Here is a 41045-nt window from a genome sequence, read left to right on the forward strand (position 1 = left end):
TTGCTGCATGACGTCTCGGCACTACGGGCGCTGGTCGACAAGAAGGAATAGCGAAGGCTGTCGCTGCGGCGGGGGGCGACACCGCACATTTCATGCGACAGGCCTGACGCGTACCCGCGGACCTGCTGTGCCAACCAAAAACAGACCGCAACCCGTTCCGGGGATGAATTGGTGAGCGACTTGCGAAGCTCAAATTTCAAGACCTTTGCCTTAAACCACTCGGCCACCGGGCAAAACATTTTTTTAGGTCGAGAAAGCGTCTGGCGGTGCCCCGGCGGTGCCCAGAGAGCCTGCAAGGGAAGATGGCCCGAAGGGCTGGAGGTTAACTAGTTAAAAACACTGTGGAACTTTTGGTGGAGCCAATCGGGATCGAACCGACGACCTCTTGAATGCCATTCAAGCGCTCTCCCAACTGAGCTATGGCCCCACTCCGGCAGTCTACCGGCGCCGTTACCGGCGAAGAGATCCGGCGCGGGTTGAGACCGCGCCGTTAGTGCAGGCGGCTTCTAACCCCGCCTTCCGTCAATATCAAGCCTTTAAGAGCCGCTTTTTATCAAGACCCCACGAAAGTCGGCGGGCACTGTGTGAGAGGCCGGATCAGACTTCGTCGTCGTCGTCGCCGACGCCGATCATGTCGGCGACATCGTCGTCCTCTTCCTCTTCGTCGGCGAGGAAGGTATCGTCGTCGTCGCCGAGGTCCACATCGTCCTCGTCATCGCCGAGATCGGGAAGATCGTCGGGTTTCGCATCCTCGTCCGCCTCTTCGAGCGAGACGACCTCGACGCCCTCTTCCTCCTCGGCGTCGACTTCCTTCTCGGCAACTTCCTCTTCCTCCTCAGGGGCGGCAGTCTTGCCTTCCTCGAAATAAGAGCGGGGATAGTTCTTGCCGGTATAGGGCGAGACGATCGGATCCTTGTTCAGGTCATAGAATTTTTGACCCGTCTCGGGGTCGATGCGTTTGGTGCCAAGTTCGGGTTTTGCCACAGCAAGCCTCGTCGATGAAAGTTTGGTCCCCATAACCACAGTTTACGGCGCTGTCAAAGCCTAAAGCCAAGGTCACAAATCCGCGCGTTGAGCGACCTCTTGCAAGGGGATGACCATTTCCGTCCGCCGTGATACGAGACCGCGCAAACCACAAGAAAAAGGCCGGCCACCGGCGTTTTTCACCCAAGGAAAACCCATGTCGCATACTGCCGCCCCGAAACCGGCCACCGCCCGCAAATCGCCAGCGCTTTCAGGCACAGCACGGGTACCCGGCGACAAATCGATCTCGCACCGCTCGTTCATGTTCGGCGGCCTCGCCTCCGGCGAAACCCGCATCACCGGCCTGCTGGAGGGCGCGGACGTGATGCGCACGGGCGCGGCGATGAAGGCGATGGGCGCGCATATAGAGAAGCGCGGCACTGAATGGGTGATCCGCGGCACCGGCAACGGCGCGCTGCTGCAGCCGGAAGGCCCGCTCGATTTCGGCAATGCCGGCACCGGCTCGCGTCTCACCATGGGCCTGGTCGGCACCTATGACATGGAGACGACCTTCATCGGCGACGCCTCGCTGTCCGGCCGGCCGATGGGCCGCGTGCTCGAACCGCTGCGCCAGATGGGCGTGCAGGTGCTGAAGGCGACGCCCGGCGATCGCATGCCGATCACGCTGCACGGGCCCAAGCACGCCGCACCCATCACCTACCGCGTGCCGATGGCCTCGGCGCAGGTGAAGTCGGCGGTGCTGCTCGCCGGGCTGAACACGCCCGGCGTCACCACCGTCATCGAGCCGGTGATGACGCGCGACCACACCGAAAAGATGCTGAAGGGATTCGGCGCGAATCTGTCGGTCGAGACCGACGAGCGCGGCGTGCGTCACATTTTCATCGAGGGCCAGGGCAAGCTCACCGGCCAGACGATCGCTGTGCCGGGCGACCCGTCCTCGGCCGGATTCCCGCTGGTGGCGGCGCTGATCGTGCCGGGCTCGGACATCACGATCGAAAACGTGCTGATGAACCCGACCCGCACCGGTCTTCTTTTGACGCTGCAGGAAATGGGCGCCAGGATCGACATTGTCGACCCGCGCAATGAAGGCGGCGAAGATGTCGCCGATCTGCGCGTGCGCTATTCCGAGCTGAAAGGCGTCACCGTGCCGCCCGAACGGGCGCCGACGATGATCGACGAATATCCGGTGCTTGCCGTCGCCGCCAGCTTCGCCGAGGGTGAGACGTTAATGCAGGGGCTGGAAGAGTTGCGGGTGAAAGAATCCGACCGGCTGTCGGCAGTAGCCGAAGGGCTGAAGCTCAACGGCGTCGACTGCACTGAGGGCGAGGCCTCGCTGGCGGTGCGTGGAAAACCAGGCGGCAAGGGGCTCGGCCAGCACCCGAACGGAAAGAGCACCATCGTCCAGACCCATCTCGACCATCGCATTGCCATGAGCTTTCTGGTCATGGGACTGGCAACGGAAAAGCCTGTCACCATCGACGACCAGGCGATGATCGCGACCAGCTTTCCGGAGTTCATGGGCCTTATGAGGGGGCTGGGGGCGGAGATCGATTAGCCGATGTTGCAGGATTGGCCAATCCTAGCAGCTTGCCTGGGAGCTGCGCTGATCCCGTATCTGATCGAACGCCTCGTTTTTAAAGAACGATTTGGCGTTTTCGCTTTTCTTTTCTGGCTTTTGGCCCTTCAATTCACGACCATCTACCTGTCATTTTATGCAGCCACATTTCTTGGGAATAACGACTGGATCTTTCTTGCGGGGCTTTTCAAAGCGTTTGGTGCAATGGCCTTTATGACAATCGGCGTAATACCTTTAATTGCGTTGCCATTATCGGTTTTGATCGCCTTGGCGGTACTGGCGTTCCGTCTGTTTAGGCACGCTAGATGAGTCCAACCTTCACCATCGCGATCGACGGCCCCGCAGGCGCGGGCAAAGGCACGCTGGCGCGGCGTCTGGCCGACCATTACCGGCTGAACCTGCTCGATACCGGCCTCACCTATCGCGCGGTGGCCCATGCGCTGCTTCGGCTCGGCCTGCCGCTCGACAATGTCTCGGCCGCCGAGACCGCTGCCCGCCAGGTCGACCTGGCCAAGCTCGATCGGTCGGTGCTGTCGGCGCATGCGGTCGGCGAAGCGGCCTCGAAAGTGGCAGTGTTCCCTTCGGTGCGGCGCATACTGGTCGAAAAGCAGCGCGAATTCGCCAAGGCGCCGCCGGGCGCCGTGCTCGACGGCCGCGACATCGGCACCGTCGTCTGTCCCGACGCCGACATAAAACTCTATGTGACGGCGAGCGCCGAGGTGCGGGCACAACGCAGGTTGGCCGAGATCGAGAGCATCGGCGGCACCGCCGATTTCAACGAAATCCTCGCCGATATCCTGCGCCGCGACGAGCGCGACATGGGTCGCGCCGACTCGCCGCTGAAGCCGGCCGCCGACGCGCACTTGCTCGACACGTCGGAAATGGCTATAGAAGCCGCGTTCCTGGCGGCCAAAGCGATCATCGACGACGTTCTGGCCAAGAGAAACAAAGCCTGAGCCGGGTTTCCTGCCGTTGTCGATTGCCGGCGGCGAAAAGATACCCATATCGGGCACGAACCAGCCTGCCAGCATTCTTCATGCGCCGGAATTGCCGCTTAGGCGGCCAAGGGCTTTTTTGAAGCCCGGAACGCCGGCAGGCCAACGCAACGCTAACCCACGGCGCCCGCCCCCGCTTGAGATGCGGGGCATTCCAGGAGAAACTATGTCAGTTGCAAATCCCACTCGCGATGATTTCGCGAGCCTGCTCGAAGAATCTTTTTCCGCCGGCCATTCCGGCGAAGGCCAAGTCGTCAAGGGCACGATCACTGCGATCGAAAAAGACATGGCAATCATCGACGTCGGCCTCAAGGTCGAAGGTCGCGTGCCGCTGAAGGAATTCGGCGTCAAGGGCAAGGATTCGACGCTCAAGGTCGGCGACACGGTCGAGGTCTATGTCGAGCGCATCGAGAACGCGCTTGGCGAAGCGATGCTGTCGCGTGAGAAGGCGCGCCGCGAAGAGAGCTGGGTCCGTCTCGAAGAGAAGTTCACCAAGGGCGAGCGCGTCGAAGGCGTCATCTTCAACCAGGTCAAGGGCGGCTTCACCGTCGATCTCGACGGCGCCGTGGCCTTCCTGCCGCGCAGCCAGGTCGACATCCGCCCGATCCGCGACGTCTCGCCGCTGATGCACAATCCGCAGCCTTTCGAGATCCTCAAGATGGATCGCCGCCGCGGCAACATCGTGGTGTCGCGCCGCACCGTGCTCGAGGAGAGCCGCGCCGAACAGCGTTCGGAAATCGTGCAGAACCTCGAAGAGGGCCAGGTGGTCGAAGGCGTGGTCAAGAACATCACCGACTATGGTGCGTTCGTCGACCTCGGCGGCATCGACGGCCTGCTGCATGTCACCGACATGGCGTGGCGCCGCGTCAACCATCCGACCGAAATCCTCAACATCGGCCAGACGGTCAAGGTGCAGATCATCCGCATCAACCAGGAAACCCACCGTATCTCGCTCGGCATGAAGCAGCTCGAGAGCGATCCGTGGTCCGAGATCGGGACGAAATTCCCGATCGGCAAGAAGATCAAGGGCACCGTCACCAACATCACCGACTACGGCGCGTTCGTCGAGCTGGAGCCGGGCATCGAGGGTCTCATCCACGTTTCGGAAATGTCGTGGACGAAAAAGAACGTGCATCCCGGCAAGATCCTGTCGACGACGCAGGAAGTCGACGTGGTGGTGCTCGAGGTCGATCCGGCCAAGCGCCGCATCTCGCTCGGCCTCAAGCAGACGCTCGAGAATCCGTGGCAGGCTTTCGCCAGCAGCCATCCGGTCGGCAGCCAGGTCGAGGGCGAGGTCAAGAACAAGACCGAGTTCGGCCTGTTCATCGGCCTCGAAGGCGATGTCGACGGCATGGTCCATCTTTCCGACCTCGACTGGACCCGTCCGGGCGAGCAGGTGATCGAGGAGTACAATCGCGGCGACATCGTCAAGGCGCAGGTGCTTGACGTCGACATCGACAAGGAGCGCATCTCGCTCGGCATCAAGCAGCTGGCCAAGGACACGGCCGGCGAGGCGGCGACTTCAGGCGAACTGCGCAAGAACGCGGTCGTCACCTGCGAGGTCACCGGCGTCAAGGATGGCGGCCTGGAAGTGCGGCTGGTCGACAGCGGCATCGAGACCTTCATCAAGCGCTCCGACCTCAGCCGTGACCGCGACGAGCAGCGCCCCGAGCGCTTCACTGTCGGCCAAAAGGTCGACGCCCGCGTCATCGCCTTCGACAAGAAGACCCGCAAGTTGCAGGTCTCGATCAAGGCGCTGGAGATCGCCGAAGAGAAGGAAGCGGTTGCCCAATACGGCTCGACCGACTCCGGCGCTTCGCTGGGCGACATCCTGGGTGCCGCGCTGAAGAAGCAGGGCAGCTAACTCTACAACGCCACGCCTCGCGCGCGGCCTGTAGACAAACCCCGTCGGAGCGATCCGGCGGGGTTTTTGTTTTGACCGTGGTCATAGGGATCGGACCCAAAAACCTGTCCTCGGGCCTGACCCATGAGTGGGAACCGATTGTGGGTCCGCTCTAAAACAAAGAGATAAATCAGGCCCTGCCGTAAAGCGGCACCAGTGTGCCGCTCATCGCCAGATTGGCCGGCGAAGCGAGGTAGGCAATGGCCTCCGCCGCCGCTTCGAGGCTAACCCATTTGCCGAAATCGGCGGCCGGCATGTCAGCCCGGGTGGCCGGCGTGTCGAGGGTCGAAGGCGCGACCGCGTTGACCAGAATGCCTTTGCCCTTGAGTTCTTCCGCCATCGCCACCGTCATTGCGGCGACCGCCGCCTTGCTGGCGGCATAGGCGACCATGCCGGAACCGCGCCGCAGGTCGAGCCCGGCGCGCGCCGTGACATTGACGATGCGGCCCGACACGGAAGATTTCAGCATCGAGCGGATCGCCGCGCGGCAGCACAGGAAGGTGGTGCGGGCGTTGGTGTCCATCATTTCGGCAAAGGACGCGGGCTCGATCTTCTCGACCGGCGCGGCGGTGAAGCCGCCGGCCAGATGGATCGATGCCCACAAATCGGTAACGCTGGCATAGAACGCATCGACCTTGGCGGGGTCGGCGAGATCGACATTGTGCGCCAGCCTGACGCGCTCATGTGCCGGGAAAGGAAAATGCGCGGGCGCGGCGGCATGGGCGTTGGGCACATGGCAGATCGCGCCCTGCTCCAGCAGTTTGCCGACAACCGCGCCACCGAGCGCTCCGGTGCCGCCGGTCACCACAACATGCCTGCCGTCCAGTGTATCCGTCATCTACGACCGCTCCTGTCACTCTTATGCCGCACCGCCGCCGAAGGTCGCGCCTTTCGCGCGATCACTCAACCGAAATCTTGATGACGCAGCGCCGCTTATGCGCGTCAGAACGTCGGCCATCCGACGCGGATCGAATTGCCAGGCGGACGCTGGCCACAGCACTCAATCGACGGTGATCTCGATGACATACGGCAGTCCGGTCGCCCGCGCGCGCTTGAGTGCGTCTGCCAGATGACCGATGCCGGCGAGCCGCTCGGCGGCGATGCCATAGGCCTCGGCTAGCTTGCAGAAATCCGGCGGTGCCGGTGAGACGCCGACCGGCTCGACGCCGACATCGAGCATCGAGGTTTCGATTTCGCGATAGCCGAGATTGTTCCAGACGACGAAGATCACCGGCGCCGCCGCGTCGAGCGCGGCGCCAAGCTCCGGCAGCGTGAACTGGAAACCACCGTCGCCGGTGAGACAAACCACAGGCGCATCAGGCACGGCAAGGGCTGCGCCGATCGCCGCCGGCGGACCATAGCCCAGCGCCCCGAAGCCGGTTGCGGCGTTGAACCAGCCGCCCGGACGGTCGTGATCGTAGTAGAGGTTGGCGGCATAGACCGGCTGGGTCGAATCGCCGACGATGATCGAGCCCGGCAATGCATCGCGGATCATCTCGACGGCGCGGGTTTGCGCCTGGAGAGCCGGGGCCATTTCGGCAAAGGCTGCTTGCCTTGTCGCAGTGGCGCGAGCCTGACCGTCGCCCGATGGCGGCTGGTCCGTGCCAATCTCGACAAGCAGCGCCTCGAGTGCTGCGCCGCAATCGGCATGGATCGAAATCCGGGCGGGCCGGCGGGCAAGCTGGTCGGCGCCGATGTCGATGCGGATCAGATTGGACGGCAGGACAAAGCCGCCGTCGCTATATCCGTCGTAGTCGGTCGGGCCGAATTCGGTGCCGGCGGCAATGACCAGATCGGCCTCGGCCATCAATGCACGCACCGCCTTCAGACTGGGGCTGGCCGGCACGCCGAGCGGATGGCGATACAGCAGGCCGCGGGCATTGGCCGTCTGGACAACCGGCGCTCCCAGCCTTTCGGCAAGGCGCTGTAACGGCGCTTCGGCTCTCTTGGCGCCGCCGCCGGCAAGGATCAGCGGGCGGCGGGCAGCCGCGCAAAGTTTTGCCGCCTCTGCTATCGCCGCCGGATCCGGCTCGGGCGGCGCGACATTCGTCAGCAAAGCGGCGATGCCATCGGCCGGCTTGACCATGATATCGGTCGGGATCTCGATGTGGACTGGGCCCGGACGCGACGACGAAAACAGGGCAAAAGCGCGGGCAAGAACGCCCGGCAGTTCGTCGGCGTCGGTGACACGGTGCGAAAACAGCGCGACCTTTTCCATCATGCCGCGCTGGTCGGGCAGTTCGTGCAGATGGCCAAGGCCCTTGCCCAGTGTTGGCGTGGCGTTGACGCCCGAGATCACCAGCATCGGAACCGAATCGGCACGGGCCTGGCCCATAGCGGTGATGGTGTTGGTCAGCCCCGGTCCGGTAATGACGAAGGCGATGCCGGGCTTGCCGCTGGCGCGCGCATAGCCGTCGGCCATGAACCCGGCGCCCTGTTCATGACGCGGGGTGACGTGGCGAATCTTCGAACGCGCCAAGCCGCGATAGAGTTCGACCGTATGCACACCCGGAATGCCGAAAACCGTGTCGATATCATGGGCTTCGAGCAAAGTGATGAGCGCTTCGCCGAGTGTCGTCATTGTCTGAGCACCGGACGTGTGAGGCAGGTCGGTCCGCCCTCGCAGGCGATGCACAGCGCATCCGCCTCGAAGGTTGAAACCCTGCAGCCGGCGGCCGCCATGGCCGCCGCCGTCTTCGGGAAGCCGGCAACGGCGATCACCTCGCGCGGCGCGGTCGGCAGCACATTGAGGTTGAGGCCGTTGGAGGCGAAGAATTCCCCGGCGTCGCCTTCGACCAGGCGAATGCCTCGCGCCCGCAGCATCTGGTAGAAGGCAGCCGGCAAAAGCGGTGCATAGACCAGCGCCAGATCGTCGGCGAGCGGACTGATCACCGACATCAGATGCAGGCAGGCGTCCTCGCCATGCCAGAGCGGCAGGTCGTAGCCATAGACCTGGATACCCCTGGGGGTGAGCAGGTTGGCGAGTTGCTGGATGCCGTCCTGGTTGGTGCGCACGCCGCGGCCGACGGCCAGGGTCCGTGAATCCACCCAGACGCAATCGCCGCCCTCGACCTGTCCGGGAGGCTCGATGCGGCCGAGGATAGGCACGCCCAGGCGCTTGTAGGCCGCCTCGTGCAGGCCGGGCTCGGCCCGGCGCAGCGCCTTGCCCATGGCAAGGATGATGGCGCCGTGGTCGGTCATCAGCGAAGGATCGTGTGTGAAGACCGAATCGGCAAGCCCGTCATCGGCGTCGGTCAGCCATTCGATCGCGGCGCCGGATGCCAGAACCAGCGCCGTCAGCGCCTGATGCTGGGCGGCGGCCTTTTGCGGATCGAAGCCCGCACCATAGTGCCATTCCGATGCTTTGGCGCGGTGCATGGCGCTTGCGGCGGACCGCATCAGCACGCGCTGCAGGGGCCCGGCCATGGACTGCGACCCGTATTCTTTTGCCAACAAGTGCTCCTTAAACGCCCATCCCAGCCAATAGCCACTCAGCGAGCCGTGATCAATGGTCCAAAAAGCATGGTTGACGGAGGCAAGCGGAACGGTACATCTTGAGAATGAGAAGTCTGTCTAGTGATGGTAATGGGTAAAAAAGTCCAGCAGCGACGGGTCCAGCCACTTCGTGAGGCACCGCAAAGGTGATAGCGCAAGGCACGGCCCCCGCCCTGAAGTATACGGCGCAGAACGACGCCGCCGAAGCCATCCATGTCGAGAACCTGCATAAAAGATTCGGCGAACTGCATGTGCTGAAAGGCGTTTCGCTGTCGGCGCGCGACGGCGAGGTCATCGCCATCATCGGCGGCAGCGGCTCGGGTAAATCGACACTGCTGCGCTGCATCAATTGCCTGGAGAACCCGACCAGCGGCATCGTTCGCGTCAATGGCGAGGAGATCCGGATGAAGGCCGACAGCCATGGCCACACCGTTCCCGCCGACCGCAAGCAGATCGAGCGCATCCGCTCCAAGCTCGGCATGGTCTTCCAGAATTTCAATCTGTGGAGCCACATGACGCTGATCGAGAACGTCATCGAGGTTCCGGTGCATGTTCTGGGCGTCAAGCGCGATGTTGCCATCGCCGAGGCGGAAAAGCTGCTTGCCCGCGTCGGCCTGGCCGAAAAGCGCGATGTCTATCCGGCCTATCTGTCAGGTGGCCAGCAGCAGCGTGCGGCCATCGCCCGGGCGCTGGCCATCAATCCGCGCGTCATGCTGTTCGACGAGCCGACCTCGGCGCTCGACCCGGAACTGATCGGCGAGGTGCTGAAGGTGATCGGCGATCTGGCGCGCGAAGGCCGCACCATGGTGCTGGTCACCCACGAGATGAAGTTCGCTCGCGAGGTCGCGACACATGTCGTCTACCTCTACAACGGGCTGGTCGAGGAAGAAGGGCCGCCGGAGCAGATCTTCGGCGCGCCGAAATCCGAAAGGCTGAAGCAATTCATCCGCAACATCGGTTAAGCCGAGGCGGACGAAAAAACGGGAACAACAACAAACTGGGAGTTTTTGGCATGAAGACCGTTCTGAAAACATTTGCCGCAGCACTGCTGCTCGGCGTCGCCGCGATGGGCATGGCAAAGGCCGAGCCGGTCAAGATCGGCGTCGCTGCCGAACCCTATCCGCCGTTTACCTCGCCGGATGCTTCCGGCAAATGGGTTGGCTGGGAGATCGAATTCATTGACGCGGTCTGCGCCGAGCAGAAACTCGATTGCGTCATCACCCCCGTCGCCTGGGACGGCATCATCCCGGCGCTGACGACCAAGAAGATCGACGTCATCGCCAGTTCGATGACGATCACCGACGAACGCAAGAAGACGATCGATTTCTCCGACAAATATTACAACACCCCGACCGCCATCATCGGGCCAAAGGACCAGAAGTTCGGCGCTACACCGGAAGATCTCAAGGGCAAAATCATCGGCGTCCAGGTTTCGACCGTGCATGCCGACTACGTCAAGAAGCACTTCACCGAAGCAGCGGAAATCAAGGAATACCAGACCCAGGACGAAGCCAATCAGGATCTTGCCGCCGGTCGCCTCGATGCGGTGCAGGCTGATTCCATCGCGCTCGACGCATTCCTGAAATCGGATCAGGGCAAGCAATGCTGCGACCTGAAGGGCATGGTCGCGCCGGATTTGGCCGTTCTCGGGCCCGGCATCGGCGCCGGTGTCCGCAAGGAAGATACCGAGTTGAAGGAGAAGATCAATGCCGGCATCAAGGCTATCCGGGCCAACGGCAAATATGACGAAATCAGCAAGAAATATTTCGATTTCGACATCTACGGCGACGATCCGCAGGCGAATTGACGGCATCCCTGAGGGAATAACCATGCGGCGCGGACAGCGCGCCGTGTGGCTTCGTCGAAATCCACCCAGGCAAGCTTTCTGCTGACGGCATTGCCGACGGTTTTGGCGCCAGCAATTCGGGGGCGACGCTGATCGACGCATTTCTTCCGGCCTCTGTGGCCCGCATCATCGAACTGCTTTCGCCGACGCCACCTGGCTGGGGCGGAACGCTTCTGGTCGGACTGCTCCACTCGGTCGAGATCGCTGCCGGTGCGTTCGGTCTCGGCCTCGTCATCGGCATCTGCGGTGCGTATGGCAAGCTCTATGGCGGGCCCGTGGTGCGCGATCTGCTGGCGGTCTATACGACGATCGTCCGCGCCGTGCCGGAGCTGGTGCTGATCCTGCTGCTCTATTATGCCGGCACCGATTTGATCAACCAGTTGCTGACGGCAATGGGATATCAGCGCATCGATATCAGCGGGCTGGTGGCCGGCATTGCCGTGCTCGGCTTCGTCCAGGGCGCTTATTCGACCGAGGTGATGCGCGGCGCGATCCTTGCCATTCCGCAGGGACAGATCGAAGCCGCGCGCGCCTATGGCATGTCTCCCGGCCTGCTGCTGCGGCGCATCACGCTTCCGGCGATGCTGCCTTTCGCCATACCGGGCCTTGCCAATCTCTGGCTGATCGCCACCAAGGACACCGCCTTGCTGGCGGTCGTCGGCTTCTTCGAACTGACATTGGCGACGCGGCAAGCGGCGGGCGTAACCAAAGCCTATCTTACCTTCTTCCTCGCCGCGGGCGTGATCTATCTTCTGTTGACGCTGGTCTCCAATCTGATCATCGGCCGCATCGAGGCCCGGGCTCGGCGCGGCATGCCCTCCCTCAAGGAGGCGCGTTGATGGCCGGCGAGGCGATCATCGTCAATGTTGCGCGAGCGTCGCTGTGGCTGCAACCGCACCGTGTCGTGCTGGTCCTGATAGCGCTGGCGCTGGTTTTTGCGGCCGCTCTTTTCATGCGCTGGGACTGGCTGCCGCAATATTACGAGATGGCGCTTGTCGGCCTCTGGCGCACGCTTTGGATTCTAGTAGTCACCTGCACACTCGGCTTCCTGCTCGCCGTGCCGCTCGGGCTGGCGCAAGCTGCCGGCCCGTTCTGGCTTGCGGCGCCTGCCAAGGCCTTCTGCACCATCATCAGGGGAACGCCGCTGCTGCTGCAGCTCTGGCTGCTCTATTATGGGCTCGGCTCGCTGTTTCCGCAGTACCCATGGGTACGCCAGTCCTGGATGTGGCCGTATCTCAGGCAAGCGTGGCCCTACGGCGTCCTGGCGCTGACCTTGTCCTTCGCCGGCTACGAGGGGGAAGTCATGCGGGGTGCCTTTGCCGGGGTGCCGAAAGGGCAGTTGGAAGCGGCACGTGCCTTCGGCATGAGCCGCTGGAAGATCCTGCGGCGGATCTGGCTGCCGCAAGCCTTCTACCGGGCGCTGCCGACGCTGACCGGCGAAACCGTGCTGCAGCTGAAATCGACGCCGCTGGTGGCGACCATCAGCGTGATCGACATATTCGCCGTCTCGTCAAAGGTGCGGCAGAGCACTTTCCTCACCTATGAACCCTTGCTGCTCCTGGCGCTGATCTATATGGCGATCACCGGCATCCTGGTCTTCGCCCTCGGCAAGATCGAGGCGCGGATCCCGAACAAGATTGGTTAGTGAGGAGCGATTAGGGAGTAGCGAATAGCGAGTAGCTCGCTGATCTCCTCTACTCGCTACTCCCTATTCGCTAGAGCTTCAGGGCAGCTAAAGATGCAACTCAGTCTCGAGCAGGCGACAGGGCTGTGCCGGATGGCGGCGCTCGGCGCCGGCGCCAATGAGGAAGCGGCGCAGTCGCTCGCAGCCTCCATCGTCGGGGCCGAGGCAGAAGGTCTGTCGACGGTCGGACTGTCGCATTTCATCGACTATCTCGAAGCGCTGGAGGCCGGCCGCATCGACGGCAAGGCCGAGCCGGTCATCACCAGACCGGCGTTGGCGATCTATCTCTCGGACGCGCGCGGCGGTCTGGCGCATACCGGCTTCGACCGCACCATCGACGATCTCGCCAAGGCGGCGCGCCTGTTCGGCGTCGCCATCTTTTCGCAGAAGAACGCCTATACATGCGGCGCGCTCGGCTATTTCACCGGACGGCTGGCCGCGCAGGGGCTGGTGTCCTTCGCCGCGACCAATGGACCGGCCGTGCTTGCCGGCTCCGGCTCGGTCAAGCCGGTCTATTGCACCAACCCGATGTCCTTCGCCGCGCCCGCCGCCGACGGAGCGCCGCTGGTGATCGACCAGTCATCGAGCGCCACCGCCTTCGTCAACATCCGCAAGGCGGCCGAGGACGGCACGAGAATTCCAGAAGGCTGGGCACTGGACGCGAGCGGCAACCCGACCACCGATCCCGCCGCCGCCATGAAAGGCGCGATGCTTGCCTTCGGCGGCCAGCGCGGCGCCAACATCGCACTGATGGTCGAAGTACTGGCGGCGGGCCTGTCGGGTGCCAACTGGTCGCTCGATGCGCCATGGTTCACCGACGGACCGGACAGTCCCGGAACCGGCCTCTTCGTGCTGGCCGTCGAGCCCAAGCTGCTCGATCCGAATTTCGAGAAGCGCATGAAAGATCAGCTCGACCGGTTGCGCCGCCGCTACGGCGTGCATGTGCCCGGCCGTGCCCGGGCCGAAGCGGCGGAGAAGGCAGCGGCACGGGGCATAACGGCTCCGAAAGCCGTGGTGCAGCGCATTTCCGAATTCGCCGCCCGATATCCTTCCTGAAAGCGCGGTATTCTTCCTGAAAGTTTGTCTGCGATTTTTTCGCCGCCGTTGAACCTTTTTGCGCGGTGCCCCGACCAATGCCTGTCCGGGGTGGGGTTTGCCCGGGCGGTGACATCCGGTCGAATGTCCAGGGCTGGGGCGGGCGCCTCACGCCGTCCTGATACCGTCTCAGGTCAGGCCGCCGCCTCGTCGGCCCCTGATTTCGTATATGGAAGTCACCCGGAAAACCCCGCTTCGGCGGGGTTTTCTGCGTTCTCTCGCATCTGATCAGTTAACATACCTGCTGTGGTCAACTTTTGTTCATTTGACTTTGACCGAGGTGGTCGGGTGTTTGCGCGAAGCAGCAAACGAGGAGCCCCAATGACCGCAAGCACCGACAATCCCAGCACCAATCTTTTCGTTCCGGCCCTTGCCAGCCTCTATGGGGCGCTGCACACCACCTCCGAAACCATGCTGCGCGCCGTGGCCGGCATCTTCCTCACCATCCATGGCTCTGGCAAAATCATCGACCCGCTCGGCGCCGCCGAGATGGTCGAAGGCCTCGGCTTCTATCCTGGCGCGTTCTGGTCAGTGCTGCTGGCCTGCACCGAGTTCTTCGGCGGCATCTTCATCGCCATCGGTCTCTTGACCCGCCCGGCCGCCTTCGCCGGAATGTTCGTGCTTCTGGTCACCGTCTGGTTCCACTGGGTCACCATGGGCGAGGGCTTTTCGGGTGCCGAAAAATCGCTGCTATGGGCGGCGCTCCTGTTCTTCTTCGTGATCCGCGGCGGCAACCGCCAATCGGTCGACGCGCGCATCGGCAAGGCGTTCTGAACCAGCCGACACGCCGGCAAACGGCGACAAAGGATCGCCCTTTGCCTTCGGCGCGAAACGGATTATGAACGGCTTCAGCCAACCCGCCGGAGGCAGCAATGACCGAAATCCTGCAGACCCCAAAGCTCGTCGTCGTGTTCGGCGGCTCCGGCTTTGTCGGCCGCCATGTGGTGCGGGCGCTGGCCAGGCGCGGCTATCGCATCAGGGTCGCCTGCCGCCGGCCCGATCTCGCCGGCCATCTGCAGCCGCTCGGCAATGTCGGCCAGATCCAGCCGGTGCAGGCCAATATTCGCGTGCGCTGGTCGGTCGACCGCGCCGTGCAGGGCGCCGACCATGTCGTCAATTTGGTAGCCATCCTGCATGAGAGCGGCCGGCAGAAGTTCACGCCCGTCCACGAGTTCGGCGCACGCGCGGTCGCCGAAGCGGCGCGCGCCGTCGGCGCCGGGCTCACCCATATCTCGGCGCTGGGCACCGATCTGAACGGGCAATCCGAGTATGCGCGCACCAAGGCGCTCGGTGAAAAAGCGGTCCTGGAAACGATTGAGGATGCGGTCATCTTGCGGCCCTCGATCAACTTCGGCCCCGAGGACAGTTTCTTCAACCGCTTCGCCAGCATGGCGCGCTATTCGCCGGTCCTGCCACTGATCGGCGGCGGGCTGACCAAATTCCAGCCGGTCTATGTCGGCGATGTCGCCGAAGCGGTGGCGCGCTCGGTCGACGGCAAAGTCGAGGGCGGCCGGATCTACGAGCTTGGCGGACCGCAGGTGCTCACCTTCAAGCAATGCATGCAGGAAATGCTTGCCATGATCGATCGCAAGCGGTTCCTGGTGTCGGTGCCGTGGTGGGTGGCAAACATGCAGGCTTCGATCCTCGGGCTTTTGCCCAATCCGCTGCTGACCAAGGATCAGGTCCTGCAGTTGCGCGAGGACAACATCGTGTCGGACGCGGCCATTCGGGAAAACCGGACGCTCGCCGGTCTCGATATCCAGCCACAGTCGATCGGCAGCATCCTGCCGAGCTATCTCTGGCGCTACCGGCCCGCCGGCCAGTTCCAGCGCAAGACGGCGGAATAGCCAATCAGGCAGGCTCAAAGGCGCCGCGTGACCTGCATCGGCAGGCCGCCCTGCGGTTGCGTCGTCAGTTTCTGCACCGGCCACGGTTTGGTCTCGGCGGTGGTATCGAAGCGGAAGCGCGACAGCATGATCGCCAGAGCGATGATCGCCTCCTGCATGGCAAAGCTGGCGCCGATGCAGACGCGAGGACCGGCGCCGAACGGCAAATACTGAAAACGGTCGATCTTCTCGCGATTTCCCGGATGGAAACGTTCGGGCATGAAGGCGTCGGGCCGGTCCCACAGCTTGCGATGGCGGTGGACGACCCACGGCATGACCAGCACCGCAGCACGCCTCGGTATGTAGAGGCCGTTCCAGGTTTCAGGCTCGATCGGCTCGCGGTTGATCGACGGCGCCGGCGGATAAAGCCTGAGCGCCTCGTCGAAGGCGGCGCGGGTGAACGGCATGGCGTCGAGCCACTTTGTCGGATCGGGCTCGCGCGCCAGCACGGCGTCGATCTCGCGCTCGATCCTTTCGCGCTCCCAAGGCGCCTCGGCCAGGCAATAGAGCGTCCAGCCGAGCGCACGCGCCGTGGTTTCATGGCCGGCGCCGATGAAGGTGATGATGTTGTCCTCGACCTCGGCGCGCGTCAGCCCGTCCGGTCCCTCCGCCTTGAGCAAAAGCGTGAGGAAATCCTGCGGCACCTTGTCCGGATCGTGCTTTAGCCGCTCTTCGCGCATCTTGACGGTGTCGGTGACGATCTTGCGGAAGTAGGCCATGGTTTTGCGGCCGCGGATGCGGGTCAGGCGCGGCAGCCAGTCTGGCGCCCTCAACAGATCGAGCGGATCAACCCTGCCCATGGTCTCGAACAGCCGGTCAATCTCCTTGGCGAAGCTGCCCGGCTCACCTGATATCTCACCGGAAAACAGCGTCTCGGCCAAGATATCAAAGGTAAGCAGCGTCATGTCGTGGGCAATGTCCGACGTGCCGCCGCCCTCGTAACGGGTGACGAACTCCCGCGTACGCCTCAGCATCGGCTCGGCAAAGCCGAAGATGTGGCGCGGCGTGAACACCGGCGCCATCGCCTTGCGTGAACGCCGCCAGACCTCACCCTCGGCGGTCAGCAGGCCGTCGCGCAGGATCGGCCGCAGGATCATTTGGCGCACCGTCGCCATCTTGTAGTTTTTGGCATTGTCGACCAGCACGTGGCGAATGAGACCGGGGTCGTTGGCGATGACCAGCGGCCCGCCGATGCCGGTCACCGAAATCCAAGGCTGGTTGTAGGTCGGCTCGCCCCACAGTTCGAGCGGATTGCGATAGACGATGCGGATCATCTCCAGCGTCGAAGGCGGCGACATGCGCGGCTTCGGCGCCGGCGGGACAAAGGGGGCGGGCTGACTGTCCATGGCGTGCTCCGCTGGTCATCTCAATGTAGTGGCTGGCAAGCCAAGCGTCCATGTCGCCGAACGGCAAGGGCGAAGCGCCCGCTCTCCGGAAATGTGCCGCCACTCAGTTCTCAAACCGGTTCCACATTTGGGCCCGATGTTCTGGCCGGCCAGGCGCGCTCTTCTTCCATTCGGAAATGCTTGCAAACCTTGGAAAAACCGCCTTTTGCACCTATATCTGGGCCATCAAGGACGCGCGATTCGGAGCCGATTTTTTGCGCTGGATGTGCGGCATCAATCAGACAGGTTTTCATGAGCGATCAGATCGACAACGCCAACGGCGCTGAGGCCGAGTACGGCGCCGATTCCATCAAGGTTTTGAAGGGCTTGGACGCCGTCCGCAAGCGGCCCGGCATGTATATCGGCGATACCGACGACGGCTCGGGCCTGCATCACATGGTCTATGAGGTGGTCGACAACGCCATCGACGAGGCGCTGGCCGGACATGCCGACCTCGTCACGGTGACGCTCAATCCCGACGGTTCGGTGACGGTCATCGACAATGGCCGCGGCATTCCGACCGATATCCACACCGGCGAAGGCATTTCGGCGGCCGAAGTGATCATGACGCAGCTGCATGCCGGCGGCAAGTTCGACCAGAACTCCTACAAGGTGTCCGGTGGCCTGCACGGCGTCGGCGTCTCGGTCGTCAACGCGCTGTCGGCCTGGCTGAAGCTGAAAATCCGCCGCAACGGCCAGATCTACGAGATGAGCTTCACGCACGGCAATGCCGACGGACCGCTGCGGGTCACCAGCAGCTATGAGCAGCGCAAGGTTGCCGGCACCTATGAGGGGCGCAGCGGCAGCGAGATCACTTTCTTTCCGTCGACTGAGACCTTCACCATGGTCGAGTTCGACTTCGGCACGCTGGAGCACCGGCTGCGCGAACTCGCCTTCCTGAATTCCGGCGTGCGCATCATTTTGACCGATGCCCGCCATGCCGACGTCGTGCGCCATGAGCTGCACTATGATGGCGGGCTCGAGGAGTTCGTCAGATATCTCGACCGCGTCAAGAAGCCGCTGATCGACAAGCCGATTGCCATCAAGGCCGAGCGCGACGGGATCACCGTCGAAGTCGCCATGTGGTGGAACGACAGCTACCACGAGAACGTGCTGGCCTTCACCAACAACATTCCGCAGCGCGACGGCGGCACGCATCTTGCCGGTTTCCGCGGCGCGCTGACGCGCCAGATTACCGGCTATGGCGAATCCACCGGCCTCACAAAAAAGGAGAAGGTGGCGCTAATCGGCGACGATTGCCGCGAAGGGCTGACGGCCGTGCTGTCGGTCAAGGTTCCCGACCCGAAATTCTCCTCGCAGACCAAGGACAAGCTGGTCTCGTCCGAAGTCCGTCCGGTGGTGGAAGGGCTCGTCAACGAGGCGCTCGGCACCTGGCTCGAAGAACACCCGACCGAGGGCAAGGTGGTCATCGAGAAGGTCATCCAGGCGGCAGCGGCGCGCGAAGCCGCGCGCAAGGCGCGCGACATCACCCGCAAGAGCTCGCTCGGCGTCACTTCGCTGCCCGGCAAGCTGGCCGACTGCCAGGAACGCGACCCGGCGAAGTCCGAAATCTTCATCGTCGAGGGCGACAGCGCCGGCGGCTCGGCCAAGGGCGGCCGTTCGCGCCAGAACCAGGCCATTCTTCCGCTGCGCGGCAAGATTCTCAACGTCGAGCGGGCCCGGTTCGACCGTATGCTCGGCTCCGACATGATCGGCACGCTGATCACCGCGCTCGGCACCTCGATCGGCAAGGACGAGTTCAATGCCGACAAATTGCGCTACCACAAGATCATCCTGATGACCGACGCCGACGTCGACGGCGCCCACATCCGCACCTTGCTGCTGACCTTCTTCTTCCGGCAGATGCCGGAGCTGATCGAGCGCGGGCATCTCTACATCGCCCAGCCGCCGCTCTACAAAGTGACGCGCGGCAAGAGCTCGCAATACATCAAGGACGAAAGCGCCTTCGAGGAATTCCTGATCGGCTCAGGGCTGGAAGAGGCGTCGCTTGCGCTCAGCACCGGCGAGGTGCGGGCCGGGCAGGACCTGCGCAGCGCCATCGATGATGCGCTGGCGGTGCGCCAGCTCATCAACGGGCTGCACACCCGCTATAACAGAGGCGTGGTCGAGCAGGCGGCGATCGCCGGCGCACTCAATCCGGACGTCTTCGCCGATCTCGGCCGAGCCAACGCCATGGCCGAGCGTGTCGCCCGGCGCCTCGACATCATCGCCGAGGACACCGAACGCGGCTGGACCGGCCGCATGTCGACCTCGAACGAAGGGGTCGGCGGCTATGTGTTCGAGCGCACGGTGCGCAGCGTCAAGGAGTTCGCGCATCTCGATCTCGCGCTTATCAATTCGGCCGACGCCCGCCAACTCGACCGCTATGCGCCGCGCCTCGCAGAAGTCTATGGCGAGCCGCCGGTGCTGCGCCGCAGGGATGTGTCGGAAACCATCTCGGGACCGCTGGCGCTGCTCAACGCCGTGTTTGCCACCGGCCGCAAGGGCCTGACCATGCAGCGCTACAAGGGCCTCGGCGAAATGAACGCCGAGCAGCTCTGGGAAACAACGCTCGACCCGAATGTGCGCTCGCTCTTACAGGTCAAGGTCAACGACGCGACGGACGCCGACTCGCTGTTTTCGCGGCTGATGGGCGACGAGGTCGAGCCCAGGCGCGAGTTCATCCAGGACAATGCGCTGTCGGTGGCCAATCTGGATATTTGAGGCCCAAGCAGCTGCTCAGCTTCGGAGACTTAAGGTAATTGGTAGGCTCAGGCCCACCAACGATCTCTGCTGCGTCGCAACAAAGGATCATGAGGGCCGGTCGGAACGGAAGAGCATCCAAGGCATTGTAATCGAACACAATCGCCGCAGGAGGCACTCATGGGACGTGGCATTTTGCTCTGGCTTCTCGGAGTCCCGATTCCGATCATTATTCTCATCATGCTTTTCGCACGTTAGGGGGCTGACATGCAGTCAACCCTAACGGCTGTCGACGTTTCCGCACCGACGGAATCCTCTTCTACCGCTGTCAGCTGGGGGTCAATCGTGGCGGGCGCCTTTGCTGCCTCGACGCTAACATTGATCCTGATGCTGCTCGGCTCCGGGCTCGGGCTGACGATGGTTTCGCCGTGGTCCGGCTTGAGCACCTCAGTCACAACTTTCGCGGCCTCCACGGCTGCGTGGCTGATCATCGTGCAGTGGCTGTCGTCGGCCGTAGGCGGTTATCTTGCCGGGCGCCTACGCACCAAATGGGTCGGCGTCCACACCGATGAGGTCTTTTTCCGCGATACACCGCACATGGCTTCCTCGCCTGGGCGCTTGCAACGTTACTCGTCGCCGGTGTGCTCGGCTCGGCGCTTTCCGCAGCTGTGGGAACCGGCGTCCAGGCCGCTTCGACAGTCGCGTCGGGCGCGGCAATGGGCGCTTCGGCCGGTGCTACTGCAAACGCCGGAGGCGCCGCGACCGACAAAGCAACGTCGTACTTCGTCGATGCGTTGTTCCGCCCGGCCGATGCGGCCAGGTTTGCCGCCGCCAACCCGGAGAGCGATGCGGCGGCGACGGCGCAGGCCTCGCGCATTTTGATCGCGAGCGCAGCAGCAGGCGAAGTGTCAGCCGACGACAAGACCTATCTGTCGCAGTTGGTAGCTGCCCGCACCGGGCTGTCGGACCCCGATGCCAGGACCCGTGTCGATGCCGTTCTTGCCAGGGTCGAAGAGGCGAAGGTCCAGGCCCAGCAGGCTGCCGATACCGCCAGGAAAGCCGGTGCCACCTTCGCGCTGCTTGGCGCGCTGTCCCTGGTCGTCGGCGCGTTCATCGCAAGCGCCGCGGCAGCACTTGGCGGCAGGCAGCGCGACGACGAGGAGGCGGTCTTCCTGACCAACCGTTGACCGGTGCTTGAGGGGTTCTATCGACGCCGGGACTTTCCCCGGCATCGCATCGACCGGTTGTTTTGACGACGTCCTCGGTATGGATTGCGCGCTGGTTCGCCGAAACCAGCGGGCCTATCTTCCGGCAGAAGTCGTCGGCGCGGCCTGGCTTGGCTCCAGTTTGCGGCCGAGATCGACGGCGTCACGCAGCACGCCGATATGCGAGCGCGGCGGAGTACCGGCGGCTGCCGCGATCTCGACGCCGGTCGCCTTCAGCGACCAGTAGAGCGTGTGCGTGAAGATACGGCCAAGCGAACTGCGCAGCTCGACCTGAATGTTCTCCACGCCGGGGCCGAAATTTTCCGCCATCGGTCCTGAGATCGGGTCCCCGGTCAGCCAGCCATTGCCCCTGTCGAAGATGTTGGTCCAGCGCGTCGCGGCAAACACCGCACCGTGGTGCACCGCCCGCTGCGGCTTGCCCGAACGGCTGCGCCCTTCCTGATAGAGGACGGTTCCACCGGCCGCCGTGTCGGCGATCGGCGGACATGCCGAGAACAGCCGCTCAGCGATGCCGCGCCTGAATTCGGCGAGATCGTAGGTCACCAGAAATTCGCTGTGGGTCAGAGGACTGCCGAGCGTGACGAAATCGCTGATCTTCCAAGGCAAAGGATGATCGGCGTCGCTGGCGCGGAGGTGGCGGTAGAGTTCCCACTGATTGCGGCGGAATCCGGAGAGGTCATCCAAGCTGTCCGGCCACGCGGAACCATCTGACTTGAGCGTGGACTTGTCGACGGCGCGGATCGCTTTCAGTCTCGCCTTGTCGCGGGCGGCTTCCAGCTTTCGGGGCCTGAAATCGGCCCACAATATCTGCAGCAGATCGTAGGCGATAATCGATCCCAGGCTGTGCGAGACCAGCACGATGCGGTCGTAGCCGTCGTCCAGCATGAGACGCTTCAGCAGCGTCAGGCCACGGTCACGGACAAGCGCGCGCTTCTCGACCGTCGCCGCTTCAGCCCGCACATAGGCGGCCACATCACCGAAATAAGGAAGACCGAACCGGTCCACCGACCAGACGACGAACGAGGCCAGGATCGTGACGAGCATGCCCGTGGTCCAGGAAATATGCCCTTGCAAGGCCGACGTCGCGAGCACGAACGCCGCGCCCAAGACTGTTATGACTGCCAGAAGAGTAACGACATAGAGCCCGCGGGCGTCGCGCGGAATGTCGGCGGGCTTGCGCCAGAGCAGATTTGTCACCCAGGCCGCAAGCCGGCCCCGCGTCGTGCCTTGCGTGATATCGGCCCAGTAAAGCTCGTAGAAATCAGTGCGGCGGCCATCGACGTCGTAAGGGGTGGTGATCCGGCGAAGCTCGTGCGAATTGGTCCGGCTGTCGGGCGTGATCCAGCTCTGGTTGATCTTCTCGCCGCCGGGGCTGGCCGGATCGGCGACATGGGCATAAAACGGCGCGCGGGCGGGATCATGACTCCAAACAGCCTGAACAAATTCCCTCAGCGTGTCCATCGGCCGTTGTTCGCCCATGCCATGCACAATCACCACTGCCTGGCTGAGCTTGCGCGGCGCCTTTCCGGGGGCAGGCAGGCTGGCCTTCGCGGGCGAGCCGGTCTTGGTCGGCGAAGGGACAGGCTGGGAGCCAGACAAAGGTGCCTCCGCTTGTGACAAATCCCGTCCATCGGAACGGAACTTGCCCATCGTAGTGCTGAATCCAAAGCAAGTGCAAAAAGCGTCGCATATTCAAGCGCTCGGCACACGCAGCAACTGTTAGCAGGGAAAGCGAAACGGCAGGTTGGCGGACGAATCGTCTGGCGCGGTAGGCTGGAGCTGACGATGATCGGACCGCAGGCCGACCACTGGGACATCAGTTTCATCGCGGAATATCCAGCCCCGCAGCCTGCGCGACCTACCCCGTTTGTCGCGCCGCCATGAAGCATCGGCAAGCCGCCGTTGCCGACAGCCGCCTGATCCGCTACTCCGTCCTTTCGGGCGGCACGTCGTTCCCGCAGCTCAGGCATAGCGCCTGCTTCACAGCCAGTACGAAAGAGAACACAAATGCCTCATAACCCCAACCCAACCAGCCACGCGGCTTCAAGCGCGCCGCGTATCCGCGACTGGTCGCTGTCCTGGCAGATCGGGGCGGTCGTCCTGGGAACCGTATTTCTGGCGCTGGCGTCTTACATCGAAGTGCCTATGGTTCCGGTGCCCGTGACCATGCAGACCTTTGCGGTCACCCTGATCGGCGCGGTCTATGGCTGGCGACTCGGCGCGGCCACGATCGTTGCATGGTTGGTCGAAGGCGCGATCGGGTTGCCGGTTCTATCTGGAGGCGCTGCCGGTGCGCATCACTTTGTCGGCCCGACCGCCGGATACCTCTTTGCCTTCCCCGTGGTCGGCGCGCTCACGGGATGGCTGGCGGAGCGCGGCTGGAACGGCAGCCGCCCCTGGCTGGCGTTCGTCTCCATGCTCCTGGGCAACGCGCTTTGCCTCGTGCTGGGCGCAGCATGGCTTTCCGTCGCCATTGGCATCGAACAGGCAATTGTCCACGGCGTCACGCCGTTCCTGATCGGCGGGGCGCTCAAGTCGGCATTGGCCGCGACCACGCTCAAGCTCATGACACACGCGCAAAAATGACCGTCCGGCTGCGGCCGCACCATCTCCTTTGCCTGCTGACTTACGCAGGCAAAGGTTACAGCGCTGCGTTCGTCGCCAATTTCGACGCGATCGCGGCTCGGCTCTCCGCAGGCGAACACATCCTGATCGCCTCCGGGCCTGACGATATTTGCGCGCCCCTGCTCGGTGAGGCGGAGCCGCACTGCCTTCGCGACAGCGTGACTGAGCGCGACCGTCAGGCGGCGGCCAGCGTTGGTACGCTTCTGGGGTACTCGATTGCCGAGAACATGGAACTTCAGCTCCATCCCTCGCTTCTACGAACTCTGCGCGATGCGTTCTCTTCGGGCCGCACCCGGGGTGCCTGCGGCGGGTGCGAGTGGTTTGACCTTTGCAGTTCAATCGCCGCTTCAGACTATAGAACGGTGGCACTCCGGTGAAAGGCAACGCTCGCAGCGGGACGATTCCGGAAGCTCACACCGTCTGCCCGACGGCTTCGGCCGCCTGCCGGTCGGTAGACGGTCGGGCGTGAAATCGAAAACAGCTCTGCAAGATCGCTGATCGAATACTCGCCAGTGTCGTACATGCGGCGGAGTTCCTTTTGTTGCCACTCGGAAAGCTTCGGCCTCTTGCGCGGAACCGGGTTTCTGTTTCGAGCAACTAAAGATGTATCGGGGATCAGTGGTCCATGGCCTTGACGATCTCTTCGGTCATCTTCTTGGCGTCGCCGAGCAGCATCATGGTGCCGTCCTTGTAGAACAGCGTGTTGTCGATGCCGGCATAGCCGGAGCCGAGCGAGCGCTTGACGAACAGACAGGTGCGAGCCTTGTCGACGTCGAGGATCGGCATGCCGTAGATCGGCGACGACTTGTCGTCGCGGGCGGACGGGTTGGTGACGTCGTTAGCGCCAATGACATAGGCAACGTCGGCCTGCGCGAATTCGGAGTTGATATCCTCGAGCTCGAACACTTCGTCGTAAGGCACGTTGGCTTCGGCCAGGAGCACGTTCATGTGGCCGGGCATGCGGCCGGCGACCGGATGAATGGCGTACTTCACGTCGACGCCATTGGCCTTGAGCTTGTCGGCCATCTCGCGCAGCGCATGCTGCGCCTGGGCGACCGCCATGCCGTAACCAGGCACGATGATGACCTTCTGCGCGTTCATCATCAGATAGGCGGCATCGTCGGCCGAACCCTGCTTGACCGTGCGCTCGATGCCGTCGTCGGCAGTGGCGGAAGTCTCGCCGCCGAAGCCGCCGAGGATGACCGAGATGAACGACCGGTTCATGCCCTTGCACATGATGTAGGACAGGATCGCGCCGGACGAGCCGACCAGCGCGCCGGTGATGATCAGCGCCAGATTGCCGAGGGTGAAGCCGAGTGCCGCAGCCGCCCAGCCCGAATAGGAATTCAGCATCGAGACGACCACCGGCATGTCAGCGCCGCCGATCGGGATGATGAGAAGGACGCCAAGGACAAGCGATGCCGCCACGATCAGCCAGAACACCAGCTTGGACTCGGTGGTGACCAGCAGCACGATCAGCACGATCAGCCCGATGCCGAGGGCGGCGTTGATGAAATGGCGGCCGCCGATCATGATCGGCTTGCCCGACATGCGGCCGTCGAGCTTGAGGAAGGCGATGACCGAGCCGGTGAAGGTGATGGCGCCGATGGCGACGCCGATGCTCATCTCGATCAGCGCCTGGGCGTGGATGTCGGCGACCGTGCCGATGTCAAAACTTTCCGGCGCATAGACGGCGGCAGCCGCCACCATGACTGCGGCAAGGCCAACCAGCGAGTGGAAGGCGGCGACCAACTGCGGCATCGAGGTCATGGCGATGCGCCGTGCAGTGACCGCGCCGACCGAGCCGCCGATCAAAAGACCCAACACGATGAGGCCGAAGCCTCCGGCCGAAGGGGTCGCCAGCGCCAGCGTGGTGACAATGGCGATGCCCATGCCGATCATGCCGTACATGTTGCCCTGGCGGCTGGTGGTCGGGTGCGACAGGCCGCGCAAGGCCAGAATGAACAGGATGCCGGAGACCAGATAGAGGAAGGAGGCGAAGTTGGCGTTCATGGCGCTCTACTTGTCCTTCTTCTTGTACATCGCCAGCATGCGCTGGGTGACGAGGAAGCCGCCGAAGATGTTGACCGAGACCAGCATCAGCGCGACGAAACCGAAGCCGGTGGCTATGCCGGACGCCGAGATGCCGACGGCAAGCAGCGCGCCGACGACGATGACCGAGGAAATGGCGTTAGTGACGGCCATCAGCGGCGTGTGCAGCGCCGGTGTGACCGACCAGACGACATAATAGCCGACAAAGATCGCCAGCACGAAAATGGCGAAGCGGAAGACGAACGGATCGATCGCCCCGCCGGACAGCGCGTGCGCGGCGTCGGCTGCTGCATCGGTGCCGCCTGGAGCGCTGGCCAGATCCTGCACCGCGAGCCGGACGGCGGCGGTCGCCTGGTCGAGCTGGTCGAGGGCTTTCTGCAAGGTCTGGTCCATCACGCGATCCCTTTCGACTTGTTAGCGGGCGATTTGGGTGCGGCAGCTTTCCTGGATGCGGCAGCTTTCTTTGGCAGGGTTGGATTTTTTGCAGCGGCGGGCTTCGCAGGCTCAGCCGAGGCGATCATCACCGCCGGCTTGCCGGCGAAGGCCGGATGCACGACCTGGCCACCATCGGTCAGCATCGTCGCCTTGACCAATTCGTCGTCGCGGTTGATGGCAAGCGTCTTGGTGGTCTTGTCGACCAGCGTCTCGAGGAACGCAAAGAGATTCCTGGCATAGAGCAGCGAGGCGGAGGCAGCGACGCGGCCCGGCACATTGAGATGGCCGACGATTTTCACCCCGTTGGCCGTGGTCACCACCTGCCCCTGCACAGCGCCCTCGACATTGCCGCCGCGCTCTACGGCCAGGTCGACGATCACCGAGCCCGGCTTCATAGAGGCGACCATCGCGGCCGAAACGAGCTTCGGCGCCGGACGGCCGGGAATCAGCGCTGTGGTGATGACGATGTCCTGCTTGGCGATGTGCTCGGCGGTCAGTGCCGCTTGCTTGGCCTGGTATTCCCTGGACATTTCCTTGGCGTAGCCGCCAGCCGTCTCGGCCGCCTTGAACTCCTCATCCTCGACGGCCAGGAACTTTGCGCCCAGCGAGGCGACCTGTTCCTTGGCGGCGGGACGCACGTCGGTCGCGGTGACCACGGCACCGAGACGACGCGCAGTAGCGATCGCCTGCAGGCCGGCGACGCCGACGCCCATGATGAAGGCTTTCGCCGCCGGCACGGTGCCCGCAGCGGTCATCATCATCGGCAGCGCCCGATCATATTCGGCAGCCGCGTCGATCACCGCCTGGTAGCCGGCGAGGTTGGCCTGGCTGGACAGGACGTCCATCGATTGGGCGCGCGTGATGCGAGGCATGAACTCCATCGAGAAGGCGGTGACGCCGGCCCTTGCCAGAGCATCGACTGCAGCATCGTTGCCATAGGGATCGATGATGGCGATGACGGCGGTGCCTGGGCGATAGGCCTTCAGCTCCGTCTCATCAGGCCGGCGCACCTTCAGCACCACATCGGCCTTGGCGACATCGCCGGCCTTACCGATCACAGCGCCAGCCTTGGCGAACTCCTCGTCGGGAATGCGCGATGCCGTGCCGGCGCCGCTTTCGACGATGACCTCAAATCCCAGCCCCGCCAGCCGTTTAACCGTGTCGGACGAGGCAGCAACGCGAGGCTCGTTCGCATCGAGCTCACGAGGGATGAAAACCGTCTGTCCCACCGCATGATCCTTTCGGCTGGAACCTGTCTGCGCAGGACGCCGGCCGAACTTCCGGCGAGGTCGCGGGCAAGGGTTTTGAAGAATTTACCTGAGAATGAAAGCGCCGAGGGCGAGGATCAGAACGAACAGGACAAACGCCGAGAAGAAGCCGCCCGCAAAGAATCCGAAAGCCATCGCCAGAAGCACGGCGGCGCAAAACAGCGACCCGTATTTGGCGAGCATGAGAAAGCCGGCATAGGTGCGGTCGTGCTCGGCATAGTCCATCTTCGCGCCTAGTTCGACAGGACCGGTCGGCGAGTGATCAGCCATAGGAATACCCCTTCGAAGACATCTTTCAGGCACATAGCGAAAAGCCAGGCCGAGGGCAATGGCGCTATTGCCGCATCGCTGGAGACAACAGCCTCAAAGGAAATTGGAGCCGCCAGGTGCGGGATGATGTTTCGGAGGCGCTCGCGGCAGTCGCCTCGCGCTTGCTTGCCGGCTAACGCGCCGCGCCTAGCGGCGTTTTCAGCCGGCGAGCTGCGGAAACAGCCCCAGCAGGCCGACAACGATCAGATAGAGCGCGACGATGTAGTTGAGCAGTCGCGGCATCACCAGGATCAGCACGCCGGCAATCAGCGAGATCAGCGGAGTGAGTGCGAGCGTGGAAATGGTCATGTCGGGTTCCTTTCGGTAGAATTTCCGCCGAAGCGATGCAGATTGACGTCGTCCGCCCACCACCGGCGCGCCTCCCAGAACGGCGAAAGCGGCCTGAAAGCTCCAGCCGCGCTCTAAATTTGCCAATTATCAGGCGGCTTCGCGGTAGTATTTGGCGGTCGGCAGAATGGTCAGCGGCGCGAGTTCGCCGGCACCAGGTGTCTCAAACAGCATGCGCTGCTCCATCGGCGTCGACCGAAAGAATGGGAACCGGGAGAAAGACCGTTCGCGAATGGCGCTGACGTCGGCGCGGTAGAGCACGACCTTGTAATTCAGGCCCGGATAATTGCGCAACTCGCCAATCTGCTCGGAACAGTAAATGCGACGATAGAAGCCTGCGTGTTCCGGGCGGATGGTGGAGAGACAATAAGGCGCGTCGAAGTAGAAGCATGCCATGCCAGCGAGGCGCAGCGTCAGATAAGGAATTTGCGGATAGACCCGCGACCAGTCCGGATCGGCGGCAAAGCGGCTGGGATCGGCAAAATGCACACCAGACGCCAGCATGGGGCGCAGTATGTCGCCATAAACCGTCGTGGAAGGCGACTGCGGCGTGGCGCTGCAGGCATGGTGAATACGCAGCGTGCTGACCAGAACGCCGTCGATATAGATGCCGAACTTGGAACAATTGGCCGCTTCGTCGAGCTCGTCATGCACAATATGGTCGGGATTCTCCGGGACCATATCGTTCAGACGGTAAGATTTGTAGCGCAACCTGTAAATATCTTCGAGATCTTCGCCCTTGTCGCAGCGGCGATATTCCGTCCGCTCGAGCATCGCCGAGACATTCCTGGCAAAGCCTGACATATCGTCAGACGCATTGGTCCCGCCCGCACCCGCCGCTTGGCGAGGCGAAGTCAACTCGACAATCATCAACTCGTTCCCCGCAACTGCCGCCGCGATCAACACTACGGCAGGGCCGTATGATGTAAAGATGAAAACAAGATAGAAATCATTTACCGGCTATTAAGGTTAATAATCGGTAGAATTGTACTAAAGTATCAGGTCTTCCGGCGAAATCAGCGATGCGTCGCCTTGCTGGCCGTCTTGATGTCCCTGGCGAAGGGCCAGACCGTGCTCGACATCGTCTCGATGCCGGACGCGCTGAGCGCCGAGCCGAACAGGAATCCCTGAACCAGGTCCGGCTTGACCTGCAAGGCCAGGATCTTGAGCTGCTCGAAAGTCTCGACGCCCTCGACAGTCACCGAAAGACCCAGCGGCCGTGACAGATTGACGATGCCCTTGAGCAATTCGAGCGAACGGCTGTTCTGGGTGACGTCCATCAGGAACGAACGGTCGATCTTTATCTTGTCGAGCGGAAGTTTGTGGAGATAGCTCAGGCTCGAATAGCCGGTGCCGAAATCGTCGAGCGCGATGCGCACGCCAAGCCGCTTCAATTCCTCGATATACTGACGTGTCAGCGACTTGTCGTCGAGCAGCGCCGTCTCGGTGACCTCGATCTCCAGGCGGCCGGCGGCGAGGCCCGAACTGGCGAGCGCATCGCGAACCTTTTGCACAACGTCGCGGTTGCGAAAATCCTTGGCCGAGAGATTGACCGAGACACTGGTCTGTGCGGGCCATTTGGCGCATTCGGTGCACGCCGCATGCAGGACGAAGGTGCTGATTTCGGAAATGATGCCCATTTCTTCCGCAAGCGGAATGAAGATGCTGGGCGAGATCGGTCCGAGATCGGGGTGGTCCCAACGGCACAGCGCCTCGCAGCTGGCTATGCGCATCGTGCTCATCGCCACGATCGGCTGGTAGACCACCCGCAGCCCCTTGCTTTCCACCGCATTGCGCAGATCCGCCTTCATCAGCTGACGGTTGCGGAAAGCGGCATCCATCGATGCCTCGAACAAACGCCAGGTGTTCTTGCCGAGTTCCTTGGCCTTGTAGAGCGCCAGGTCCGCCTTGACGATCATGGCGTCGACATCGCTGTCCCTGACCCGCGACAGCACCGCGCCACCGCTGGCCTGGATGCGCAGTCCGTGGCCGGCGACGTCGACCTCGCCCTGCAGTTCAATGAAAATCCCGTCGATTTGGCTGGTCAGATGGCTCTCGTCCTCAACGCGGTCGAGGAAGATCATGAACTCGTCGCCGCCGAAACGGCTGATGGTGACGCCTGGTCCGGCGATCGCTGCCAGCCGCTCCGCGACGGCGTAGATCAATCCGTCGCCGACCGGGTGGCCAAGCGTGTCGTTGACGCTCTTGAAGTCGTCGAGGTCAAGAACGGCGAGCCCGCAGAGGCGCTCGAGGTCACCGGATGCCATGGCCTCTGCGATCAGCTCGTGGAAATAGGCGCGGTTGGGCAGGCCGGTGAGGCTGTCGTAGCGCGCCATGAAGCGGATCTTGCCTTCTGCCTCGATGCGGGCCGTCACATCCTCGAAGGTGATGACGCCCAGTTCCTGGCTACCCTCACGCGCCGAGAATTCATAGTGCTGCCCGTTCGCGAGCGAGACGAGAACCTTGCGGTCGCGGCCCTCGCGCAGAGCGCGCGTAAGCTGGGCTTCGATGTAGCGGCAGTCCTTCGGCGCCAGCATGCCGCCGGCAACGCCGCGCATCAGCAGACCGTGGATCGATCGCCCGAGCAGCGCGTCGGGCGACTTGAGCGACATCAGATGCGCGGCTTCGGCGTTGGCCACCACCACCCGGCCATCAGGGCCGAGCATGACAAGCCCGTGCGACATGGTGTTCAGCGCCCGATTGAAGCGCTGGGCGAGGCGGTTCGCCTTCTTCTCTTCGGACAAAGCGGCGAAAAGCACCTCCCTAACCACATCGGCGAAGCGTTTGATCGCGAATAGGAAGGGAGCCGACATCAGTCCGAGTATCACGTGGTAGACATCGCCACGCAGGATAAAACCCAGCGAGATCGACCACGTCATGGTCATGATGAAGATCATGACCATCCTCGGGGAGCCGTAATTGCGGCCGGCGATCGCCGTGGCGGATGCCAGCGTAACGCAGACAGCGGCTATTTCGGCATAGTTGTCATGCGCCAAGTAGATGCCGGCGAAACAGAAGGCGCCCAGCATGAAACCATGCATAGAGCCGTAGAAAATGTAGTCATTTTCGCGGCGGCGCGCCTCCTCCCAATTCCTGGGTGACGGGGCGTGGCGGTATTTTCTGATGTTGCGCAGGCGCAGAAATGCGACGATCAGAAATCCGGCGGCCACCGCAATGTAGATCGGATCCTTGGTCTTCCAGTAGACCAGCACGACCAGCAGGGTTTGGGCAAAGAATCCAATCGAAAGCGTCAGGCTGTCGCGGAACAGAGTTTCCACGAACGGAATGTAGACGTCGACCGGGATCTCGTTTTTTCTTTTCAGATTCACGCCTGAGTCCCACCCTGGGGAGCCAAGCTGTGTCACATCAGCCTTAAGAAAGATTTAGAGAGGCGGTTCCGGGCGTCACCGTCAGGTCGGCTAACACCAGGGGAAGCGACCCTTCAGGTAACAAGACATACCGATCACTCGGCGGCCTGGAGTTCCGGCCGAGCCGGTGTCTTCGCCAGGCGATCGAGCAGCCTCAGGCGCTCGCCGGCGGCCTTTTCGGCGCTGGCCTGCCTGACGTGACCATAGCCGCGAATGAGCGCCGGCACCGAGGCAAGCGCTGCCGCGGCCTCGACCTTGCCTGGCGCCAGCGCGCTGGCGACAAGCTCCAGATCGGCCTCGTACTGCGCAAGAAGCCGCCGTTCCATACGCCTTTCGGAGCTGTAGCCGAACACATCGAAGACCGTGCCGCGCAAGCCTTTCATCGCTGCCAGCAGCCGAAATCCCTTCATCATCCAGGGACCGAAGCTCGACTTCCTCGGCTTGCCGTCCTTGCCGCGCCTGGCCACGATCGGCGGCGCGAGATGGAATTCAAGTTTGTCGTAGCTCTGAAACTGCTTGCTCAGCTCGGTGGCGAAGGAGCCGTCGGTATAGAGCCTCGCCACCTCGTATTCGTCCTTGATCGCCATCAGCTTGAACAGGTTCCTCGCAGCGGCCTCTGTCACATCAGTCGAACCAGGCGCCACGCTGGCTTCGGCCTTGCGCAGCGCGGCCAATCTGTCGGCATAGCGCTTGCCATAGGAGGCGTTCTGATAGGCGGTGAGGAAGGCGACGCGGCGGGCGATGACGTCATCGAGCGTTTCGGCGACAGCGGTGTTCTGTGCAGCCGTGCCCGGCTGGACGACGAGGGCGCGCACGAAATCCGGCTGGTGGGCGGCGCGGCGGCCCCAGCGGAAGGCTGAGACGTTCATCGCCACCGACTGGCCGTTGAGCTCGATCGCCTTTTCGACTGCTTCGGCAGACAGCGGCAAGCCGCCATGCTGAAAGGCGAAGCCGAGCATGAACATGTTGGCGCCGAGCGAGCTGCCGAACAGCGCGGTGGCGGTGCGGGTGGCGTCGAAAAAATGCGCCTTTTCGTCGCCGGCGGCAGTGTGGATCGCCTTTTTCAGCCGCTCAACGGGCAGCGAGAAATCGGCCGAACGGGTAAACTCGCCGGGCATGATCTCGGCGGAGTTGGCGAGGAAGATCGTGTGGCCCTCGCGCACCGCGGCGAGCACCTTTTGGGCGCCCGACACGACGAGGTCGCAGCCAAGCACAAGGTCTGCCTTGCCGGCCGAAACGCGGATGGCATGGATATCGCCCGGGCTGCGCGCAATGCGAACATGGGTGAACACCGAGCCGCCCTTCTGGGCAAGGCCGGCCATGTCGATCATGCCGCAGCCCTTGTCTTCGAGATGAGCCGCCATGCCAAGCACCGCGCCGATTGTGACGACGCCGGTGCCGCCGACGCCGTCGATGATCGCCGCCCAGCCTTGGTCGCCGAGCGGGAATTCCGCGGGCGCGGGCACGCCGTCGAGCGGATCGGTGGTGCCGGCCATACCCTCGGCCTTCTTGATCTTGGCGCCATGCACGGTGACGAAGGACGGACAGAAGCCGTTGATGCAGGAGAAATCCTTGTTGCAGCTCGACTGGTCGATCTTGCGCTTGCGGCCGAATTCGGTCTCGACCGGCTGGATCGACACACAATTCGACTGCACCCCACAATCGCCGCAGCCTTCGCAGACCAGTTCGTTGATGAAGACGCGCTTGTCGGGATCGGGGAAAGTGCCGCGCTTGCGGCGGCGGCGCTTTTCGGCGGCGCAGGTCTGGTCGTAGATCAGCACGGATGTGCCCCTGACCGCGCGCAATTCGCGCTGCACGAGGTCGAGGTCGTCGCGGTGATGGATGGTGGCGCCGGCGGGGAATTCGACCTTGCCGGTATATTTGGCCGGCTCGTCGGTGACGATGGCGATCCGCTCGACGCCCTCGGCCCGCACCTGCCTGGCGATCATGTCCACGGTCAGGCCACCCTCGTGCGGCTGGCCGCCGGTCATCGCGACGGCGTCGTTGTAGAGGATCTTGTAGGTGATGTTGGCGTCGGTCGACAGCGCGAAGCGGATCGCCAGCGCGCCGGAGTGGTTGTAGGTGCCGTCGCCGAGATTCTGGAAGATGTGGTCGCGCTTCGAGAACGGCGCCTGGCCGACCCATTGCGCGCCCTCACCGCCCATGGCGGTGAAACCAACGGTGTTGCGATCCATCCACAGCGCCATGAAATGGCAGCCGATGCCAGCGGCGGCGAGCGAGCCGTCGGGCACCTTGGTCGAGGAATTGTGCGGGCAGCCGGAGCAGAAGAAGGGCGTGCGCGAGGCGATGTCGGTCGTCTCGGCGAGCATCGCCTGGAACTGGCGAAGTTTCGCCACCCGCGCGGCAATCTCGTCCGACGGGCCGATCGTGCTAAAAATTCTGTCGCCGAGCGCGATGGCGATGTCGTTGGGGTCGAGCGCGCCCTTGGCCGGGAACAGCCCATCCCCGCGCTCGTCCCTCTTGCCGACGATGACCGGCTGCATGGCGGTGCCATAAAGGTTTTCGCGCAGTTGCACCTCGATCAGCGAGCGTTTCTCCTCGACCACGACGATGGTGTCGAGGCCACGAGCGAACTCGGCGATGTGCTGCAGGTCGAGCGGCCACGGGCAGCCGACCTTGAACAGCCTGATCCCGATGCGGTTGGCGGCGGCCTCGTCGACGCCGATGTCTTCCAGCGCCTGGCGGACGTCGAGATAGCTCTTGCCGATGGTGACGATGCCAAGCTTCGGGCCACTGCCGCCGGAATAGACGATCCGGTTCAGCCCGTTGGCGTGGATAAAGGCCGAAGCGGCGGCGCGTTTGTATTCATGCAGTCGCTCCTCCTGGCCGAGCATGTCGATCTCGTTGCGGATGTTGAGGCCGCCGGGCGGCATGTCGAAGTCCGGGTTGACAATATCAAGCCGTTCGAGCGCGGCATCGACCGAAGCCGTCGATTCGATGTTGTCCTTGACGCATTTGATCGCCGCCCAGGTGCCGGCGAAGCGCGACATGGCAATGCCATAGAGCCCATAGTCGATGATCTCCTGGACCCCGGCCGGATTGAGGATCGGCACCATGGTGTCGACAAACAGGAACTCGGTCGCGTGCGCGTTGGTCGAGGATTCAGCCATGTGGTCGTCGCCCATCAGGGCGAGCACGCCGCCATGTCTTGACGAGCCGGCGAGATTGGCATGGCGGAAGACGTCACCGGAGCGGTCGACGCCCGGTCCCTTGCCGTACCAGACCGAAAAGACGCCGTCATGCGTGCCCTCGCCCAGCAACTCGGCCTGCTGCGATCCCCAGCAGGCGGTGGCCGCGAGTTCCTCGTTGAGGCCGGGCTGGAAGACGATGTCCGACTGGGCGAGCTGCTTCCTGGCCTTCCAAAGCTGCATGTCGAGGCCGCCGAGCGGCGAGCCGCGATAGCCGGAGACGAAGCCCGCGGTGTTCAGGCCAGCCCGGCGGTCGCGCTCGCGCTGCATCAAAAGCATGCGGATGACCGCCTGCGCGCCGGAAAGGAAGATGCGCTCCTTTCCCAGGTCGAACTTGTCGTCGAGCGCGACATCGTGCAGTGTCATCAGGCATTCCTCTGCGGAGGCCGCAGTTCGAGCGCAGCCAACGTCGGAGTTGGAGGCTGCAGTGTTTCTCCCCTTGCCGGGCAGGTCAAACAAAATCGAAGATGTCCGGCGAGGCGCAACAAATGACCTGCGCGCGGCCGTCTGACGCCACGAAACGCCTTTTGGGGAGGATGGCCAAGCACGAAAATTCCGGCAGCGGTCAGTGCCGCTGGTGACGCATCATGCAGCCTTTGGGCAACTTGGCTTCGGTTCGCCTGGCAGCTTGCCGTCGGCATGGCCGGCCAGGTCCCTGTTGAGCTCGTAGGCCGGCCCGACCACGAGAGGCCGGTCGGGCAGGACCGACTGGTCGAGCGAGGACGTCAGTGTCGTCTCGAAACTCTGCAGCAACTTGCCACTGGAATCCTCGATGCGGATCGACACCGCATAGGGCTTGTCCTTGACGACGCAGGTGAGCGGCGGGCTGGTCAGCGTCACATGCGGCAGCTTCGGCCATATTCTCTGGGTGACGATGATCGGATCACCACCGGCCGGGTTCTGGAAGGAGACCACGGCGACCTGTCCCTCACCTACCGGCCGCAGCGGGTTGAGGGTGATGACATAGGTGGCGATTCCCAGCCGGTAGTTGAACTCGAACAGCTTCCCGGAAATGGCGAACAACTGGTCCTTGCCGGAGTCACGGCAGGCGCCGAGCGCGGCCGCCGCGAACAACGCCGCGACGACAATCTTCGCGCGCGAGAATCTCTTAGACATTGGTGATCTCCCTCGCCGCGGTCCGGCGGCGATAGTATCGGTTTGCCTTCTGTCGGTTGCCGCACACCGCCATGTCGCACCAGAGGCGGCTGGAATTGCGGCTTTTGTCGACAAACAGCCAGCTGCAGTTCGGACATATCCTCAACCTGGCGATTGTGTCGCCGCGCAGCAGCGACAGCGCCGAGACCGCAAGCGCCGTCTCGAACGCAATCGGCGTCGCCGGATTGCCGAACGGTTTTCCGGGCTTCCCGATTTCGGTGCGGCTTTGGGCGAGTCCGTCGGCGCAGGCTTCAAGGAATTCAGGCATGTCTGCGGTTGCGATCGCACGTTTCGAAACTGCGCGGCGAAACAGCCGATCGGTCGTCTCCCTGATCGAAAGCACCACCGGCGCGATCTTTTCAGGCGCCGGCGCTGCGAGCGGCCTGCCGCCGAGCTCGGCGGCGCGAAAGCCACTCGCCGCCTCGGCAAAGCGGGCGATCTCGGCCGGGTCTTTGAGCCGGTCGAAGGTTTTCTCCGGATCGTTCCGCAAGACGACGGTGTTCGCCGTGTCAAGCGCAAGCATGCCACCGGTGAAGCGGTGCGGAGTCCAGGATACTGTCATGTAGCGAATCTAACCGATAAAACGCATTTGACAAGTTAGATTTCCGAGTGCAACGCTCGTCGCGAGGCGATCGCCATAGCCGTGTCTTGAGCCATAGCCTTGGTCTTGAGATTGTCGTTCGTCGCAAACCGCTGCGCCGCGATTGCGGGGCATGCATCGAGGGACATTGCATGCTCTATTTCTTCCAGCAGGTTCTGAACGGGCTGCATTCGGGCGCGCTCTACGCATTGCTTGCCTTCGGCTACGTGTTGACCAACGGCATCCTGCATCGCACCAATCTTGCCTATGGGGCGCTGTTCGCCTTTTGCGGGCATACGATGATCCTCACCGCGGCGTTCGGCTATCAGGCGTTGTGGCTGACGCTGTTTGCATCGGTCGCGCTCGGCGTAGCTGCAGCGTTCCTTTATGCTGCGCTGCTCAGCCATGTCTTGTCGCGAAGCATCTTCGAACCGTTGGCCGACCGCTCGCCCAACGCCATCGTGGTAACGACGCTCGGCATATTGCTGGCCTTGTCGGAAGCCAGCCGTATCGCCGCCGACACCCATGATCTGTGGCTGCCGCCAATGCTTGCCCAGCCCATCATTTTTGCGCGGGGGGCGAATTTCAATGCCACGCTGACGCTCATCCAGTTGCTCGACTGCGCTGTCGTCGGGGCAACTATCGGGGTCGCAGCCTGGGCGTTTGCCCAATCAAGCTTCGGCCGGCGCTGGCGCGCCGTGTCCGACGACCCCAGGGCGGCGGCGATGTGCGGCGTCGATGTTCGCGCGGTGCTTCGGCGTGCGGTGCTTTTCGGTGGCCTTTGCGCGGCACTGGCCGGCGTGCTCGCCGCCTTCTACTACGGCAACATCAGCTTCGGCACAGGGTTGGTCTACGGGCTGAAAGTCCTGTTCGTGACGGCGGTGGGCGGCTATCTCTCGCCGTTGCGGGCCGCACTTGGCGCTGCCGCTTTCGGTATGGCCGAATCGCTGTGGGCCGGCTATTTTCCGGTCGAGTGGCGCGACGCGTGGATGTATCTGTTCCTCGTCGCCATGCTGGTGCTGATCGGGTCCGGGCGAGACCAGAGTAAGATCGTCTGACTGCGCCAACCTGGCTAGCGTTGGCTGCAGACGTCACTTTGATTTTTGCGCATGATTCCCTTCCGCGGCTGTTTCGCCCCTTCCCCATCCACAAGATTGTTTTAGTCGGTCTGACCTGTGTTGACCCGCCGGGCCACGCACGGCATACCGTTGGGCCACATCGATGCGGCGGAAAAACAAGCGGGAATTGGCGCGCCGCTGATACTTTGAGTCACGCATCGTGCTTTCCGAAAATCGCCACCGATTTTCGGGCCGATGCGTAAAGGGAGGAATGTATGGCAGGGCTGCTCGCTCTATCCAGAACCATTGACCGGGTGAACGAATTCATCGGCAAATGGGTGTCGTGGCTGATCCTGCTGGCAATCCTGGTCAGCGCCGCCAATGCGGTCATCCGCAAGACGTTCGACATGTCATCGAACGCCTGGCTGGAACTGCAGTGGTATCTGTTCGGCGCCGCCTTCATGCTGGCCGCCGCCTACACGCTGAAGCAGAACGACCATATCCGCATCGACATCGTCTACGGCATGTTCTCGCGCCGCGTGCAGCACTGGATAGACCTTCTCGGTCACCTTTTTTTCCTGATGCCGTTCGTGACGCTGATGGTGATCTATTTCGTTCCCTATGTGTCGCTGTCGTTTCGCAGCGGCGAAATGTCGAACAATTCCGGCGGGCTGATCATCTGGCCGGCAAAGGCAATCCTGCTGGCCGGCTTTTTCCTGCTCGCGCTTCAGGGTATCTCCGAGATCATCAAGAAGATCGCCATCATGCGCGGCGACATGGACGATCCGACGCCGTTCATATCGGTGCATGAGCAGGCCGAGCTCGAAGCGAAGGCGCTCGCCGAAGAGGTGCGCTCGTGATCGAGTTCATCGCCCAGAACATGGCGCCGATCATGTTCGCCTCGCTGGTCATCTTCCTGCTGATCGGCTATCCGGTCGCCTTCTCGCTCGCCGCCAACGGCCTGGTCTTCTTCTTCATCGGGGTTGTGCTGTCACCCTATTCGGGCGGATCGATCAACCTCGCCTGGCCACTTCTCTATGCGCTTCCCGAAAATTTCTATGGGAGCAGGGTGATGTCGAACGACACGCTGCTGGCCATCCCGTTCTTCACCTTCATGGGCATCGTGCTCGAACGATCGGGCATGGCCGAAGACCTGCTCGACACGATCGGCCAATTGTTCGGACCGATCCGCGGCGGCCTCGCCTATGCCGTGATCTTCGTCGGCGCGCTGCTTGCCGCAACCACGGGTGTCGTGGCTGCCTCTGTCATCGCCATGGGCCTGATCTCGCTGCCGATCATGCTGCGCTACGGCTATGACCGCCGTGTAGCGTCCGGCGTCATCGCCGCGTCGGGCACGCTCGCCCAAATCATTCCGCCCTCGCTGGTGCTGATCGTTCTGGCCGATCAGCTCGGCCGCTCGGTCGGCGACATGTATGCGGGCGCGCTAATCCCGGGGCTGGTTCTGACCGGCATGTACACGATGTACATCGTAATCATGTCGATCGTCCGGCCGAAGTCGATGCCGGCGCTGCCGCTGGAGGCCCGCACGCTCGGCCACGGTGTCCTGTCGCTGCTGGTCGCGGTGTTGGCGGCGGTCGTGGTCTCCTACGCGGCGTATCGCTATCTTGCGCCCTCGCAGGGCCAAAACGCCGATATTCTCGGTGCCACCATCGGCGTGATCCTCATCTACGTCGTGGCAATCGCCGAGCAGCGCCTGAAGATCAACATGATGTCGCGGCTGGCGCAGCAGGTGATCATCGTGCTGATCCCGCCGCTGGCGCTGATCTTCCTGGTGTTGGGCACCATCTTCCTCGGCATCGCCACACCGACTGAGGGTGGCGCCATGGGCGCTGTCGGCGCGCTGATCATGGCGGCGATGAAGGGACGGCTGTCGCTGGACGTGGTCAAGCAGGCGCTGGCGGCGACGACGCGGCTGTCGTCCTTCGTGCTGTTCATCCTGATCGGGGCGCGGGTGTTCTCGCTGACCTTCTACGGCGTCAATGGCCAGATCTGGGTCGAACACCTCCTGACATCGTTGCCGGGCGGTGAAGTCGGCTTCCTGATCGGCGTCAACATCCTCGTCTTCTTGCTCGCCTTCTTCCTCGATTTTTTCGAGCTCGCCTTCATCATTGTACCGCTTTTGGCGCCGGCCGCCGACAAGCTCGGCATCGACCTGATCTGGTTCGGCGTGCTGCTCGGCGTCAACATGCAGACCAGCTTCATGCATCCACCCTTCGGCTTCGCACTGTTCTATCTGCGTTCGGTCGCCGCCCGCGTGCCCTATCTCGATCGCCTCACCGGCAAGAAGATCGCGCCGGTGACCACCGGCCAGATCTATTGGGGCGCGGTTCCCTTCGTTTGCATCCAGGTCATCATGATCGGCCTGACCATCGCCTTCCCGCAGATGGTGATGCACTACAAGGGCACGGCAGTGGACCCGGGCACGATCGATTATCAGGTGCCGGAAACGCCGAGCCTGTCGCCACTCGGCGCACCGCCGGCGGATGGCGGCACGGCGCCGACCGCGCCCGCACCAGACCTGTCGCAACCGCCGAATTTCGGCGAAACGCCGCCTGCCAAGCCAGCAGCGCCAGCAACCGATCTGTCCCAACCACCGACTTTCAATTGATGCCGGAGGCGTAACAAAGATGAAAGCGGTGCGGCTGGAGGGCGTTGGCAGCATTGCCCTGCGCGAGGTCGGCAAGCCGTCCGCCGGACCGGACGATCTCCTGGTGCGGATCGAGGCATGCGGCGTCTGCGGCACCGACCGGCATCTTTTCCATGGCGAATTTCCCTGTACGCCGCCGGTGACGCTCGGACATGAATTCTCCGGGATCGTCGAGGCGATTGGAACCGCTGTGTCCGGCTTTTCCGTCGGCGATCGCGTTACCGGCGATCCCAACATCGCCTGCGGGCGCTGCCCGCACTGCCATGCCGGTCGCATCAATCTCTGTCATAATCTGGTTGCCATCGGCATCCGCCGCGACGGCGGCTTCGCCGAATATGTCGTGCTGCCTCAGAAGCAGGCCTTCTCCCTTCCGAACGACCTGAAGCCGACGCATGGCGCGTTCTGCGAGCCGCTTGGCTGCTGCTTGCATGGCTTGGACCTGGCGCAAATCAGACCCGGCTCCTCGGTCGCCGTGCTTGGCGGCGGCGTTATCGGCCTGCTCACCGTGCAACTGGCGAGGCTTGCCGGCGCGACGACAATCATCCTGTCGACGCGCCAGGCCTCACGGCGCGCCCTCGCCAAAGAATTGGGCGCGACGGCGACGGTCGATCCCCGCGCTTGCGATATCACCGACACGGTTGTCGGTCCTTCCGGCCTAATGCCGGGCGGCGTCGATGTGGTGTTCGAATGTGCTGGCGTAAGAGAAACGGTCGAGCAATCGATGCGGCTCGCCAGGGCCGGCGGCACGGTTGTCGTCGTCGGCGTGATGCCTCAAGGCATGAAAGCAGAATACGAACCTTTCGACCTGTTGTTCCGGGAATTGAGGGTGCTGGGCTCTTTCCTCAATCCGTTTACGCATCGCCGCGCTGCCGATCTCATCGCCTCGGGTGCGATCGAGATTGACAAGCTCATCTCCCGGCAGGTGACGCTTGAGGAGGCGGCTGCGGTGATCGCCAATCCGCCTGCGCCAGGCGAGGTCAAGGTGCTGGTGGTGCCGCGCTGATCGGCAAATCGAAGCGTTTTGGGGGGGGGGGCGGGCGCGCGGCGGGGGGGGGGGGGGGGGGGGGTGGTGTGGTGGGGGGGGGGGGGGGGGGGGGGGGGGGGTTTGTTTTTTTGGGTGGGGGGGGGGGGGGGGGGGGGGGGGGGGGGGGGGGGGGGGGGGGGGGGGGGGGGGGGGGGGGGGGGGGGGGGG

At 63.2% G+C, this 41045-nt stretch carries 35 protein-coding genes, 1 tRNA gene and 1 pseudogene; 19 read left to right on the top strand and 18 right to left on the bottom strand.

Annotation, left to right across the window (positions count from 1 at the left end; genetic code table 11):
• Positions 1 to 351: 351 nt before the first annotated feature.
• Positions 352 to 427, bottom strand: a tRNA-Ala gene (locus AC0L16_RS30535).
• 170 nt (positions 428 to 597) lie between these two features.
• On the bottom strand, positions 598 to 984 hold the full coding sequence (locus AC0L16_RS30540; RefSeq protein WP_077375256.1) for a TIGR02300 family protein: 387 nt from the start codon (positions 982 to 984) through the stop codon (positions 598 to 600).
• A gap of 196 nt (positions 985 to 1180) precedes the next feature.
• On the opposite strand from AC0L16_RS30540, the gene aroA reads away from it, so the two are divergent.
• From aroA to rpsA, 4 genes are all read left to right on the top strand, one after another.
• Entirely contained in the window at positions 1181 to 2539 is a 1359-nt protein-coding gene (gene aroA / locus AC0L16_RS30545) for a 3-phosphoshikimate 1-carboxyvinyltransferase (RefSeq protein WP_473625190.1), read from the top strand.
• A gap of 3 nt (positions 2540 to 2542) precedes the next feature.
• Positions 2543 to 2869: a hypothetical protein gene (locus tag AC0L16_RS30550; RefSeq protein ID WP_473625191.1), complete on the top strand. Its 327-nt coding sequence runs from the start codon at positions 2543 to 2545 to the stop codon at positions 2867 to 2869.
• On the top strand, positions 2866 to 3516 hold the full coding sequence (cmk, locus tag AC0L16_RS30555; RefSeq protein ID WP_473625192.1) for a (d)CMP kinase: 651 nt from the start codon (positions 2866 to 2868) through the stop codon (positions 3514 to 3516). The genes AC0L16_RS30550 and cmk overlap by 4 nt, the downstream gene beginning before the upstream one ends.
• Before the next feature lie 205 nt (positions 3517 to 3721).
• Positions 3722 to 5419, top strand: coding sequence for a 30S ribosomal protein S1 (rpsA, locus tag AC0L16_RS30560; protein WP_027151507.1), 1698 nt, complete (start codon positions 3722 to 3724; stop codon positions 5417 to 5419).
• 169 nt (positions 5420 to 5588) lie between these two features.
• Here rpsA and AC0L16_RS30565 read toward each other — a convergent pair whose 3' ends face one another.
• From AC0L16_RS30565 to AC0L16_RS30575, 3 genes are all read right to left on the bottom strand, one after another.
• The gene (locus tag AC0L16_RS30565) at positions 5589 to 6296 is read right to left on the bottom strand and encodes an SDR family NAD(P)-dependent oxidoreductase (RefSeq protein WP_473625194.1); all 708 of its coding nucleotides are present in this window, start codon (positions 6294 to 6296) and stop codon (positions 5589 to 5591) included.
• A gap of 162 nt (positions 6297 to 6458) precedes the next feature.
• Positions 6459 to 8039, bottom strand: coding sequence for a 5-guanidino-2-oxopentanoate decarboxylase (locus AC0L16_RS30570; protein ID WP_473625196.1), 1581 nt, complete (start codon positions 8037 to 8039; stop codon positions 6459 to 6461).
• The gene (locus AC0L16_RS30575; RefSeq protein WP_473625223.1) at positions 8036 to 8884 is read right to left on the bottom strand and encodes a dimethylarginine dimethylaminohydrolase family protein; all 849 of its coding nucleotides are present in this window, start codon (positions 8882 to 8884) and stop codon (positions 8036 to 8038) included. Before AC0L16_RS30575 ends, AC0L16_RS30570 begins: the two co-directional genes overlap by 4 nt.
• A gap of 218 nt (positions 8885 to 9102) precedes the next feature.
• Here AC0L16_RS30575 and AC0L16_RS30580 point away from each other — a divergent pair, with 218 nt between their 5' ends.
• The 7 genes from AC0L16_RS30580 to AC0L16_RS30610 all read left to right on the top strand — a co-directional run bounded on the left by AC0L16_RS30580 (position 9103) and on the right by AC0L16_RS30610 (position 15425).
• Complete coding sequence (locus AC0L16_RS30580; protein ID WP_036261459.1) at positions 9103 to 9915, top strand: ABC transporter ATP-binding protein; 813 nt, start codon at positions 9103 to 9105, stop codon at positions 9913 to 9915.
• A gap of 50 nt (positions 9916 to 9965) precedes the next feature.
• Positions 9966 to 10760 (top strand): transporter substrate-binding domain-containing protein, encoded by a 795-nt coding sequence (locus AC0L16_RS30585; protein WP_128188052.1) that lies wholly within the window; start codon positions 9966 to 9968, stop codon positions 10758 to 10760.
• Between the two features lie 212 nt (positions 10761 to 10972).
• A complete protein-coding gene (locus tag AC0L16_RS30590) occupies positions 10973 to 11638 on the top strand; it encodes an ABC transporter permease (RefSeq protein ID WP_473625224.1) in 666 nt (221 codons plus the stop codon).
• Entirely contained in the window at positions 11638 to 12444 is an 807-nt protein-coding gene (locus AC0L16_RS30595) for an ABC transporter permease (protein ID WP_473625197.1), read from the top strand. Before AC0L16_RS30590 ends, AC0L16_RS30595 begins: the two co-directional genes overlap by 1 nt.
• A 93-nt stretch (positions 12445 to 12537) precedes the next feature.
• On the top strand, positions 12538 to 13539 hold the full coding sequence (locus tag AC0L16_RS30600; protein WP_473625199.1) for an Ldh family oxidoreductase: 1002 nt from the start codon (positions 12538 to 12540) through the stop codon (positions 13537 to 13539).
• Positions 13540 to 13899: 360 nt separating this feature from the next.
• On the top strand, positions 13900 to 14352 hold the full coding sequence (locus AC0L16_RS30605; protein ID WP_473625201.1) for a DoxX family protein: 453 nt from the start codon (positions 13900 to 13902) through the stop codon (positions 14350 to 14352).
• Between the two features lie 98 nt (positions 14353 to 14450).
• Positions 14451 to 15425 (top strand): complex I NDUFA9 subunit family protein, encoded by a 975-nt coding sequence (locus AC0L16_RS30610; protein ID WP_473625202.1) that lies wholly within the window; start codon positions 14451 to 14453, stop codon positions 15423 to 15425.
• 14 nt (positions 15426 to 15439) lie between these two features.
• Here the strand turns inward: AC0L16_RS30610 and AC0L16_RS30615 are convergent, their stop codons facing one another.
• Positions 15440 to 16810 (bottom strand): cytochrome P450, encoded by a 1371-nt coding sequence (locus AC0L16_RS30615; RefSeq protein WP_473625203.1) that lies wholly within the window; start codon positions 16808 to 16810, stop codon positions 15440 to 15442.
• A 291-nt stretch (positions 16811 to 17101) separates the two neighbouring features.
• On the opposite strand from AC0L16_RS30615, the gene gyrB reads away from it, so the two are divergent.
• Both gyrB and AC0L16_RS30625 read left to right on the top strand, forming a co-directional pair.
• Positions 17102 to 19573, top strand: a complete 2472-nt coding sequence (gyrB, locus tag AC0L16_RS30620; RefSeq protein WP_473625205.1) for a DNA topoisomerase (ATP-hydrolyzing) subunit B — start codon at positions 17102 to 17104, stop codon at positions 19571 to 19573.
• A gap of 246 nt (positions 19574 to 19819) precedes the next feature.
• Positions 19820 to 20739 (top strand): annotated as a pseudogene (locus AC0L16_RS30625) (hypothetical protein).
• Between the two features lie 114 nt (positions 20740 to 20853).
• On the opposite strand, the gene AC0L16_RS30630 reads toward AC0L16_RS30625, so the two are convergent.
• The gene (locus AC0L16_RS30630) at positions 20854 to 22377 is read right to left on the bottom strand and encodes a hypothetical protein (RefSeq protein ID WP_473625207.1); all 1524 of its coding nucleotides are present in this window, start codon (positions 22375 to 22377) and stop codon (positions 20854 to 20856) included.
• A gap of 408 nt (positions 22378 to 22785) precedes the next feature.
• On the opposite strand from AC0L16_RS30630, the gene AC0L16_RS30635 reads away from it, so the two are divergent.
• Together AC0L16_RS30635 and AC0L16_RS30640 are read left to right on the top strand one after the other, a co-directional pair.
• Positions 22786 to 23364: a biotin transporter BioY gene (locus tag AC0L16_RS30635; protein WP_473625208.1), complete on the top strand. Its 579-nt coding sequence runs from the start codon at positions 22786 to 22788 to the stop codon at positions 23362 to 23364.
• On the top strand, positions 23361 to 23780 hold the full coding sequence (locus tag AC0L16_RS30640; protein WP_473625209.1) for a DUF1284 domain-containing protein: 420 nt from the start codon (positions 23361 to 23363) through the stop codon (positions 23778 to 23780). Before AC0L16_RS30635 ends, AC0L16_RS30640 begins: the two co-directional genes overlap by 4 nt.
• Here AC0L16_RS30640 and AC0L16_RS30645 read toward each other — a convergent pair.
• The 11 genes from AC0L16_RS30645 to AC0L16_RS30695 form a co-directional block, all read right to left on the bottom strand.
• Positions 23756 to 24022, bottom strand: coding sequence for a helix-turn-helix domain-containing protein (locus AC0L16_RS30645; RefSeq protein WP_473625225.1), 267 nt, complete (start codon positions 24020 to 24022; stop codon positions 23756 to 23758). The two genes, AC0L16_RS30640 and AC0L16_RS30645, sit on opposite strands and share 25 nt — an antisense overlap.
• Positions 24019 to 25416: an NAD(P)(+) transhydrogenase (Re/Si-specific) subunit beta gene (locus AC0L16_RS30650; RefSeq protein WP_473625211.1), complete on the bottom strand. Its 1398-nt coding sequence runs from the start codon at positions 25414 to 25416 to the stop codon at positions 24019 to 24021. Before AC0L16_RS30650 ends, AC0L16_RS30645 begins: the two co-directional genes overlap by 4 nt.
• A 6-nt stretch (positions 25417 to 25422) precedes the next feature.
• A complete protein-coding gene (locus tag AC0L16_RS30655; RefSeq protein ID WP_473625212.1) occupies positions 25423 to 25848 on the bottom strand; it encodes a proton-translocating transhydrogenase family protein in 426 nt (141 codons plus the stop codon).
• Complete coding sequence (locus AC0L16_RS30660; RefSeq protein WP_473625213.1) at positions 25848 to 27119, bottom strand: Re/Si-specific NAD(P)(+) transhydrogenase subunit alpha; 1272 nt, start codon at positions 27117 to 27119, stop codon at positions 25848 to 25850. Before AC0L16_RS30660 ends, AC0L16_RS30655 begins: the two co-directional genes overlap by 1 nt.
• Positions 27120 to 27203: 84 nt before the next feature.
• Entirely contained in the window at positions 27204 to 27428 is a 225-nt protein-coding gene (locus tag AC0L16_RS30665) for an aa3-type cytochrome c oxidase subunit IV (RefSeq protein ID WP_077375048.1), read from the bottom strand.
• Positions 27429 to 27626: 198 nt separating this feature from the next.
• Positions 27627 to 27776, bottom strand: a complete 150-nt coding sequence (locus tag AC0L16_RS30670; RefSeq protein ID WP_065006071.1) for a DUF3096 domain-containing protein — start codon at positions 27774 to 27776, stop codon at positions 27627 to 27629.
• Positions 27777 to 27905: 129 nt separating this feature from the next.
• The gene (locus tag AC0L16_RS30675; RefSeq protein ID WP_077375245.1) at positions 27906 to 28685 is read right to left on the bottom strand and encodes an N-acyl amino acid synthase FeeM domain-containing protein; all 780 of its coding nucleotides are present in this window, start codon (positions 28683 to 28685) and stop codon (positions 27906 to 27908) included.
• A gap of 146 nt (positions 28686 to 28831) precedes the next feature.
• On the bottom strand, positions 28832 to 31144 hold the full coding sequence (locus AC0L16_RS30680; RefSeq protein ID WP_473625215.1) for a putative bifunctional diguanylate cyclase/phosphodiesterase: 2313 nt from the start codon (positions 31142 to 31144) through the stop codon (positions 28832 to 28834).
• A gap of 134 nt (positions 31145 to 31278) precedes the next feature.
• Positions 31279 to 34758 (bottom strand): indolepyruvate ferredoxin oxidoreductase family protein, encoded by a 3480-nt coding sequence (locus AC0L16_RS30685; RefSeq protein WP_473625216.1) that lies wholly within the window; start codon positions 34756 to 34758, stop codon positions 31279 to 31281.
• A 219-nt stretch (positions 34759 to 34977) separates the two neighbouring features.
• The gene (locus AC0L16_RS30690; RefSeq protein ID WP_473625218.1) at positions 34978 to 35508 is read right to left on the bottom strand and encodes a hypothetical protein; all 531 of its coding nucleotides are present in this window, start codon (positions 35506 to 35508) and stop codon (positions 34978 to 34980) included.
• Positions 35501 to 36109: a CGNR zinc finger domain-containing protein gene (locus AC0L16_RS30695; RefSeq protein ID WP_473625220.1), complete on the bottom strand. Its 609-nt coding sequence runs from the start codon at positions 36107 to 36109 to the stop codon at positions 35501 to 35503. The genes AC0L16_RS30690 and AC0L16_RS30695 overlap by 8 nt, the downstream gene beginning before the upstream one ends.
• A gap of 170 nt (positions 36110 to 36279) precedes the next feature.
• Between AC0L16_RS30695 and AC0L16_RS30700 the strand changes: the two genes are divergently transcribed.
• From AC0L16_RS30700 to AC0L16_RS30715, 4 genes are all read left to right on the top strand, one after another.
• Positions 36280 to 37185, top strand: a complete 906-nt coding sequence (locus AC0L16_RS30700) for a branched-chain amino acid ABC transporter permease (protein ID WP_473625221.1) — start codon at positions 36280 to 36282, stop codon at positions 37183 to 37185.
• Positions 37186 to 37460: 275 nt separating this feature from the next.
• The gene (locus tag AC0L16_RS30705) at positions 37461 to 38045 is read left to right on the top strand and encodes a TRAP transporter small permease subunit (protein ID WP_095493902.1); all 585 of its coding nucleotides are present in this window, start codon (positions 37461 to 37463) and stop codon (positions 38043 to 38045) included.
• Positions 38045 to 39814: a TRAP transporter large permease gene (locus tag AC0L16_RS30710; protein ID WP_473625226.1), complete on the top strand. Its 1770-nt coding sequence runs from the start codon at positions 38045 to 38047 to the stop codon at positions 39812 to 39814. Before AC0L16_RS30705 ends, AC0L16_RS30710 begins: the two co-directional genes overlap by 1 nt.
• A 19-nt stretch (positions 39815 to 39833) precedes the next feature.
• A complete protein-coding gene (locus AC0L16_RS30715) occupies positions 39834 to 40856 on the top strand; it encodes a zinc-dependent alcohol dehydrogenase family protein (RefSeq protein ID WP_473625222.1) in 1023 nt (340 codons plus the stop codon).
• The last annotated feature ends 189 nt before the right edge of the window (positions 40857 to 41045 follow it).

Source organism: Mesorhizobium sp. WSM4848, assembly GCF_055811375.1.

Excerpts from the sequence above, each read along its gene's own strand:
- AC0L16_RS30565 (WP_473625194.1), bottom strand. The coding sequence starts at position 6,296 with ATGACGGATACACTGGACGGCAGGCATGTTGTGGTGACCGGCGGCACC.
- AC0L16_RS30605 (WP_473625201.1), top strand. The coding sequence starts at position 13,900 with ATGACCGCAAGCACCGACAATCCCAGCACCAATCTTTTCGTTCCGGCC.
- AC0L16_RS30570 (WP_473625196.1), bottom strand. The coding sequence starts at position 8,039 with ATGACGACACTCGGCGAAGCGCTCATCACTTTGCTCGAAGCCCATGAT.
- gyrB (WP_473625205.1), top strand. The coding sequence starts at position 17,102 with ATGAGCGATCAGATCGACAACGCCAACGGCGCTGAGGCCGAGTACGGC.
- AC0L16_RS30585 (WP_128188052.1), top strand. The coding sequence starts at position 9,966 with ATGAAGACCGTTCTGAAAACATTTGCCGCAGCACTGCTGCTCGGCGTC.
- AC0L16_RS30655 (WP_473625212.1), bottom strand. The coding sequence starts at position 25,848 with ATGGACCAGACCTTGCAGAAAGCCCTCGACCAGCTCGACCAGGCGACC.
- rpsA (WP_027151507.1), top strand. The coding sequence starts at position 3,722 with ATGTCAGTTGCAAATCCCACTCGCGATGATTTCGCGAGCCTGCTCGAA.
- AC0L16_RS30695 (WP_473625220.1), bottom strand. The coding sequence starts at position 36,109 with ATGACAGTATCCTGGACTCCGCACCGCTTCACCGGTGGCATGCTTGCG.
- AC0L16_RS30715 (WP_473625222.1), top strand. The coding sequence starts at position 39,834 with ATGAAAGCGGTGCGGCTGGAGGGCGTTGGCAGCATTGCCCTGCGCGAG.
- AC0L16_RS30670 (WP_065006071.1), bottom strand. The coding sequence starts at position 27,776 with ATGACCATTTCCACGCTCGCACTCACTCCGCTGATCTCGCTGATTGCC.
- AC0L16_RS30550 (WP_473625191.1), top strand. The coding sequence starts at position 2,543 with ATGTTGCAGGATTGGCCAATCCTAGCAGCTTGCCTGGGAGCTGCGCTG.
- AC0L16_RS30685 (WP_473625216.1), bottom strand. The coding sequence starts at position 34,758 with ATGACACTGCACGATGTCGCGCTCGACGACAAGTTCGACCTGGGAAAG.
- aroA (WP_473625190.1), top strand. The coding sequence starts at position 1,181 with ATGTCGCATACTGCCGCCCCGAAACCGGCCACCGCCCGCAAATCGCCA.
- AC0L16_RS30575 (WP_473625223.1), bottom strand. The coding sequence starts at position 8,884 with ATGGCCGGGCCCCTGCAGCGCGTGCTGATGCGGTCCGCCGCAAGCGCC.
- AC0L16_RS30700 (WP_473625221.1), top strand. The coding sequence starts at position 36,280 with ATGCTCTATTTCTTCCAGCAGGTTCTGAACGGGCTGCATTCGGGCGCG.
- AC0L16_RS30600 (WP_473625199.1), top strand. The coding sequence starts at position 12,538 with ATGCAACTCAGTCTCGAGCAGGCGACAGGGCTGTGCCGGATGGCGGCG.
- AC0L16_RS30640 (WP_473625209.1), top strand. The coding sequence starts at position 23,361 with ATGACCGTCCGGCTGCGGCCGCACCATCTCCTTTGCCTGCTGACTTAC.
- AC0L16_RS30610 (WP_473625202.1), top strand. The coding sequence starts at position 14,451 with ATGACCGAAATCCTGCAGACCCCAAAGCTCGTCGTCGTGTTCGGCGGC.
- AC0L16_RS30675 (WP_077375245.1), bottom strand. The coding sequence starts at position 28,685 with ATGATTGTCGAGTTGACTTCGCCTCGCCAAGCGGCGGGTGCGGGCGGG.
- AC0L16_RS30665 (WP_077375048.1), bottom strand. The coding sequence starts at position 27,428 with ATGGCTGATCACTCGCCGACCGGTCCTGTCGAACTAGGCGCGAAGATG.
- AC0L16_RS30635 (WP_473625208.1), top strand. The coding sequence starts at position 22,786 with ATGCCTCATAACCCCAACCCAACCAGCCACGCGGCTTCAAGCGCGCCG.
- AC0L16_RS30650 (WP_473625211.1), bottom strand. The coding sequence starts at position 25,416 with ATGAACGCCAACTTCGCCTCCTTCCTCTATCTGGTCTCCGGCATCCTG.
- AC0L16_RS30615 (WP_473625203.1), bottom strand. The coding sequence starts at position 16,810 with ATGGACAGTCAGCCCGCCCCCTTTGTCCCGCCGGCGCCGAAGCCGCGC.
- cmk (WP_473625192.1), top strand. The coding sequence starts at position 2,866 with ATGAGTCCAACCTTCACCATCGCGATCGACGGCCCCGCAGGCGCGGGC.
- AC0L16_RS30595 (WP_473625197.1), top strand. The coding sequence starts at position 11,638 with ATGGCCGGCGAGGCGATCATCGTCAATGTTGCGCGAGCGTCGCTGTGG.
- AC0L16_RS30690 (WP_473625218.1), bottom strand. The coding sequence starts at position 35,508 with ATGTCTAAGAGATTCTCGCGCGCGAAGATTGTCGTCGCGGCGTTGTTC.
- AC0L16_RS30705 (WP_095493902.1), top strand. The coding sequence starts at position 37,461 with ATGGCAGGGCTGCTCGCTCTATCCAGAACCATTGACCGGGTGAACGAA.